Source organism: Sediminibacterium sp. FW305-C-49, from assembly GCF_058231085.1.
Genome location: NZ_JBIQXS010000001.1, coordinates 1,564,709 through 1,622,379, shown reverse-complemented (window position 1 = coordinate 1,622,379; position 57,671 = coordinate 1,564,709). Strand labels below are relative to the sequence as shown.

50 protein-coding genes and 1 tRNA gene (2 of these 51 running past the window's edge) are annotated in these 57,671 nt (G+C 41.0%); 21 read left to right on the top strand and 30 right to left on the bottom strand.

Features of this window, described 5'->3' with window-relative positions; genetic code table 11:
* Both ACH3Z1_RS06870 and ACH3Z1_RS06865 read right to left on the bottom strand, forming a co-directional pair.
* A protein-coding gene (locus ACH3Z1_RS06870; protein ID WP_490821131.1) for a 2-oxoacid:ferredoxin oxidoreductase subunit beta crosses the window boundary here: on the bottom strand, positions 1-455 show its 5' portion. The gene continues 586 nt to the left of window position 1, outside the view; only the first 455 of its 1,041 coding nucleotides appear in the window; its start codon is at positions 453-455; its stop codon lies beyond the left edge, outside the window.
* 58 nt (positions 456-513) lie between these two features.
* Entirely contained in the window at positions 514-867 is a 354-nt protein-coding gene (locus tag ACH3Z1_RS06865; RefSeq protein WP_490821130.1) for a carboxymuconolactone decarboxylase family protein, read from the bottom strand.
* An 85-nt stretch (positions 868-952) separates the two neighbouring features.
* Here ACH3Z1_RS06865 and ACH3Z1_RS06860 point away from each other — a divergent pair, with 85 nt between their 5' ends.
* The gene (locus ACH3Z1_RS06860) at positions 953-3,106 is read left to right on the top strand and encodes a S9 family peptidase (RefSeq protein ID WP_490821129.1); all 2,154 of its coding nucleotides are present in this window, start codon (positions 953-955) and stop codon (positions 3,104-3,106) included.
* 46 nt (positions 3,107-3,152) lie between these two features.
* Here the strand turns inward: ACH3Z1_RS06860 and ACH3Z1_RS06855 are convergent, their stop codons facing one another.
* From ACH3Z1_RS06855 to ACH3Z1_RS06845, 3 genes are all read right to left on the bottom strand, one after another.
* Positions 3,153-4,322: an N-acetylmuramoyl-L-alanine amidase gene (locus ACH3Z1_RS06855; protein WP_490821128.1), complete on the bottom strand. Its 1,170-nt coding sequence runs from the start codon at positions 4,320-4,322 to the stop codon at positions 3,153-3,155.
* A gap of 143 nt (positions 4,323-4,465) precedes the next feature.
* Entirely contained in the window at positions 4,466-6,256 is a 1,791-nt protein-coding gene (locus ACH3Z1_RS06850; protein WP_490821127.1) for an acyl-CoA dehydrogenase FadE, read from the bottom strand.
* Positions 6,257-6,323: 67 nt separating this feature from the next.
* Positions 6,324-6,764, bottom strand: coding sequence for a MarR family winged helix-turn-helix transcriptional regulator (locus tag ACH3Z1_RS06845; protein WP_490821126.1), 441 nt, complete (start codon positions 6,762-6,764; stop codon positions 6,324-6,326).
* A 75-nt stretch (positions 6,765-6,839) separates the two neighbouring features.
* Here ACH3Z1_RS06845 and ACH3Z1_RS06840 point away from each other — a divergent pair, with 75 nt between their 5' ends.
* From ACH3Z1_RS06840 to ACH3Z1_RS06830, 3 genes are all read left to right on the top strand, one after another.
* Positions 6,840-7,646, top strand: coding sequence for an alpha/beta fold hydrolase (locus ACH3Z1_RS06840; protein ID WP_490821125.1), 807 nt, complete (start codon positions 6,840-6,842; stop codon positions 7,644-7,646).
* Between the two features lie 97 nt (positions 7,647-7,743).
* The gene (locus tag ACH3Z1_RS06835; RefSeq protein ID WP_490821124.1) at positions 7,744-8,892 is read left to right on the top strand and encodes a glycosyltransferase; all 1,149 of its coding nucleotides are present in this window, start codon (positions 7,744-7,746) and stop codon (positions 8,890-8,892) included.
* A 225-nt stretch (positions 8,893-9,117) separates the two neighbouring features.
* Positions 9,118-10,200 (top strand): ABC transporter permease, encoded by a 1,083-nt coding sequence (locus ACH3Z1_RS06830; RefSeq protein ID WP_490821123.1) that lies wholly within the window; start codon positions 9,118-9,120, stop codon positions 10,198-10,200.
* Positions 10,201-10,244: 44 nt separating this feature from the next.
* On the opposite strand, the gene ACH3Z1_RS06825 is transcribed toward ACH3Z1_RS06830, so the two are convergent.
* Genes ACH3Z1_RS06825 through ACH3Z1_RS06815 form a run of 3 tightly spaced genes read right to left on the bottom strand, consistent with a single transcriptional unit; the run spans position 10,245 to position 13,099 of the window.
* Positions 10,245-11,726: an O-antigen ligase family protein gene (locus ACH3Z1_RS06825; protein ID WP_490821122.1), complete on the bottom strand. Its 1,482-nt coding sequence runs from the start codon at positions 11,724-11,726 to the stop codon at positions 10,245-10,247.
* Positions 11,727-11,728: 2 nt separating this feature from the next.
* A complete protein-coding gene (locus ACH3Z1_RS06820) occupies positions 11,729-12,589 on the bottom strand; it encodes a hypothetical protein (protein WP_490821121.1) in 861 nt (286 codons plus the stop codon).
* Positions 12,590-12,622: 33 nt separating this feature from the next.
* Positions 12,623-13,099, bottom strand: a complete 477-nt coding sequence (locus ACH3Z1_RS06815; RefSeq protein WP_295205694.1) for an Lrp/AsnC ligand binding domain-containing protein — start codon at positions 13,097-13,099, stop codon at positions 12,623-12,625.
* A gap of 525 nt (positions 13,100-13,624) precedes the next feature.
* On the opposite strand from ACH3Z1_RS06815, the gene ACH3Z1_RS06810 reads away from it, so the two are divergent.
* The gene (locus ACH3Z1_RS06810; RefSeq protein WP_490821120.1) at positions 13,625-14,830 is read left to right on the top strand and encodes a helix-turn-helix domain-containing protein; all 1,206 of its coding nucleotides are present in this window, start codon (positions 13,625-13,627) and stop codon (positions 14,828-14,830) included.
* Between the two features lie 51 nt (positions 14,831-14,881).
* Complete coding sequence (locus ACH3Z1_RS06805) at positions 14,882-16,531, top strand: serine hydrolase domain-containing protein (protein WP_490821119.1); 1,650 nt, start codon at positions 14,882-14,884, stop codon at positions 16,529-16,531.
* Positions 16,532-16,635: 104 nt separating this feature from the next.
* Here the strand turns inward: ACH3Z1_RS06805 and ACH3Z1_RS06800 are convergent, their stop codons facing one another.
* The 3 genes from ACH3Z1_RS06800 to ACH3Z1_RS06790 form a co-directional block, all read right to left on the bottom strand.
* A complete protein-coding gene (locus ACH3Z1_RS06800; protein WP_490821118.1) occupies positions 16,636-17,745 on the bottom strand; it encodes a PepSY-associated TM helix domain-containing protein in 1,110 nt (369 codons plus the stop codon).
* Between the two features lie 15 nt (positions 17,746-17,760).
* Complete coding sequence (locus ACH3Z1_RS06795; RefSeq protein ID WP_490821117.1) at positions 17,761-20,157, bottom strand: TonB-dependent siderophore receptor; 2,397 nt, start codon at positions 20,155-20,157, stop codon at positions 17,761-17,763.
* Positions 20,158-20,357: 200 nt separating this feature from the next.
* The gene (locus ACH3Z1_RS06790; RefSeq protein ID WP_490821116.1) at positions 20,358-20,597 is read right to left on the bottom strand and encodes a helix-turn-helix transcriptional regulator; all 240 of its coding nucleotides are present in this window, start codon (positions 20,595-20,597) and stop codon (positions 20,358-20,360) included.
* 196 nt (positions 20,598-20,793) lie between these two features.
* Between ACH3Z1_RS06790 and ACH3Z1_RS06785 the strand changes: the two genes are divergently transcribed.
* Genes ACH3Z1_RS06785 through ACH3Z1_RS06770 form a run of 4 tightly spaced genes read left to right on the top strand, consistent with a single transcriptional unit; the run spans position 20,794 to position 27,218 of the window.
* Positions 20,794-21,060 carry a hypothetical protein gene (locus tag ACH3Z1_RS06785; protein ID WP_490821115.1) on the top strand — a complete coding sequence of 89 codons (267 nt, stop codon included), beginning with the start codon at positions 20,794-20,796 and terminating at the stop codon, positions 21,058-21,060.
* A gap of 57 nt (positions 21,061-21,117) precedes the next feature.
* Entirely contained in the window at positions 21,118-24,300 is a 3,183-nt protein-coding gene (locus ACH3Z1_RS06780; protein ID WP_490821114.1) for a SusC/RagA family TonB-linked outer membrane protein, read from the top strand.
* A gap of 17 nt (positions 24,301-24,317) precedes the next feature.
* Positions 24,318-25,697 (top strand): RagB/SusD family nutrient uptake outer membrane protein, encoded by a 1,380-nt coding sequence (locus ACH3Z1_RS06775; RefSeq protein WP_490821113.1) that lies wholly within the window; start codon positions 24,318-24,320, stop codon positions 25,695-25,697.
* Positions 25,698-25,706: 9 nt separating this feature from the next.
* Positions 25,707-27,218, top strand: a complete 1,512-nt coding sequence (locus tag ACH3Z1_RS06770) for a TlpA family protein disulfide reductase (RefSeq protein WP_490821112.1) — start codon at positions 25,707-25,709, stop codon at positions 27,216-27,218.
* Positions 27,219-27,248: 30 nt separating this feature from the next.
* On the opposite strand, the gene ACH3Z1_RS06765 is transcribed toward ACH3Z1_RS06770, so the two are convergent.
* From ACH3Z1_RS06765 to ACH3Z1_RS06755, 3 genes are all read right to left on the bottom strand, one after another.
* On the bottom strand, positions 27,249-27,503 hold the full coding sequence (locus ACH3Z1_RS06765; RefSeq protein WP_490821111.1) for a hypothetical protein: 255 nt from the start codon (positions 27,501-27,503) through the stop codon (positions 27,249-27,251).
* 65 nt (positions 27,504-27,568) lie between these two features.
* Positions 27,569-27,982: a MauE/DoxX family redox-associated membrane protein gene (locus ACH3Z1_RS06760; protein WP_490821110.1), complete on the bottom strand. Its 414-nt coding sequence runs from the start codon at positions 27,980-27,982 to the stop codon at positions 27,569-27,571.
* Between the two features lie 55 nt (positions 27,983-28,037).
* A complete protein-coding gene (locus tag ACH3Z1_RS06755) occupies positions 28,038-28,952 on the bottom strand; it encodes a helix-turn-helix transcriptional regulator (protein WP_490821109.1) in 915 nt (304 codons plus the stop codon).
* A gap of 143 nt (positions 28,953-29,095) precedes the next feature.
* On the opposite strand from ACH3Z1_RS06755, the gene ACH3Z1_RS06750 reads away from it, so the two are divergent.
* From ACH3Z1_RS06750 to ACH3Z1_RS06740, 3 genes are all read left to right on the top strand, one after another.
* Positions 29,096-29,428 (top strand): hypothetical protein, encoded by a 333-nt coding sequence (locus tag ACH3Z1_RS06750; RefSeq protein ID WP_490821108.1) that lies wholly within the window; start codon positions 29,096-29,098, stop codon positions 29,426-29,428.
* 616 nt (positions 29,429-30,044) lie between these two features.
* Positions 30,045-30,815, top strand: a complete 771-nt coding sequence (locus ACH3Z1_RS06745; protein WP_490821107.1) for a sensor histidine kinase — start codon at positions 30,045-30,047, stop codon at positions 30,813-30,815.
* Complete coding sequence (locus ACH3Z1_RS06740; protein ID WP_490821105.1) at positions 30,808-31,470, top strand: response regulator; 663 nt, start codon at positions 30,808-30,810, stop codon at positions 31,468-31,470. Before ACH3Z1_RS06745 ends, ACH3Z1_RS06740 begins: the two co-directional genes overlap by 8 nt.
* Positions 31,471-31,481: 11 nt before the next feature.
* Here ACH3Z1_RS06740 and ACH3Z1_RS06735 read toward each other — a convergent pair whose 3' ends face one another.
* The gene (locus ACH3Z1_RS06735) at positions 31,482-32,981 is read right to left on the bottom strand and encodes a M28 family peptidase (protein ID WP_490821104.1); all 1,500 of its coding nucleotides are present in this window, start codon (positions 32,979-32,981) and stop codon (positions 31,482-31,484) included.
* 227 nt (positions 32,982-33,208) lie between these two features.
* On the opposite strand from ACH3Z1_RS06735, the gene ACH3Z1_RS06730 reads away from it, so the two are divergent.
* Positions 33,209-35,677, top strand: a complete 2,469-nt coding sequence (locus ACH3Z1_RS06730; protein WP_490821103.1) for a TonB-dependent receptor domain-containing protein — start codon at positions 33,209-33,211, stop codon at positions 35,675-35,677.
* A gap of 120 nt (positions 35,678-35,797) precedes the next feature.
* Here the strand turns inward: ACH3Z1_RS06730 and ACH3Z1_RS06725 are convergent.
* Positions 35,798-35,868, bottom strand: a tRNA-Cys gene (locus tag ACH3Z1_RS06725).
* Between the two features lie 91 nt (positions 35,869-35,959).
* Here ACH3Z1_RS06725 and ACH3Z1_RS06720 point away from each other — a divergent pair.
* From ACH3Z1_RS06720 to ACH3Z1_RS06700, 5 genes are all read left to right on the top strand, one after another.
* Entirely contained in the window at positions 35,960-37,246 is a 1,287-nt protein-coding gene (locus tag ACH3Z1_RS06720; protein WP_490821102.1) for a peroxiredoxin family protein, read from the top strand.
* A gap of 264 nt (positions 37,247-37,510) precedes the next feature.
* Complete coding sequence (locus tag ACH3Z1_RS06715) at positions 37,511-37,819, top strand: putative quinol monooxygenase (RefSeq protein ID WP_490821101.1); 309 nt, start codon at positions 37,511-37,513, stop codon at positions 37,817-37,819.
* 104 nt (positions 37,820-37,923) lie between these two features.
* A complete protein-coding gene (gene trmB, locus ACH3Z1_RS06710; RefSeq protein ID WP_490821100.1) occupies positions 37,924-38,628 on the top strand; it encodes a tRNA (guanosine(46)-N7)-methyltransferase TrmB in 705 nt (234 codons plus the stop codon).
* On the top strand, positions 38,609-38,812 hold the full coding sequence (locus ACH3Z1_RS06705) for a C1orf53 family protein (protein ID WP_490821099.1): 204 nt from the start codon (positions 38,609-38,611) through the stop codon (positions 38,810-38,812). The genes trmB and ACH3Z1_RS06705 overlap by 20 nt, the downstream gene beginning before the upstream one ends.
* A 24-nt stretch (positions 38,813-38,836) precedes the next feature.
* Positions 38,837-39,223: an MGMT family protein gene (locus ACH3Z1_RS06700; protein WP_490821098.1), complete on the top strand. Its 387-nt coding sequence runs from the start codon at positions 38,837-38,839 to the stop codon at positions 39,221-39,223.
* 67 nt (positions 39,224-39,290) lie between these two features.
* On the opposite strand, the gene ACH3Z1_RS06695 is transcribed toward ACH3Z1_RS06700, so the two are convergent.
* The 14 genes from ACH3Z1_RS06695 to ACH3Z1_RS06630 all read right to left on the bottom strand — a co-directional run bounded on the left by ACH3Z1_RS06695 (position 39,291) and on the right by ACH3Z1_RS06630 (position 55,657).
* Positions 39,291-39,875: a DUF420 domain-containing protein gene (locus tag ACH3Z1_RS06695; RefSeq protein WP_490821097.1), complete on the bottom strand. Its 585-nt coding sequence runs from the start codon at positions 39,873-39,875 to the stop codon at positions 39,291-39,293.
* Between the two features lie 56 nt (positions 39,876-39,931).
* Positions 39,932-40,744 (bottom strand): SCO family protein, encoded by an 813-nt coding sequence (locus ACH3Z1_RS06690; RefSeq protein WP_490821096.1) that lies wholly within the window; start codon positions 40,742-40,744, stop codon positions 39,932-39,934.
* Between the two features lie 73 nt (positions 40,745-40,817).
* Positions 40,818-41,282: a cytochrome C oxidase subunit IV family protein gene (locus tag ACH3Z1_RS06685; RefSeq protein ID WP_490821095.1), complete on the bottom strand. Its 465-nt coding sequence runs from the start codon at positions 41,280-41,282 to the stop codon at positions 40,818-40,820.
* A 32-nt stretch (positions 41,283-41,314) separates the two neighbouring features.
* Positions 41,315-41,995 carry a cytochrome c oxidase subunit 3 gene (locus ACH3Z1_RS06680; RefSeq protein ID WP_490821094.1) on the bottom strand — a complete coding sequence of 227 codons (681 nt, stop codon included), beginning with the start codon at positions 41,993-41,995 and terminating at the stop codon, positions 41,315-41,317.
* Positions 41,996-42,072: 77 nt separating this feature from the next.
* On the bottom strand, positions 42,073-42,651 hold the full coding sequence (locus tag ACH3Z1_RS06675) for a cytochrome c oxidase subunit 3 (protein WP_490821093.1): 579 nt from the start codon (positions 42,649-42,651) through the stop codon (positions 42,073-42,075).
* 94 nt (positions 42,652-42,745) lie between these two features.
* The gene (cyoE, locus tag ACH3Z1_RS06670; protein WP_490821092.1) at positions 42,746-43,645 is read right to left on the bottom strand and encodes a heme o synthase; all 900 of its coding nucleotides are present in this window, start codon (positions 43,643-43,645) and stop codon (positions 42,746-42,748) included.
* Positions 43,646-43,846: 201 nt separating this feature from the next.
* Complete coding sequence (locus tag ACH3Z1_RS06665; RefSeq protein ID WP_490821091.1) at positions 43,847-45,667, bottom strand: cytochrome c oxidase subunit I; 1,821 nt, start codon at positions 45,665-45,667, stop codon at positions 43,847-43,849.
* Positions 45,668-45,730: 63 nt separating this feature from the next.
* Positions 45,731-46,807, bottom strand: coding sequence for a cytochrome c oxidase subunit II (locus ACH3Z1_RS06660; protein WP_490821090.1), 1,077 nt, complete (start codon positions 46,805-46,807; stop codon positions 45,731-45,733).
* Positions 46,808-46,937: 130 nt separating this feature from the next.
* Positions 46,938-48,167 carry a quinol:cytochrome C oxidoreductase gene (locus ACH3Z1_RS06655; protein ID WP_490821089.1) on the bottom strand — a complete coding sequence of 410 codons (1,230 nt, stop codon included), beginning with the start codon at positions 48,165-48,167 and terminating at the stop codon, positions 46,938-46,940.
* 54 nt (positions 48,168-48,221) lie between these two features.
* The gene (locus ACH3Z1_RS06650) at positions 48,222-48,845 is read right to left on the bottom strand and encodes a c-type cytochrome (RefSeq protein ID WP_490821088.1); all 624 of its coding nucleotides are present in this window, start codon (positions 48,843-48,845) and stop codon (positions 48,222-48,224) included.
* An 18-nt stretch (positions 48,846-48,863) separates the two neighbouring features.
* On the bottom strand, positions 48,864-49,454 hold the full coding sequence (locus tag ACH3Z1_RS06645) for a DUF3341 domain-containing protein (RefSeq protein ID WP_490821087.1): 591 nt from the start codon (positions 49,452-49,454) through the stop codon (positions 48,864-48,866).
* Positions 49,455-49,531: 77 nt separating this feature from the next.
* Entirely contained in the window at positions 49,532-50,974 is a 1,443-nt protein-coding gene (gene nrfD, locus ACH3Z1_RS06640; protein WP_490821086.1) for an NrfD/PsrC family molybdoenzyme membrane anchor subunit, read from the bottom strand.
* Between the two features lie 118 nt (positions 50,975-51,092).
* Positions 51,093-54,203 (bottom strand): TAT-variant-translocated molybdopterin oxidoreductase, encoded by a 3,111-nt coding sequence (locus ACH3Z1_RS06635; protein WP_490821085.1) that lies wholly within the window; start codon positions 54,201-54,203, stop codon positions 51,093-51,095.
* Positions 54,204-54,448: 245 nt separating this feature from the next.
* Positions 54,449-55,657 (bottom strand): c-type cytochrome, encoded by a 1,209-nt coding sequence (locus ACH3Z1_RS06630; protein ID WP_490821084.1) that lies wholly within the window; start codon positions 55,655-55,657, stop codon positions 54,449-54,451.
* A 383-nt stretch (positions 55,658-56,040) separates the two neighbouring features.
* On the opposite strand from ACH3Z1_RS06630, the gene purN reads away from it, so the two are divergent.
* Both purN and ACH3Z1_RS06620 read left to right on the top strand, forming a co-directional pair.
* Entirely contained in the window at positions 56,041-57,009 is a 969-nt protein-coding gene (gene purN, locus ACH3Z1_RS06625; RefSeq protein ID WP_490821083.1) for a phosphoribosylglycinamide formyltransferase, read from the top strand.
* A 173-nt stretch (positions 57,010-57,182) separates the two neighbouring features.
* Positions 57,183-57,671 carry the 5' end (the start) of a hypothetical protein gene (locus ACH3Z1_RS06620; RefSeq protein ID WP_490821082.1) on the top strand. The gene runs 567 nt beyond the window's last position, so only the first 489 of its 1,056 coding nucleotides appear in the window; it begins with the start codon at positions 57,183-57,185; the stop codon falls past the right edge of the window.

The following is a 57,671-nucleotide window of genomic DNA, read 5'->3' as shown; positions in this document are numbered from 1 at the left end:
GTACTCTTGGTTACTTTATTTTCTTCTGATGTTGGCGAATACTGCCCTTTTGTTAAACCATATATCTGGTTATTAAAGAGCAGGATGTTTACATCAAAATTTCTTCTCAACAAATGAATGGTATGGTTTCCACCAATACTCAAACTATCACCATCACCTGTAACAATCCACACACTTAATTCGGGACGTGTAGCTTTTAATCCGCTCGCAATAGCTGTTGCCCTGCCGTGAATGGAATGCATCCCATAAGTATTCATATAATAAGGGAAACGACTGCTACAACCAATACCACTGATGATGACAATATTTTCTTTGGGCACACCAATACCAGGCATAATCTTTTGCACCTGTGCAAGTATAGAATAATCACCACAGCCCGGACACCAGCGTACTTCCTGGTCGGTGGCAAAATCTTTGGCTGTTAATACCGGCGCACTTGTAGTTGTTGCTGACATACTTATCAATAATTAAAATGATCGTACAGGATGTTCCTGTAAAGTTCCGAAAAAAGATTTATGAAGCATGGGTTCCTGTTAATTCTTCCCAATATTCAGCGGCCCTGCGTGTATGGGGTATCACAATGGTTCCACCTACAATATTGGCCACTGCAAATATCTCATACATTTCATCGGTATTTACACCCAGTTCGTGGCATTTACCCAGATGGTATTTAATACAATCATCGCAACGTAATACCATACTGGCTACCAGGCCGAGCATTTCCTTGGTTTTTTTATCAAGTGCGCCTTCATCATAGGTATTGGTATCAAGGTTCCAGAGGCGTTTCATGACCAGATTATTCTTGCTCAGGATCACTTCGTTCATTTTCTCACGATACGAATTGAATTCTTCTACCAGTTTGCCCATATTTCAGTTTTTTAGCCTGTAAAAATACAAAAGCCTGTGACTGGGCATGTCATTTATTTGTACTTTAAATCCCTAAACCAACATCATGAAGCAGTTATTTCTATGGATCAGCCTTTGTCTGACCCAGTTTTTGATGGCCCAGAACGGCAAGGAGACCATCAAAGTAACCGATATGCTTAAAATAAGCCAGGTGGGTAATATCAGTATCAGTCCCGATGGCAGCAAAACCTTATTTTCTGTTACCACTATCGAACCCGAAGGCGATACCAAATGGGAATATCGTTATGTAAACAGGTTATACCTCCTTAACAATGATGGTTCCGGGGTGGCGAAAGCCATTACGGGAGGAAGAGAATCGGCCGGTCAACCTGCCTGGAGCCCAGACAGCAGGCAACTGGTTTTTGTTCGCCCGGCAGATGGCAGACCACAATTATTCCTGCTATCGTTAGACGGTGGCGAGCCTATTCAACTAACCCGTTTTAAACATGGTGCAGGCAGCCCGCGCTGGAGTCCCGATGGAAAGAAAATCATTTTTTCCGTTAGCCTTCGCCTTGACCAGTTATTGAATGACGAGGAACTGAATCCCGGAAAAAAACCACCAGCCTGGTCACTGGAAAAACCCGGGTTCCCAGGCAATGAATTTTTACTGAATAATGCCAAACCTGATCCCGATGGCAATACCGAAGAAATAAGGGCTTACCTGAACCTCAATGCTACTGCACAGAAAGCAAAAGTAATCAACAAGCTTAACTTCCAACAGGAAACGACTACTTCCGGAGAACTGAGTTTTACGCATTTTTATTTGATCGATGCTGATGGCAATTCAACACCCAAAGCCATCACCCATGGTTTTAATCGTTTTTCAGGTGTTGATTTTACACCCGATGGACAGCAACTCATTATAACAGGAAATTCAAATCTTACTGAACATCCGGATCGTGTGCTGGAAAACGAAATTTATTTCGCCAATACAGATGGTAGTAATATGCGAAAAGTATTGGGAGAAAAAGGAAAGAGTTATAATAATCCTGTTGTATCTCCCAGTGGTAAATGGATGGCTTTTCAGTTTGGAGGCACTTCATTTGTAAGTGTCCCGTCTCTGGCTATTATGCCTTTAAATGGTAAAGCAATAGATATGGTTACCATTCCTTTCGACAGAAATAAAGGCGGACTTACCTGGAGTAAAGATGAACAGTTTATTTATTTCACTGCGCAAAGCAATGGCGGCGCGCCTTTATACAAGGCCGATGTGAAAACAAAACAGGTAAAACAATTATCTGATTATGAAGGCGGCATTAACAGTTTCGACATTTATAATGACCTGGTAGTATATAGTAAAACACAGGTGAGTAATCCATCAGAATTGTACAGCAACAATACAACCATGCAAAGTGAAAAAAGACTCACCGCTTTTAATCACAACTGGTTACAACAAAAGAAACTGAGCTTTCCAGAAAAAGCATCCTTTGTAAACGAAAAAGGATTAACGGTTGAATATTGGGTGATGAAACCTGCCAATTATGAAGCAGGTAAAAAATATCCGACCATCCTTAATATTCATGGCGGACCTTCTGCCATGTGGGGGCCGGGTGAAAACTCTATGTGGCATGAGTTTCAGTATTATGCTGCTAAGGGCTATGTAGTGGTATATGGTAATCCCAGAGGGTCGGGCGGCTATGGTGTAGATTTTTTAAGAGGCAATGTGAATGACTGGGGAGCCGGACCAACTTCTGATGTATTGACTTACTTAACCAAAGCAGCAGGTGCTGGTTTTATAGATACTTCAAGACTGGCTGTTACCGGCGGGTCTTATGCTGGTTATCTTGTTGCCTGGATTATTGCACATGATCAACGTTTTAAAGCTGCCTGTGCGCAACGTGGTGTATATGAGCTGGGTACTTTCTTTGGCGAAGGAAATGCATGGCGCCTGGTGCCCAACTATTTTGGTGGTTATCCATGGGAAGAAAAAGTAAAACCCATTTTGGCTCGCGAATCGCCGATTAATTATGTTGATAAAATCAAAACGCCTTTTATCATTTTTCACGGAGAGAATGATCTCAGAACAGGTGTAATACAGAGTGAAATGTTATTCAAGAGTCTGAAAGTATTGGGAAGAACAGTGGAATATGTACGTCACCCGGGTGGTACACATGAACTCACCAGAAGTGGTAATAACAGGCAGCGCATTGATCAGATGCTAAGAACCATTGAATTTTTTGATCGTTTCATTAAACACTAATCTGCATTTTTCTCAGCCTGGAACATAAATTCCGGGCTGAGAAAATTTATTTTACTGTTTTTAACCAGTCTACCAATCCAAGATGAATTTTTGCAGCAACATCAGCATGAAATTTTGTGCTGATGATTTTTTTCTCATCTGCTTCATTGCTCAAGAATGCTATCTCTACCAATACATTCGGAAAATCGGTAGGTGAATTAAGTGCAAAATTAAAACTACCAATATTGCCAAATTCATTCAGTTTCAGCTCGAGCATTCGTTTCAACACCGCAGCGGTCAGCGGTCTGAAACCAATGTGTTTATAATAAGTACTCGTACCGCTCGCATTGGTATTGGCACTGGAGTTTAAATGTAAACTGATCAATACATCTGGTTTCTGTTCCTGCAACCATAATATCCGGTCTTTATTATCAAATGTGGTATCCTCTGTTCTTGTCATGATGATATTTTTAACCCCTTTCAGTTTCAACTGCTTTTGAAGTGCTTTCGCAAAGCGGAGTGTATATATTTTTTCAGAAGCTTTTGCTTTGATACCGGAAGCACCCGTATTGGTTCCACCATGTCCGGCATCAATTGCAATACGCAAATTGCGTACATCTGTTTTTTGGGGTTGGCGGCGAACTTTTACCACCAGCGATTTGCCCATATAACCAATACTGTAGCCCCAGTGTTGCTGGTGTTTGAGTTCTATCGTTAATCTGTATACATCATCTTCCACCTGTTGATAGTATACATTCTTTACTTCTTTTAGTGTTTGCAGTTGGGTGATCCAGTTGGTATTGCTCTGCACGCCATAAATATCAACGATGATTCTGGACGGATTGATTTCCATCCAGCTTTTATAGGGTAATTTCTCTTCCATGATAACCCCGATATTATCAGTAGCAGAATCGCCTTTGGCACTAATAGAACCTGTTACATACCAGGGTTTAAGCTTATTGATACTATCCGCCCGGACATATTGTTGTTCTATAAATGCCTGGTGAAATTTGGATAACTGAACAAGGTACATGCCTTTAATAGTATCCATTACACGTAATGCGATATTCGAATCAATATAACCCAGCTTGGCGCCGCCAAGCCTGTCTTCACCCAGACCATAAGCCAGTGCTGGCAGTTTTCCGGTAGAACGACCGATCCAGGGTGTATAAAAACTAGTCTGGGCATTTGTGGCCATAACAAAGGCAAAACAAATAAAAACGAGTACAGATTTCATACGTTCAAATTAGCATAAATACAAACAAAAAGGCCTCACTGTTTTGAAACAATGAGACCTCTGTTTGAGCAAGCAACCGTAAAACAAAGACCAAATATGTGAAATCTTTGTGAAACCCGGTAATTTTTTTGCCTCTTTTTTTCTTATAAATGATAGCCGTTATCCGATACCAGTTTTTCACAGATACGGCGGCGGGCATCTTTGGTATTAAAGGGCTCTACTTTGGTGAAACGTTTCAGGCCAATATGCATCATTCTTAGTTCATCGCCGTCTGCAAAGCTATTGAGTGCATCTTTACCCGATTTGTTGATACGGTCTGCCGCATCGTAGAGATATGTACGCATGATATCGCTCTGCAACTGGGTAGCAGCGGCACCTTTCTGCTCTGTGAGTTTCATCACACGCAGAAGAGCACTTTCTGCATTATAGGTTTCAATGGCCATATCGGCAATATTCATCAGCACTTCCTGTTCTTTCTCCAACTGCATCATCAGTTTCTGTACGGCAGCACCTGCCACCATCAGGATGGCTTTTTTGAAATTGGCGATATATTTCAGTTCCTTACTAAATGCGCCTTCTTCTTCTGATCCAAAATCGGGAATGCTCATTAATTCTTTCTGAACAGCCATCGCAGGACCCATCAGGTCGAGTTTACCTTTCATAGCACGTTTCAGCACCATATCTACTGTCAATAACCTGTTGATCTCATTCGTTCCTTCATAAATACGGTTGATACGGCTGTCGCGGTAAGCTTTTGAAATCATGTATTCATCACTGAATCCATTACCACCATGTATCTGAACACCTTCGTCCACCACATAATCCAACACTTCACTTCCATATACTTTCAGCATGGCACATTCAATAGCATATTCTTCTGCTGCCCCCAGTAAAGCTTCTGCAAAAGTTTTACCGCTGGCCATCAGTTCATGTTCTTTATCATCAATCCATTTCGATGCACGATAAAGGGCACTTTCACAAACCCACATGCGAATAGCCATTTCGGCCATCTTATGTTTAATAGCACCAAACTTGGCAATAGATATTTTAAACTGTTCGCGGGTAATGGCGTACTGAATAGAAATAGTAGCCGCACGTTTAGAACCACCCAATGCTGCTGCACATAATTTCAAACGACCAATATTCAGGATATTAAACGCGATTACATGTCCGCGACCAATTTCACCTAACACATTCTCTACCGGTACTTTACAGTCCTGGAAATATAACTGAACCGTAGAAGATCCTTTGATACCCATTTTATGTTCTTCCGGACCTTGTGTAAATCCTTCAAATCCACGCTCTACAATAAAACCGGTGAACTTGTCACCATCAATCTTTGCGAACACTGTATATACGTCTGCAAAACCACCATTGGTAATCCAGCATTTTTGTCCGTTCAGGATATAATATTTTCCGTCATCACTCAGTTTGGCAGTGGTTTTCGCACCCAAGGCATCACTACCACTGTTAGGCTCCGTTAAACCATAAGCACCTTTCCATTCACCACTGGCCAGCTTAGGAATATATTTTTGTTTCTGTTCCTCAGTACCGAAATACAGAATGGGTAATGAGCCAATACCTGTATGTGCAGCTACTGCTACTGAAAAAGAATGTCCGCCACCTAAACCTTCGTTTACAATGGTAGAAGTAATAAAATCTTTTCCGAGTCCGCCATACTGTTCGGGGAAAGAGGTTGACAATAAGCCCTGTTCACCAGCTTTCTCTAACAGAGATGGCATAAGACCTGTTTCCAGTTTATCGATACGATCAATGATGGGTAACACTTCTGCATCCAGAAACTGGGTACACATGTCCATCACCATACGCTGCTCTTCGTTGAAATCTTCCGGGATAAAAGTTTCAAACGGATTGCTCTCTTTAATGAGCCACTCACCACCCTGAAGGGCTTTCGCCTGTTTTGTTGTTTCCATGGAAGAAAGTTTTATTGGTTATTGTTTTAGTCCATGGTCAATGGACCATAGACTATGGACTAATCTGCTAAGTCAAATTATCGTATACCCGCTGAAATACTGATTTCACTGTTTCAATCTCATCTTTATTAACACCTACCAATGCTTCGCTCATGGTTTGATTGGCCAGGTCGATCGTAAGATCCTGTAATCCCTTTGCTGTTTCCGTTAAACAAACCAGGTTAATTCTTCTGTCTTCTTTTGATGCGGTACGTTTTACCAGTTTCTGTTTTTCTAGGTTATCAATCAAACGGGTAATACTAGGTTTGTCGCGAAAAGTACGGTTACATAATTCCTGCTGACTCAAACAATCTTCTTTCCATAAATGGTACAGTACACTCCATTGCTCAATGGTAATTTCAAGGCCTGCTTGTCTGAAATTTTTCTGTAATCTTCTGGCAACGGCTGTTGAAGCCATCCCATTGATGACACTGTATAATTCTCCTCTTTTAAATTGGTTGTTTGGCATATAGTTAGTTATGCAACTAATTTCAAAGTAAATTCGTTTCTTTGATATTGCCAAGAATAAAACCTTAAAATTCCATTGTCAGCACCGCTTTTTATAGAATACCAGGGGTCAAGGCTGCATTACCACCGGTTTGGCTATGGAGACCAGTGGCTGATTTGTTTTCATGGCTATGGTGAAGAAGGCGAAAAGTTCCTGTTCCTGAAAGAAACGTTGTCCCAAACACATACGATAATTGCCATTGACCTGCCTTTTCATGGTAAAACAGACTGGAAAGGTGAGCTTTTGCTGGAACCGGCTGTTTTAATGTACATCATCAGGCAGATCGTACCGCCAGGAGTCAAGATTCAGTTAATGGGTTATAGCATGGGTGGGAGGGTTTGTTTGCGTTTACTCGAAATGTATCCAGAACAAATCAGCCGCCTGGTATTGGTGGCACCTGACGGATTACATAAAAACCCCTGGCAAAAACTGGCCACACAAACCTGGCTGGGCAACCAGTTATTCAGGTTGACCATGCAATACCCCGGATGGATGTTTGCCATGATGGGATTAACGACAAAACTTGGGCTTTTCAATAAAAGTATCAGCAGGTTTGCACACCATTATCTCGATGATGCAGATGAAAGACAAAAACTGTATCAAAGATGGACCACGATGCGAAGATTTCGCACTGTTGTCAACCGGCTTAGAACAGTCATCCATACCCACCGGGTACAGGTTCATGTATTATTCGGAAAATATGATCGTGTCATTCTATCAAAACATGGTTTTCGATTACAGAGAGGATTGGAGCACCTGATCAGCGTAGCAGAACTCGAAGCACGCCATCAGCTCCTACAGGAAAAATACAAAGTAACCCTGCAAAAGATGATCACCTCCTAACCTGCTTCCAGACTTTCCATCTTTGCGACCTCCGGTCTTTCGGACTTACAACTTCAACACTCACTTCTATTTAAACATAAATAAGTTTCTTTGCTGCATGTATACTGCAGGATTTATTCTTACAACAGTACTGGTATTGGCTTATTGCTGGCTGATACTTCAATACAGGAAATGGTTCCGCCGTTTACAAATTTTCAATCCTGATCCGGGTATTACGGGGCTTACTTCTTTTTCTATCATCATACCTGCGCGTAACGAGGAAAACGGAATAGAACATTGTATCAGAAGTATACTCAACAATAAATATCCGCCAGCACTTACAGAGTTAATTGTGGTGAATGATCATTCAACCGATGCCACAGCCGAAATCGTTGAGCGACTTCAGTTGGAATATCCCAATCTGAAGCTCCTTCATCTTTCAGCGTATCTCGATGGCAACCCTGTGAATGCGTATAAAAAGAAAGCCATTGAAATAGCGATCAGCAAAAGCAAAGGTGATTGGATCATTACCACTGATGCAGATTGTAATGCACCAGCTCAATGGCTACGGTTATACGATGCATATATACAGCAGCATAAACCGGTATTTGTAGCTGCCCCGGTAATGTTTACCCATACAAAAGGTATTTTATCGTTGTTTCAATTACTCGATTTTATGAGTTTGCAGGGTATAACTGCTGCTGCGGTATCTGCAGGGTATCATACCATGTGCAATGGTGCTAACCTGGCATACAGAAAAGATACTTTTTATGAAGTAGGACAATTTAAAGGTATTGATGAACTGGCCAGTGGTGATGATATGCTTTTGATGTACAAAATGAAAAAAAAGTATCCGGGCAAACTGGCTTATCTTTTTAATCCAGGGGCAATTGTTACTACCGAACCCATGCACAACTGGTCATCATTTATCAACCAGCGCATCCGCTGGGCAAGTAAGGCCGATCGTTATGATGACAAAAGTGTGTTTCGCATCCTCGCCCTTGTCTATGCCGTAAATTTTTTATTGTTGATTTTATTACCCGTAAATCTGTTTGTAACGGGCGAAATAGCACACTGGCTTACATTAATACTGATTAAAACCGTGGTAGAGCTTTCTTTCATGCGCCCAGTGGCTCGTTTTTATCAGCAGCAGGATGTTCTTTTATATTTTCCCTTGATGCAACCCCTACACCTGTTTTACACAGTAGTTGCAGGATGGCTAGGTAAATTTGGAACCTACCGGTGGAAAGGGAGAAAAGTACACTAGATGAAGATGTCAGCTAAATTTTTGATTCACCCCTTTCAGGCCACCATGAATACAGGATCATCACTACCAAACCAACCAGAAGAAAACAATATTTAAAGAAATTCCACATAAATAATATTATACATAAATGATACCAATACGGTTAAAACGTTTATATTATATGATCGCTTTTCGGCAAATATTCATTTCTAATCGGCGATTCATATAAATCAGTAATTTCCCGCAGTGACTACCCTCTCTAATACGTCATCTATCTTCAAAAAGTTGCTCCACAACAAAGGAGCTACATTTGGATTGATCCTGATCATACTCAGTTTGCTGCTTGCGGTATTTGGGTATTTTCTGGCACCCGACTCTTCACCCAATGCCAACCGTATGATTCCTGAGATAGGGAGTAAAAAACCGGGGTATGAGGTACAACTGCTTCGTATTCATCGCGAAAAAACGGGCAAACCGGCTTCTTTTCTTTCGAAACTGCTGAATGGAGCTGAAGATCAATGGCAATACATTCCTATTGAATCATACCTGATACAAAAAGACAGCATCATTTATCAACGTATTGTAGATGAACAGATTACGGAAAGAAAATCGGTATGGCGTTCCGCGGCTGCTCCTGAACCCATCGTTCACGCAACATTTTATCTGGGCAGCGATAAATTCGGAAGAGATATTTTAAGTCGTTTGATTATTGGTGTCAGGGTAAGTCTTGCTGTTGGTATTATTGCCGTGTTCATTTCATTAAGCATTGGTATTATTCTCGGCGCTTTGGCAGGTTATTTCAGGGGTAGAACAGATGATATCATTATGTGGTTGCTGAATGTGATCTGGAGTATACCTACACTTTTACTTGTTTTTGCCATTACGTTGGTACTTGGTAAAGGGTTCTGGCAGGTATTTATTGCCGTTGGACTCACCATGTGGGTGAATGTAGCCCGTCTGGTTCGTGGACAGGTAATGGGCATTCGTGAACTGGAATATGTTGAAGCAACAAGGGTACTCGGCTATTCGCATATGCGTACCATCCTTAAGCATATTCTACCCAATATTCTCGGCCCTGTTATGGTAATAGCTGCCAGTAATTTTGCGTCGGCTATTGTTATAGAAGCTGGTCTGAGTTTTTTGGGTGTGGGTGTACAACCTCCCCAGCCCAGTTGGGGTTTGATGATCAAGGAGAACTATAATTTCATCATCACCAATAATCCGATGCTTGCCCTTGCGCCTGGTATTGCCATTATGTTATTGGTATTGGCTTTTAATTTATTAGGGAATGGACTGAGAGATGCTTTGAATGTGAGGGGTGAGAGATAAAAATTCTGGTTGTACCCTCTTCTACTAGTCTGAACATTCGATATTCAACATTCCGCTGCTCGCCTGTTCCCGTTCGCTGCCAGACTTTCTTTTTCTTCCAGAAGTTTACCATCAAGCACCATCACCATTCCCATACATAGCCAGAAGAGGCTGCCAATTTTATCTGTTTCAATCATGTCGCTGATAAAATTGATGGTGCCAATCATTACAAGTACTACAATTACCGTCATGGTTACGGCCCTGTAGAAATAACTATGCAATGCGTGATAAATTTTTTGCAGTCGCAGCAGCATGTAAAAATAAAGTCCACAAAAAATAAGGAGGCCAATAATACCCTGCTCCAATGCTGTTAGCAAAAAATAATTGTGTACAGTAGAATGTTCAGGATTATTACTCACCCATGTTTCAAAACGTTGCACGGTGTATGGACGATAATGAAGGTAGAAAGATGATGGTCCGAAACCGGTTAGTGGTTTATCAGCCAGCATCCTTGCTCCCGCTACCCACCTGTAGAAACGCTCTGCGTTAGAAACATCTTTCAGTTCTACGGTAGCTGACAGGTGTTGTGAAAAATCGGTATGAAAAATGGTTTTGTCATGATCGGGTGCAAAACGGAAATAACGTTTATCGGTTATCAACCAGACTGTAGAAATCAATACTGCCGTAATGGCCAATACGATTAATGCACCCATCTGCTTTTTCCTGATGACAAAAACAGAAAAAGCAGCAGCCATCAGTGCAAGCCACGCACCGCGTGAATAAGCGAGTATTAAAGCAGCTAAGCCTATCAACAACGCAATGAATAACCATTTTCGTTGCACTGTTTGTTTGGGGGTAAGATGATACACACAAAATAAAACAGCCAGCAGGCAAACCAGCATGGATGCATAGTTTACATGATTGCGGAAGAAAGGAAACAGGTGTCTGTTAATACTTTCAAAACTAAACCCATCTGTACCATGACGAAAAAAGGTAATGGCTATTACAAAAGCCATGGGCCATAACAAACAGGCGGCAAGTTTCTGTATCGCTGAAATACTGTTGAGCCATACAGCGGGTAAAATAACAAAAGGTACAATGTACCAGATTTTAGCCAGCAGAAACTTCACTGCGGGTACTGGTTCAACAGCATAAACAGTAGTGATGATGATCCAACATACATGAATGATCAGTAAAAAAAATACAGGATGCTTCCATACCATGAATGGAAACTGTTTGGGTTGATGCCACCAGTAGAGCAGGGCTACACCTGTGAGTAACAACATTAGTATTTCATCTGGAAAGTCGAGCCCGAGTTGAGGTGTAATATTCAACTCAGTTGACAATGGCAACATGCATACTAAGAGCCAGAATAATTTTTCGGTATGCTGTGTCGATACCTGAAAAATAGCCGGGAGCATCATCCATGCAAAAGGAATGATCATCCATTGCCACTGCTGTTGTGTGATAGCAATTACTGAAGCGCTTAAAAACAATAACAAAGAGACTATTTCCTTTCGCTTGTATGCTACAAATAAGGAATGCATTGTTAAGATTGTTTGCGATTACCCAACAATAAAAGCAATAAAGAAAAAATAAATCCTGCGATGGTTGCAGCAAGAATAATAGCAGCTTTATCAGGACGCTCTGCTTTAGCGGCAGGTACTGCAGGTTCCAGTACATACAATGCAGATGGAGCCGTTTCACCCATCAATTTAAGTGTGGCGGCAGTTTTCCTGAACTGGGTCAATTGTTCCAGCAAGGTTTCCATATGTTTTTGCAGCAGTATTCCCTGGGCTTGAGATGTATTTAACAAACTATCATTCAATTGTCTGAACTGTTGTTCTGTTTGAGTAATGGAATGATTCAGTTGATGCTGTGTTGCCTGGTAATTGGATTGCCATATTAGTTCCAGTTGCTTTTTTACAACACTGATTAGTGTATTGATGATGGAAGCAGAAAGCTCTCTGTCTCTGGTCCAGCAAATAATTTTTAGCTGTCCCTGCTCTGTCCTTTGCAGTGAGAGGTTATCACGAAGTTTTAAAACCGCTTTTCGCCTTCGTATCTGTAATGAATCATCCACGAACTGATAATATTCAACCAGCTTATATTGATCTACCAGTTGTTTATAAGTAGTATCAAGATCTGCGATGCCTATTATACGATCGAGATCGTCACCTGATCCAAAATAAGAATACAATCCCTGTATGTTTTCATTAAACAAACGCGACTTGTCTGCCAGTTGTGGATTGGCTGATATAAGTTTTGCAGTAGACCGATACTGTTTGGGCATCAAAAAAACAGTAATGGTTGCTACAAGTGCAGAGAGAATGGTAAATAGTAGAATTCTTTTCCAGCTACTTTGTATCAGACCTGCTGTTTCAGCCATATTGAATGATGAATGATTCATGCCTGATGAAAATACAATTAAATGATGGATCTTTTAGCTGTTTTCGGAGAGTACCACTACATTTCTGTCGAGGCTTTCTTCGAGTGAGATAAAAGTTTCCGTTCTTTCGATACCTTTTATTTTTTGCAGTTCATCGTGTAATACATAACGCAGTTCCTGGATATCCTTACAAACGATTTCAGCGAACATACTGTAGTTACCCGTAGTATAGTTTAGTCTGACGATCTGCGGAATCTTTTTCAGTTCTTTAGCAACGGTATCATATAATGAGCTTTTTTCGAGGTACACGCCAATAAAAGCAATCACATCATAACCCAGGGCTTTGAGATCAACAGATAGTTTTTTACCTTTCACTACATGTAGCTCTTCAAGTTTTTTGATCCGTACATGGATGGTACCGCCGGAAACAAAGAGTTTCTTGCCCAGGTCGGCATAAGATATCTCTGCATTTTCCATCATTTCCTGGATGATCTGGTAATCCAGTTTGTCAAGATTTAATTTGGCAGACATTTTCAGTGGTATTTTTTGATAAAATTCAATTAATAAACAATATTATTGAATAATATTTATATTTTCAAAATAATTATTGAATTATTTGTAATAAATAAGCCATTTGCCTTAATTTTGTGTTATCAAACAAAGAAGTAGTTCTTATATACTGTGGGGTGATGAAATTTTTGGCAGACATGCCCTCTTGTCTCGGGGGTGAGGATAACAGGACAAACGTAGTGTAGAGCCGTTCCAACGGCAACGTTGGTGCGACCAGGGTCGACCACTGAACTTTGCGCTATAGCTAACTGCCTCGTGGAGGTTCGATCCCTCCCCCTACAGCAATAAAAAAAGCCACTCCGATCCGGGTGGCTTTTTTGCTTTTTTATTTGCATGCTGATTCAGCTACCCGTTAATGGGATAAGGAAGGAATTGTTTAATTTTCCTTTACTGGCTGCAGATAATCCTTCCTCAAAAAACCATTTATTCATTTTAGCAATAAGTTGTTCGTATTTTCATCGAAATGTACACTGAACGCATACAATCATGCTTTTCGACTTTTCTTTAAAGAGTTCCTTTCTGCTGATTTTTTTCTTTCATGGATTGGTCTTTACCCTTCTTTTACTGGTTAAGGGATTTCAGCAAAACAACAGTGCAAATAAATGGCTAAGCGCATTTACATTTATTTCCACTTTATACATTACCCCCTTTATGCTTGGCTATGCGGGATGGTATTCCGGAGGTATTTACCGGAATATCCTGTTTTATATACCCTTTCAACAACTATTGCTTTTACCTCCCGTTTTATTCTTTTATATAAGAAGCCTATTGGATCAATCGTTTAGGTTTCAGCAGAAACACCTGATTCATTTTATTCCTGCTTTTATATACAATGTATACAGCATTGTCCTATTTATAGCAGATCAATGGGTAATGGACAGTGCTTATTTTTATGCCGATGGAAAAGACAAGGATTTTGCACCCTGGTACCAGGTAGCAGGCTTTGTTTCACTAACATTATATCTTTTCGCGAGTCTGGGTGTATACAGAAAATACCGGTCATTGAGTTATGCGATACTTAGTTTTGCCGATTCTGTTTTGTTTAAATGGGCTCAACGATTCCTGATCGCCTTTATCTTATTAATTGGTCTGCGGGCACTCTTCTTCCTTCTAAACCCCGAATGGGCGGCATTTGGCAGAAAATTCTGGTACTATTTATGCTTCTCCGCACTGTTCTATTATGTTTCCATCAGTGGTTATGTGAATTCGATTCTTTCTGCTACCCCCTTTCTTGTATTTAATCATCCCGACAGGGAAAAACAAACCTTAACGCTTCATCAAACAGTGGAAACAAAAAATATTCCATCTCAGGCAGATCATGAAGTACTGCCCGATATAGCTGAGTGGAAAGACAAAATAGCTGTATTGATGAATGAGCAACGGCTTTATGAAAATCCCTTACTCACGATTGGCGACCTCGCCAACCAACTCGATACCCATAGCAAAAAAATATCTCAAGTGGTTAACCAGGGTTTTGGGATGAACTTTAATGATTTCGTGAATACCTACCGGATTGAGGAAGTCATCAAAAAGATGGATGCCGGAGAAGCCGATTCACAAACCTTACTCGGAATAGCCTATGATGCGGGTTTTAATTCCAAATCAACGTTTAACCGGGCATTTAAACGGCTAAAATCTCTGACACCTAAAGAATACATGGAAAAAATGGATAAAACTGGTTTCAAATCATGATTTGAAACCCTTCAACAACAGTCGCATCCGATTTTCGTACAAATAAAAATTATGCGCATACTTCATCGGTTATTTTTTTGCTCTCTGTTTGTGTCCTGTTTTTTTATGATTAAAACGCTGGCCCAAACGGGTCTTTCACCCCTACTTACCAAACAACTCGATAGCATTGCCTTACAGGATGTTCCACCCAAAGCCCCAGGTATCGCCACTGCCATTATCCGTAACGGCGAGCTGGTATATGAAAAATATGCAGGTTATGCCGATTTTACCGACAGCTCTATTATCAGTTCACATACACGTTTTAATATCGCCTCAAATGCCAAACAATTTACCGCACTCGTCATACTGGACCTTGCTGATCGCAGAAAGTTTTCATTGAAAGATGATATCAGAAAGTATTTTCCCGATTTATTTACCAGTATCAGTTCCCCGCTTACCATTGAACATCTATTAACCCATACCAGTGGTATCCGTGATGTATATGATTTATGGTCATTAAAGGGATTAACATGGTGGAATCATTCTTTGGGCAACCAGGATGCATTAGCCATGCTTAAAAAACAACTGGCACTGAATTTTACACCCGGGTCACAATATCTATACAGTAATTCCAATTATATCCTGCTCGCGTTACTGATAGAAAAAGTTTCCGGCAGTTCATTCAACACTGTAACATCAGCATTATTTAAAAAACTGGGTATGCTTCATACTTCTTTTGAAGATGACTATACTATGATTAAAGGTCCCATTGCAAGAGCTTATTTTAACTTCAACACCTGGACCACTTATAAATGGATATGGAATATTTGTGGTGATGGAAATTTATTTACAACACTCGGCGATCAGGCAAGATGGGAACAGCTTGTACAGGGTAAAATACCTGCCGGTATAAAAAAAGAGTTGATTGCACAAAGCCAGCAACTTGTAAACTCAACACTTACTTCTCAATATGGTTTTGGGCTGGAATTCGGGAATTACAAAGGGTTTCACTATACATTTCATGAAGGGGCTACAGGTGCCTGGAAAGCCACTGTAATGCGGTTTCCTGAAAAAAAATTATCCATCATTACTTTAACCAATACAGGTAAAGCGATCCCCTCCATGCAGTCGAGGCAAATGGCCGATCGACTATTAGACATTGCAGACAATAAACCAACTTTTGTTACACAACCTGCAAACATCGGAAAATATATAAGCGAAGATCAAATCACCGGAACCTATCTGACTGAAAATAATTTCAGTTTTCAGTTTGTTTTGATCAATCATGTATTGTACCTGAAAAGATCAGGCAGGAATGATATTGCACTTGAGAGGGAGGCTGACAATATTTTTCATCAGAAAAATGATCCCGCCTTTAAACAGGTTTTTGAAGTGAATGATAAAGGTGAAATGAAAGTGACTGCTTATTATACCAGTCATGCACCTTACAGCCTCATCCGGCCTTCTGTTTCATGGGCAGGGTTTAATGAGAAAGTATGGACCGGCTATTTCTTCAACACCGAAACCGATGTTCAATTAGAGATTGAACATGTAAAGCAGTACGAGTACAATATCAAATCAGGCGGCAAAAACTATAAAGGTCTTCTCGTAACACCCACTAAAATGCTTGCAGGGAATTATACATTTCAGATGGATCATCAGGATAACATATCACTGGATGCCGACAGGATAAAAAAAGTAATTTTCAAAAGAACCCGATAGGATGGGGCATAATATCATTAAAGACTACGCTGTATTTGAAAGAGCAGTTGATATGAATTGCGGAATTCCTTATCAACTGCTCTTTATATGAATTGAATGACTGATTATTGTTGCGCTTGTTTTTTTCTTCTTCCCCACCAGATCATAAAGCCGGTAATTGGTAAGCTGGCAGCAATCAGACTGGCAAAAAAAGCCAGCAACTTGGTTGGCAGACCTCCTATTGCGCCAACATGTACATCGTAGTTCATGCGGTAAATTTTATCGGCGGTGGATGTATTTGCAAACCGTCCAAAAGGATGATCTACTTCCATTTCTTCCAAACTGTACTGGTTATAATAGGTGTAATCCACTTTCCAATAGGTTCCGGGAAGTGGATTAATAGCGAGTGCCACTGCTGAACTATCCGTTTCAGGATAATGCACTTCTATCGTTTGTCCGTCTGTGTAAGTTGCTGCTGCTGTTTTGTACAATTCATCAACAGCCGAAAATGACGGGTCGTTTGTCAACTGTTTTTTTGATACCGGCTCATAATAGGCTTTCATCGTTTCACCACCCGAAGTAACAGTATAGAACGATTTGGCAAACCATTGAAAACCCATCACCAATCCTGTAATAGCGATAAAAATGGCTACCCAGCTCATATAAAAGCCGAGTACATTATGCAGGTCATAGTTTTTTCTTCTCCAGCGAACGTTCCATTTAATTTTAAAACGTTGTTTTCGGGCCGCCTTGTTTTTTGGCCACCATAAAATGATTCCTGTAATCATCAATACCAGGAAAATAAGTGTGGCACTTGCAACAATGGGCTGGCCAATTGCAACGGGTAACCATAACTGGTAATGACCGATGATGACGATCCTGAAAAAATCAAGATTCATATCTTTCGTCTTCAGCACTTTTCCATCATAGGGGTCAACATACACCAGATTGTAGTAATCATCTCCATAGAAAATCACTTTAGCTGCTTTACCTTTTTCATACAATACACTATGTGGATGTTTACCCGGCACCTGTTTTTCGGCAATAGGTTTGATAACCGATGGCAGTAATATTTTTTCGTTTCGCTCTTTTACATATTGATAGGGCTGCGTAACAGATTCTATTTCCTGTTGAAAAGCCAGTATACAACCAGTGATACCCAGAAATACAACCACAAGCCCGGACGAGAGTCCGAGCCATAGGTGTATTTTACCGATCCATTTTTTAAATCGCATATAGTATAATCTTGTTTAGAACCGATAAGCAATACTGAAACGTACATTACGTGGTGCTTCTGTTTGCCAGTTGTAGGCGGTGAGCCACTGATAGTATGATCCGTTGTACAAATACTGATTCAATACATTGAATACATTCAGGTTCAAACGCAGCATGTCTTTTTCATAAGAAATGCCGGCATCAAGTTTGGTGTAAGTCGGTAACACTTTGGTGGGGTCTGGTGAAATATCCCAATACGTATTACGCCCATCCAGAAAACTCAATCCACCAGAGAACCCAAGTCCTTTCAATACACCATCCTGCAAACGGTAAGTGAGCCAGATATTTGCTGTATGCTTCGCGTAACCAGGTACTACATCACCTACTTTCATGGAAGTAACACCAGTGGCTACTTTGGTAATTTTCGAATCGGTGAGTGCATAGTTGGCAACAAGGTCAAGTCCCTCTGCAATACGCCCCTTCAGATCGAACTCAATACCTTGTGCTCTTTTTTGTCCCATTACAATACTCAGTCCTGAAGCGGGTGGACTAAACGGATCAGCCGTTAGTTCATTTTCTTTCAATATGCGATAGAATGTTACACCCGTGTTCCATCTTCCACCTGCCCAGTCGCGCTTGAACCCGAACTCCATATTACTACCTGTGATGGGCTTTGCCGAACCTCCACCTGCCAGCTTACCTGCCTGTGGAATAAATGCCTGATCGAATAAACCGTAAACAGTAGTTTGTTTGTCGAGAGAAACACTTACTCCTATTCTGGGTGTAAAGCGATCGGCTGTTTTTGGTGCAGCTCCCCATTCAGATTGTGAAATAGTGGTATAACGACCTGCAATGGTTAAGCGGAGTTTATTGTTAAAAAATCCAAGTTCATCCTGCAGATAAATCCCTGTATTGCGCATATCCATGGTACCACCTGCGGCAACTGCTCTTTGCTCAAGTGGTGTACTGAAATCGAATTGAGGATAACCATTAGAAGGTCTGCCAAGATTAGGGTTTCTTGTATCAAACAAAGCATTGCCTGTATCTAGTAAGTGATACTGACCCCAGTCGGCAAAATATTCTCTGTTCGATACATCAACGCCACCCAGTATTCTGTGTTGTACCTGGCCGGTAGTCATATTCCCATTTAAAAATACCTGTGCTGCAGTAATGCTACTTTTAGCATCCCAACTACTTACAGCACGCTGAATGGTACCATTGCTGTTTACAGCAGCAGGCCACATGGAACTACCCTGCTGTTTGTAAGCATTGTAACTGGTTTGTGCCGTCAGCTTCCAGACGGAATTGAAGTGGTGCTGCAGGTTTAGTAAAATGGTATGGTCGTTGATATTGGTACCTGGCAAACCAGCGGGTAAGAAAGTTGCTCCAACAGGTAAAGTAGCAAAACCATCTCTTGAGAATACATAATAGGAACCCACATCGCTCATTCGGGCGTTTTGCCAGGTATATTCTGCGGTGAGTGTTGTTTTATCGTTGAAACGATAAGCTATCACTGGTGCCAATGAATACCTGTCATTATATTCATTGGCCCTATGCGATTTTTTTTGTTGACCCGCAATATTCAAACGGTATAAGAATTTTCCATCCTTATTTAACTTCCCGTCAAGATCCAGCGTAGCACGATAGAGGTCAAAACTTCCCATGGTGAAGGATGCTTCGCCTTTGGTATGTCCGCTTGGCTTTTTGGTCACCACATTATACAAGCCACTCGGGTCTCCATTCCCTAACATAAAACCTGCCGGACCTTTTACAAATTCAATATGATCTACAAAGCTCATGTCTTCAGTTAAAGGACCCCAGAAGGAGTTTACCATATTGATGCCGTTGCGAAATGCCTGTATCTGTGAGCCGCGTGCGGTGATATTGGTGTACATATCGGCCCAATGTTCCATTCTTACAGCACCACTTACATTGCGAATGGCCCCATCACTCATGCTGATGACTTGCTGATCTGACAGTGCTTTAGCCGTTACCACTTGTATATTCTGTGGCATTTCGAGTAAAGGTGTTTGAACACGAAGTGAAGATGAAACAGTTCCTGCTTTGTAAGAACGAATGCCGCTTCTGATAATGACTTCCGTAAGTTGCTGTTCCGTAAGTTCCAACTGAATGGAAACGGTATTGGTTTGATTGGCTGTAAGTGTAAGTTTTCTGTTTACTTCTTTGTAACCGATCAGTGAAATCTGCAATTCATAATTGCCAGCGTTCAATCCTCTGATTATAAATTCACCATTTTCGTTGGTGATGGCTCCCTTGGTTAAGCCTTTTAACTGAATGCTTACATCTACTGCTGCTTTTCCATCAGTAGTAGTAACCTTTCCTTTAATCACACTGTTTCCTTCGGGCAGTTCGCTTGCAAACACAAAAGTGAACGCAAACAGACCGATTAATATTGATAAAATTTTCTGCATACAAATTGTTTTGAGGCCGCAAAACTATTTGTGCAGTATGCAGTTGTGTATCTAAATGAGGAATTCGATTTACGCAATCAGAAATAACTACCTGTATTTGTCACTTAACTGTCAGGAAAATGATTTTACTTCTTTTGTATGTGTGATGAAATATCTTATTATTTCACTACGTCTCTGGTGGAGTCTTTTATATGCAATATCTAAAGTGGTTTCTCTGGCCAGAAGTCTTTGGGAGAACAATTAAACAACTTTGCAATTTCATTCAGGTGCGATGTTTTGTATTTGGTGCGGAAATTAGGGCTCTCTACCTGTCCAATAAAGCCTGAAGACACGTCGAGATGCACAGCAATATCAACCTGGGAAATACCCAGTTCATTTCTGATCTCCTTGATTTTGTTGATCACAAACCAGTCTACTTTATTTTTTAAATTCTTACTCACCATTATATCTGCAAAGACGGGAAAGAAAAAAACCTGTCCACTTAGTCATGACTAAGAAAATTTGTTATATTTGAATAGGCTTTTTACTATACTGGTGAATAGCGCATCATTAAATATTTGTTCTGAGTTATGCAGTGAAAAGCTTTGAAACGCAATACCTGTACAACTCTCAGCATTCAATCATCAATAACAAAACATGCAGATCCTGCAAACAAGAACAGATTTAGGAATAAGGATACCCGTTGTTTCGAAAGAAACGCTGGCTACCGTTCTGCGTTATCTGCTTCTGAACAGGGTTTGTCATTACAAAAACACCCCCCGGTTTTTTCACCTGCGATTCGGACATCCTGACCCATGGCATTCCTTTAATATGAAAAACCAGCTCACACACATTCATCCTCTTGGCTCCGCCTGGTGTTTATTGCAGACCCAGTATGCCAAAAAGCCGAAAAACCCCGTATAGTTTCTATCCCCTCTCTTATTGTAACCTCTATTATCTCACTATTCTCAACTGCAAAAAATGCGAACATTTTGCTTACTGGCATTGCTTTGCCCATGGCTCAGCTTTGCACAAAATACCACCCTGCTAAAAGGGCAGATCAGGTCTGCGGGCAATAACGAAAAAATTGCCGATGCAGTAGTGTCCCTGGTTTCAAAAGGTACCCGTATTCTCTCTGATAAAGAAGGACATTTCCAATTGTCGATCCCATCATTTCCTGATACACTTGTAATCAGCCACACAGGATTTATTACCCGTCGCATCAGTATCATCAATGCATCTTTTCTTGATATCCGTTTAGAATCTTCCACAGATCTGCTGGCGGAAGTTGAAGTGCAAACGGGTTATCAATCCATCCCTGCCGAAAGAGCAACAGGATCATTCACCAAAATCAATACTGAACTCTTCAATAGGAAAGTAGGTTCTTCTGTTCTCGATCGACTGGATGGCATTGCTTCCGGTTTAATTTTTAACCGTAACCGAACAGCCAATGCCAATGAGTCGGCCATACAAATACGAGGCCGCAGTACCATTCTCGCCAATACCGAACCTTTAATTGTGGTTGATAATTTTCCTTTTGAAGGTGATATCAACCAACTCAACCCCAACGACATAGAATCAATCACTTTATTGAAAGATGCAGCGGCAGCTTCTATTTGGGGTGTAAGGGCAGGTAATGGCGTAATTGTGATTACTACCAAAAAAGCAAAACAATCTCCTGCTCCTAAGATACGCTTCAATAGTAATATTACCATTGGAGAAAAACCTGATCTTTATTACCAGCAAACAGCAGATGCTGCTTCACTTGTTGAAATGGAATCTTTTCTGTTTGAACGTGGATATTACAATAACCGCATCAATCAGCGTTTTCCCGGTCTTTCGCCGGCTGTTACCATTTTTGATGACAGAAGAGCGGGAAGAATAACCGCTACAGATTCTGCCGCACAAATTCAACAACTTTTACAAACAGATAACCGTGCAGAGCTTACCCGTTATTTCTATCGACCATCAGTTGCACAGCAATATGCCCTGAATATATCAGGAGGCAGTGAAAGAGCTCAATATTACTTCTCGGCAGGTTGGGATAACCAGCAACTCTCGCAACTGCAAAATGATATCAACAGGGTTACACTGAGAAGTAAAACACAATTACAACTGGTTCCAAACAAGCTAGATTTTACAGCAGACATGAATATAGTAATGTCTCATAACAACGCAGCTTCCACCGCTTACCTGAATAGTTACCCGGTTTACCAACGACTTGTAGATGATAATGGAGATGCTTTGCCTATTTATAAAGACTATCGCAAATCATGGCTTGATACAATTGGCCAGGGTCAATTGCTGCCATGGCATAATAAACCTTATGATGATATCAGAAATACAAATAACAAAACAACAAGATTTGATACAAGATTTCTCAGTTCTTTATTATGGCGCATCAGAAACGGATTGAATCTACAAATCAGTTATCAGGTTGAAACAGGTTCAGCAGAAACACGCAACCTGCAGGGAATGGAGAGTTTTTTTACAAGAGATTTAATTAACCGGTATACTCAACCGAATTATGTTACAGGAGTGCCGTCGTATGCCATTCCGTTTGGAGATATTCTCGACAGAACTGAGCAACGCCTAACAAGTCATAACGGCCGTACTCAAGTCATGTATCAAACAAGATGGAAGAATCATCACAGACTCGATGTATTTGCCGGTACTGAAATCAGGCAGATTTCGACCCGCAGGGAAACTTACAGAAAATATGGTGTGAATGAAGAAAATGCAACTGATATTGACATCAACCCATTGGGCAATTTTCCTTCTCTTCCATTCAATTTTTCTACCAGAATACCACTAAACAATGCTCAGAACCAGACAATCGACAGGTATCTTTCTCTGTTCAGTAACCTCGGTTACAGTTATAAAGAAAGATACCAGTTTACAATTAGTGCCAGAAAAGATGCTTCCAATTTATTTGGTGTAAATGCCAATCAGCAAACTGTACCATTATGGTCCGCAGGAACCAACTGGCAGCTTCACAAAGAGCCCTGGTTTAAATTAGCATGGATCAATGCATTAAAAGTCAGGGCCACCTATGGTGTGAGTGGTAATATTGATAAATCTGCTACAGCATTTACTACCGCAGGTATTGGCATTTCGAGTGTATTCTCTCAGCCTACCGCTTTTTTAATTAACCCACCCAATCCTGAACTGGCCTGGGAGAAAATTTATATGCTGAACCTGGGCGTCGATTTCGCTGTATTAAAAAATCGTTTTTCCGGTAGCATTGAGTACTATCATAAAAATGGACGTAACCTGATTGGCGCCAGTCCTGTTGCACCACAGAGTGGTATCAGCCAGTTCAGACAAAATATTGCCGACCTGAGTACCACAGGTCTGGATGTAACACTGAATGCAACCATACTCCATAGTTTACTGAAATGGAATACACAGTTGTTGTTCAACTATAATAAAGATGAGATAAAACGTTACCTGGTTCGTCCGGGTCAGACCAAAGCCTATATCACCAATATCACATCAAACCCGCTGGAAGGAAAGCCATGGTCGGCGGTATTTGCTTATCCATTTGGCGGACTTGATCCCAGCAATGGTAACCCATTGGGTTGGTTATCTGGCTCTTCAAGCAGTAACTATACACGTCTCGTTACGCCTGCAGATATTAGTGAATTAAAATATTTCGGATCGGGTCGTCCTACTTTTTTTGGTGGATGGAGAAATGATTTCAACTATAAAAGCTGGTCATTATCTGTAAACATGGCATTCGCTGCAGGATATTATTTCAGAAGAAATTCAATCCATTATAACAATGCATTTAATGCATCCATGTCTGGCATTCCTGTTATGCATTCAGATTATCAACTCAGGTGGCGTAACCCGGGCGATGAATTATTGAGCAATATTCCATCCATTGTATATCCCGCTGTTCCGGCGCGCGATGAGTTCTATCAATATTCAACTATGCTGATTGAAAAAGGCGATCATATCCGTTTCAATGATGTAAGAATAAGTTGGGATGCTCCATTGAAAAAAAGAAACCGCTTATCCATACAGGCCTGCAGATTTTACGCGTATGTAAACAATATCGGTATTATCTGGAGGGCCAATAATGCTGGTATTGATCCTGATCAGGTTACAGGGTTCCCAACAGCACGCAGTTATGCGGTAGGTATGCAAATAGATTTTTAAACACTCATTCAATAAACATGAAAACATCTATTCTAAAACTCTTTTTTTATTACAGCCTGTTCTTATTGATGGGCTGCTCAAAAAATGAGTTTCTTGATAAAAAACACAATTCATCCATTATCATTCCTACAACGCTGGCAGAATTGAGAGCTATGTTAGATTATACACAGGTCTTTACCTTCTCTCCGGGTTTGGGAGAAATGGCTGCCGATGATTATTACCTGCTACCTGTTAACTGGCAGGCCATCGCATCGGTGGTTGAAAGAAACAGTTATACATGGGAGCCTGACCTATACAGCAATCAATTGTCTGTTGCCGACTGGTCACTTCCTTATCAACAGATATTGTATGCCAATATTGTGCTGGAGCAATTACAAAAAATAAAACCAGCCGGGTCTGAAGTACGTGAATGGGATGATATTAAGGGATCGGCTCTGTTTAAAAGAGCATTGGCTATGAGCAGTTTGGTTCAACATTTTTCCGCCGCTTTCGACAGCAGCACGATGAACACAGCAATGGGTATTCCTATCCGTCTCACTACAGATGTAAAATCTTATCAGCCAAGAAACAGCATCAAAGCATGTTATGATCAGATTTTTACTGATTTAGTGGAAGCTAGTCAACTCTTATCCCCTATCGTACCCGCTGTAATGAAAAACCGACCCAGTAAACCTGCTGCTTACGCATTACTTGCCAGAAATGCATTGTTTACCGGGCAGTACGAAAAAGCAAAAAATTATGCAGACAGTTCGTTACAACTGTATACTCACCTGACAGATTATAACAATATCAGTACAACTGCTGTAACACCTTTCGACCGTTCGCAGCCGGAGATACTGTATTACTGTCAGGCGATAACTCAGTACAGTATTTTACAAACCACTTCTACAACGGTATTTGCCGATACCAATTTGTATCGTTCATATGTCAACAATGATTTAAGAAGAGCTATTTTCTTTCGCACGATCAGTGGATCAAATATGGGTTTTAAAAGAGGTTATAGTGGAACCACTTTAGCTTTTACCGGTTTGGCAACAGATGAAATTTATTTAATTCGAGCTGAGTCGTTGGCCAGACTGGGACAAACCAATGCTGCATTAACTGATCTGAATACACTTTTGCAAAAAAGATGGCGAACCGGAACTTTCACACCCGTCATTGCGCTGAATGCAGCAGATGCGCTGAATAAAATCATCGCCGAAAGGAGAAAAGAACTGGTATGGAGAGGCTTACGCTGGCAGGATTTGAAGCGATTCAATAAGCAGGGTGCCAATCTTCGGTTACAAAGAATACTTGGTACAGACAACTACGTACTTGAACCTGGCAGTAATAAATACATTTTCCCCATTCCACAAGACGAGATTTCGCTGAGTGGCATTATTCAAAACCCCAGATAAACAATACAAATGAAAACAATACAATTAATCATCATAGCGCTTTCAGTAAGCAGTTTTTGTGGTGCTCAAAAAACATATTCGAGCAAAAAAGCCGTTATTACCGGTAAGATTTTGGTTTCACCCAATGATACCCTGATCATTACTTATTACCCTTACAAATTTGGAAATACACAAGTAGGCGGTATCGTAACAAAGCATGCAAACAATGATGGTAGTTTCCGGCTTGAAATAGCAAACATGGAGCATCCATACTACTTTTCTATTGGATCGGTTAAAGAACGTGGTATATTACTCGATGATCATTTACTTGAACCCGGTGATAGTCTGATGATTACCAGCAATATACAAACCATTGAAAATGACAAAACCCCAAATGAGCCATTGTTTAGCATAACCGGACATAATGCTGATAAAAACCAGCTGCTTGATATTTTTAATTTTGCCTATCGAAGATTTAAAATATCAGGTCTGGCCGTAAGTATTATAAATAAATATACAAATCTAAGAGAAGCACTGCCTGTTCTACAAAAAAATGGTGAGCGATACAAACAGTATTGGGATAGCCTGCAAACTGCAAACCATTTTTCAATACCTAATACAACCAAAGCACATTTATTGCGTGACCTGGAAATTCGTAATATCACCGGGTTACTAAACGTGTATAGCCACTTGTATGAAAAATATACTGGCAAGGAAGCATCAACTACCGCTTTGCAGCAACTTCAAACGGATTATAAAGAAACAGTAATACCCTTGGTAAACAAACTGATGCAAAACTATGATTATGCTACCATTTCACCTGATTTTGCAGATATGGCTGTTCGTAAAATATTGATAGATACGAGAATTGAACATAGCGGAGAAAAAATGATCAGTAGTGTAAAATACTTAGATGCACTGCTGTTATGGACTACCCCATTGAGAGAATTCGTTATAACAGGATTAATGGCGGTCACATATACTTACACTGTTAGTATAAAAGATACCTGGGAAATATTTCCTGCTTTAGATACCCTGGTGAGAAAGCCAGCTTTAAAAGCTTTGATACAGGATTTTAAACAGCTTTATACCAGAGGACAGTCAGTAGCACCATTCTTCTTAACAGGTAAGAATAACGAAGTCATCAGTATCAGCGATTATAAGGATAAAGTTGTAGTACTTGATTTTTGGTTCACTGGTTGCAGAGGTTGTATGATATTGGCTCATTCTTTAAAAATGGCCAAGAAACGTTTGGCAGATGATACTGATATTGTTTTCATAAGTGTTTCCATAGATAAGGATAAAAATACCTGGCTAAAAAGTGTATCGGAAGAAAAATATACCCATGCCGATTTTATCAATACTTATACCGGTGGTGATGGAATGGATCACCCTTTAATTAAACGCTATAGTATAACTGCTTATCCTCGACTTATTATCATCGGTAAAAACAATAAACTGGCAACTGCCAATCCACATATACCAAATAGCCTTGAAGAAGTTGATATACTGGTGCAAAATATTTTAGAAGCTAAGAAATAAAAGAGAGGGGCATCGGCCCCTCTCTTTTATTTACTCCATAATTTTACTGAATTCTTCATCGGGAGATAAGCCAGGTAAAGGGTTACCATTTGGCGCATCATACAAACAGTAAGTACCTCCGGGATCACATCTAAAGGTGCGGCCAATATCTTCCACATTCACCTCGTGCCATTGTACCCCGTCAAAACCATAAGCCACCTGTTGTTTTACAGGTTTAACAGTGGTAAAAGCGCTGGCCACTCCTACCAGGAGTGCTGCCATCAGAAAAACTGAGATCTTTTTCATAAATCTTGTATTAAAATGATTAAATGATTGCCTACTCGTTTATACAGGTTTTCGGCTTTCCCTGTTCATGCATGAATATGTTTGTGCAGACGTATGGCTGCAATACTGACCAACAGAAAAAAAACATTAAATACCAGATGCTCCTTCCAACCCAATAATTCAATGACGCCTCCGCAGGAACAGGGAATACGGCCAAACAGGCCGAGTAACACGGCCAGTACATAACCAGTGAATAAAACCATTAATAACAATGAGAAGTATAAACCCGGTAAACGGGTGGTATTGATTACCAATAAGATAACGGTAATCATTTCTGCCGCAGGCAATGTATAGGCCAGGAAATCATTCACAGTTCTTGAGAAGGGTTGGTTGCGCATAGCATAGAGATGCGATTCCATATTAAGCCATTTACTAAAGGCTGTATATGTAAATAATAGAATCAGCAAAAAACAAAACAGGGAATAGACCTTGGCTTTCATGGAACCAAACTACTTCTGCTAGAGTATGAGTGTTGCAGTAAGTTGTATGCAACTATCAGTCGGGTTTCCCCCGGCGCATCTGAGCGGGTGTCTGGTTGTAAAACTTTTTGAAGGCGATGGAGAAATTAGTGGTGCTTCTATAACCGGTCTTTTTAGCAATCAGTTTCAATGGTAAATCACTGGTTATCAATAGTGTTTTGGCTAGTTCCATTCGCCTGCTCAAATAATAGCTATAAATAGTTTGACCGAATAAAGATTTAAAACCTGTGGTCAACTTTTGTCTATTCATTCCACTATAAACAGCCAAGGCTTCAATGCTATGATGTTGCTTTAAATCGCTTTCGATCAATACACTCACTTTATACAAGATCTCCAGTTCATTATTTCTAAATCGTTCCGATAAAAAGTTATTTTTAGTAATCTCCTCTTCCGTTATTTTAAATATACTTCGAATCAATTTTTCATGAAATGGCCTTGGTTGTGGGAAATAAGATGTTTGTGTTAACTGTAAAACAAGGTCCATCATTAAAGCAGAAGCTATTAATGGCTGCTGTAATTGCTCTGTTGGCAAGGAAAGAGTATGATTATCTTTTGTAATCATCAACAACTGGTTCATTTTTCCTGGTACCTGTAAAGGAATGAATTGTAAACTATCTGAAAACAAGAGATGGTATTGGTTGGCCTTTAAAACTACGGGATGTAATCGATCAATTATCTGCCATTGTCCTTCTATGCAATAAGAAAAACAATACTGAGTTTTATGAACACGCAATTCTATTCTTTCAGCCGATTGAAGAAATATTCGGACTAGTATTATGAAAAAAGTATTTATCGAAATATGTTCTATCAGAATAATGCCAGCTTTTCCCTCCCATGTGGCAATAGTACTACCCTTGATGCGAACAAGTTCCCATCCGGCAGGCACTTCTGAGGTTAGCTCAATTCGACGATAGTTTAATGTAACCAGCATAAACCAATAAACTAAAACTACCCTGAAGTGAAACGCTACCCACTTAGTGTGCTTGAAATAGAGTATTTACCACCGGAAATCAAGTATTTCCCACCTTTCCAGTAGCCACCATCAACCATAGTTTGCATTCAAAACCAAAAACTATGATTCAGCATCAAATTACGCTGGCCCAGGCCATTAATTACACCACCCGTTTCCGTGAAAATCCTGGTGAGGATATGCCTTACTCGGAGACCTATTTAGCGAGCTCAGTAAAAGTATTACTAGAGCAAGACGGATGTCATTCTTTTCGTATATATTTGGGAAGAAAAGCGGATAACCGTATCTGTAGCATACTAGTTGCTGTAGATGAAAACGGGCAGGATATTCTCCCCATAAATAACCCTGCATTATTGACGGATGAAGAAGGAATAATTCTTGAAGATGCGTTCCAATGTCCCCCAATCTGTCCACCGCCCTCTCCTTTAAATGGATAGGAATGAACTATTTTTTATTTACAATGATATCAGCTCTGTCTATTGCATTGCCATGCATAACAGGGCTGTATCGCTATAAACAGCTCTCAAACGGTCGTTATTTACCTCTCCTTGTATTACTCTTTACAGGTTTCTTAAATGAGTGTTTAAGTTTTGCAATGATCAGATGGCATCAGTCGAATCTGATTAATGCAAATATGTATACACTAATTGAATACCTTTTATACTTCTGGTTGTTCTATAAAATCAGTTACCAGTCAAGAATCTTTGTTATCACAGGATTATCTGGGGGTACATTTATATGGATTACCGATAATTTAGTATTACATAGCTTAACAACCAGTAATTCATTATTCAGGATAATGGCTTCGGTTGTAATCATTTGGTTTAGTATTGATAAATTATCACAATTAACTTTTAACGGCGCCACAGATAAGTTTAAGAGATCTGATCTACTACTTTGCTTTTCGCTATTAGCCTATTTTACATTCAGGGGCTTTATACATATTTTCAAACAATTTTCGATTGGTCATACGCCTGCCTTTCAAATCCATCTCTGGATTATTTTATGTGTATTAAACATCCTTGTTAATATTTCACTTTGTATCACTATTTTATGGATACCCAAACAACAACCAACTATACCGTACTCTTAGCTAGTCTGATCTTTCTTACGATTCTTTTGGCGATGTTTATGTTCGCATTATTTCGTCAATACCGCTTTCGTCTTAAAGAATATGACTGGCAGTTGACCCGTGAAGTTGAGCTTATTGATAGTGAAAGAAAAAGAATACACATTGATCTGCATGATGAAATTGGTGCTGGCCTTGCCTCCATCAGTATACTGGTTCAGCAGCAAACAGTTCATGATAGCAGTACCCACAAAAAAGTGTTGAAGCAGGTACAGAACATGCGATCAAAAATAAGAGAGATTGCATACAACTGTATTCCCCCTTCCCTCGATACACTTGGCTTAAAAACAACACTTATTGAATTACTGGTTGAAATAAATGCCATTCACAAAATAAAGGTAAAATCAACCCTGGAATTCGATGACCGAAACTTTATTCCTCAAAAAACAATTCATATATACAGAATTATAAAGGAAATTTTAACCAACACACTTAAGCATGCTTCATGTACTTCTATTAGCTGTAGTATGCAAATACAGCAAAAAACTCTTGTTCTTTCAATTAGCGATAACGGTACAGGTTTTAATACTGAAAACAAAAACCGGATGAGTAAAGGAGCTGGTTTATCACACATTTATTCAAGAGCCCGACTTTTACGGGCAACCATAGCTGTTTCCAGTAGCTATAGCAAAGGTACCAGTTATGAAATTTATATACCGCTCGAATCACTTTTAAATCAACAGGATGATGAATAGCCAGATACGTATATTGATTGCTGACGATCATGAACTTTACCTGGAAGGCATTAAAGGGTTTTTCATGAAGAACGAAGTGTATCATATTGTAGGAGAAGCATCAAACGGAGAAGAGTTGGTAAGGAAAGCAAAAACACTTGACCCCCATGTTATACTAACCGATCTCCGAATGCCACTACTCGAGGGTTCTCTCGCTATCGAAAAAATAATACAATGGAAGCCTTCTGTCAAATGCGTGGTGCTAACCAATTACGAAAACGATGTTTCCATTATTGAGGCCTTAGAGGCGGGAGCCATAGGCTACATCACGAAAAACATGCCTAAATCGGAATTGTTTACCGCTCTTGAGCAGGTTTGTAAAGGCTATCCTTACTACTGCAGAACCACCAATACCAAAATGATCAGGCTGTTGGGGCGCAGTCATTTTAACCCATACAAACACGAGCAATCCATTATTTTTTCTGACCAGGAATTAAAAATCATTCACATGATTTGCCTCGAGAAAACAAATGAAGAAATTGCAAAAACTTTATGTCTCAGCAGAAGAACCATTGAAAACAACCGTGCACAGATTTATAAAAAAATGCAGGTTAAAACATCAGCAGGTGTGGCCATTTATTCATTAAAAAACGGGCTGTTTAGTTTTGAGGAATAACACTATAAAAATTATTCCGAAGCCGGTAATGGTATATCGCGTTTCAGCATACTGTTTCGGTTGGCAATATGCCATGTGGTACGAAAAATAAAACGGCTCCGTTTTGCCAGCAGATTAAAATTTATTTTATCAACCGTATCGGTGGTTTTGTGGTAATCGGCTTTCATCATACCATCGAAAAAAAACAATACCGGCACCCCGTTTTTGGCAAAATTATAATGATCGCTCCGGTAAAAAATCTGCTCGGGGTCGTTAGGGTTGTCATATGCACTGTCAAGCACTAATTTTTCAGACTGCTCATTGGCTTCTGCACAAATCAGCGGAAGCTCAGAACTCATTTTATTGCGCCCGATTACGTATACATAATTGAGGGTATCGGGTGTGGTTCTTTCTGTATCAACCCTTCCTATCATATCAATATTCAGGTTGGCCGATACCTTATCGAGTGGCACAGTGGGGTTCAGGGCAAATACTTCGGAGCCCAGTAAACCTTCCTCTTCGCCGCTAAATGCTATAAATACCAAAGTTCTTCTGGGTCTTATGCCTTTTTTAGCTGCAGCTGCAAATGCCTCTGCCAGCTGTATAACAGATACGGTACCCGAACCATCGTCATCGGCTCCATAGTAAATATCATTACCCGCCATTCCCATATGATCGTAATGTGCCGAAAGAATGATGTACTCATTTTTTTTATCGGTTCCGGGAAGCATGCCTATTACATTGCTGCTTACCAGGTTTACCGTTTCTTTTTTAAACTTTACATGCATTCCGGCTCGGTATATACCTTTCTGCAACCTGCTTAAAGCTGCAAAATCGAGCACCGTATTACTACCCAGTAATGCCGATGCCAGTGCCTCCGAAATAAAGCCTACCATATAGGAAGTACTATCTCTTGGACGGGGATTAAAAGTTAACTCCCCTGTTTCCGAAATTTCGGTTCTTTTAAGTCCGGGTTGTTTTACGGTTAGCAGACCTGTAACACCCTGAAGAAAAGCGATGTCCTGCTGTTCAGTTATTCCGCTTTTTTTGCTGTTGTCGCTTTCTGCTTTTTCGAGTATGATGACCGTTTTACCCTTTACATCAAAACCCTTGTAATCATCCAGCGTTCCATAACCCAAAAAAATAAACTCGCCATAATAAAAGCTTCCATTACCCAATGAGGATGCATAGAATTTATAATCGGTATCCCATTGAAAATTTTTACCGTTTACCGTGAGCGTCTTATCGGTTACTTTGTGCTGAAAAATATTAAATTTTTGCTGGAAGCTTTTTCCCATACCGGGCTGCAAACCCGCTGCTTTAAATTTGGATTCTATATAAGCGGCTGCCTTTTTCTGACCGGCCAAACCTGTTCTCCTGCCTTCCATTTCGGCACCTGCAATCACTGATAATTTTTCTTTTAAAGCTTTGCTGGTAACCAAATTCATAAATGGAGCAGGATCCTGTTGCTGATTTGCTTTAGCAGTCAATTGACCATACATTAATAAACCCAAACAGATTATTTTTTTCATACAACGCATTGGATAAATGTATAATAAACGTACAAAAAAAGATAGCAAAATACTGTTGCTGTCAAAAAATGTCAGACGAGTGCAGATACTCATGTAACAAACTGACAATCGAAATTCAACAAACAAGCCCTATTCACCCTTTGCACACGCTGATTTTCGCCCCTGTCCTTATTCACATTTTTCTATCGGAGCTATGTCAAATCTTTAGGTTACTAAAACTGAACCCAATGAAAGAAAGATCTATACTCTTTATCTTATTTTTCTGCCTGTGCATGCACAGTTATTCTCAATCCGGTACTGCTGTTGCTGGTACCATACAGGATGAGCAGGGAAAAAATATAGCTTCTGCCACCATTTCCTTATTACAGCAAAAAGATTCCTCACTGGTAAAACTGGCCGTGAGCAATGAAAATGGCCAGTACGAATTTGTAAACATCAAACCCGGCAGGTACCTTTTATCGGTGGTACTCGTAGGGTATGGTAAAAAATGGTCTTCCTCATTTGTTGTGAATACAGAAGCCGTTACCGTTCCGGCTATCTCCCTCCAACCCTCGGCTCGTAATATGAATGAGGTTACTGTTACAGCGCGTAAACCATTTGTAGAAACAAAAATCGACAGAACCGTTATCAATGTAGAAGCTTCGCCTACCAGTGCTGGTTCGAGTGCATTGGAAATACTGGAAAAATCACCAGGTGTGAGTGTAAGTAATGAAGGCAATATAAGTCTGCGTGGTAAAGCTGGTGTTATTGTGATGCTCGATGGTAAACCCACTTATATGTCGGCTAGCGACCTTGCTAACCTGTTACGTAATATGCCTGCGACAGAGCTGGATGTGGTTGAAATTATGACCAACCCTTCAGCCCGCTATGATGCAGCCGGCAATTCGGGCATCATCAATATTAAAACCAAAAAAGGGCGCAGTAATGGTTTCAACGGCACCCTTACACTTGGTGCAACAGCTTCTTTGTTCAAACCTGAAAATGCATTGTATGTAATTCCCAAATCACAGAACAGTTTTAACTTCAATTACAAACACAATAAGATCAATTTCTTTGGCAGTTACCTGCCCAATTTTTTCCGTGGCCGGCAAACCCTTAGCATTGAACGCAATTTTTATGATGCCATGGGTAATAAAGATGGCTCTTCTGATCTGGTTACCCGTTTTCGTTTGGGGAATTTTAATCAGACCCTGCGTTTGGGATTAGATTATCAACCGAATAAGAAAAATATTTTTGGTGTTGTTATGAGTGGCTTTGCTTTTGAAGGACGACCTACCCCTACCAGTTCATCTGTTATCAAAGACAATAACGGCAACATACTATCTACACTTTTATCGAACACTAAAAATATTTCCAGTTTCAAAAATTTTACCGGCAACCTTAACTGGAAACACAATTTCGATTCTACCGGCAAAGAATTAACAACAGATATAGACTATGTAGTGTACAACAATACATCCGATCTGTTGCTGACTACTGATGTGTACAACAGCAATGGTAGTCCCGTTGGATCAAGCATTCTGTTAAACGGACATCTTCCTTCCGCTATCAATATCTGGTCATTCAAATCAGATTATGTACAGCCTTACAAAAACGGTCGTTTTGAAGCGGGCGTAAAGAGTAGTATTGTTGAGAATGATAATGAAGTGAATTACACGCGCCAGTTACCCGACAAAAGCTGGATAGCAGATAATCGTTCCAATCATTTTATTTACCGGGAAAACATCAATGCCATATATGTAAATGCCAATAAGCAATGGGGTAAATGGAGTATTCAAACGGGGTTGCGACTGGAAAATACCATTGCGAAGGGACGCCAGGTTTCAAATGATTCAAGCTTTAAAAGAAATTTCACCAACCTGTTTCCAAGTGTATTTATCAGTTATGCATTTAATAAACAAAACCAGGTTACCGCTTCTTACAGCAGACGTATAACAAGACCTAATTACCAGGACCTGAATCCGTTTACATTCTTTCTCGATTCATTAACCTACAGGGTGGGTAATCCTTACCTGTTACCACAGTTTACACATAATGCAGAGCTGAGTTATGCATTCAAATCGAAATTCATTTTTACACTGGCTGTTAATACCACAAATAATGTGATTTCGCAGATATTGCGACAGAGTTCAACGGATAAGATTACCTATAATACTTCTGAAAACATTGCCAAATTCGACAACGTAAGTCTTTCCATTACTGCACCCGCCAGGTTTAGTGCATGGTGGAATGCCAATTTCTTTGCCACTGTTTTCAATAATCATTATAAAGGGGTTTACAATAACGATCCGATCGATATTTCGTTTACCTCTTTCAACATGAATATTACCAACAGTTTTGTGCTGAGCAAAGCCAAAGGATGGAATGCAGAACTCAGTGGTTTCTACCGCCATAAAACCGTTGACCAACTGGCTGTTTTTAATCCGGTATATTTAATGAGTATCGGATTGCAAAAACAGGTGATGCAGGGAAAGGGCACGCTCCGAATGAATATTCGTGACCCTTTTGCATGGCAAAAATTCAGGGCCACCACAAAATATAGTGATGTTGATGTAAAAACTCTTGCCATACCCGATGCCAGACAGGTTACGGTAACTTTTGCTTATCGCTTTGGAAAAAATACCCCCGGTTCACAACCCCGTCGCAGAACCAGCGGCTCTCAGGAAGAGCAGAGCCGCGTGGGTGGCGGGAACTAAGCTTTTGCTGGTCTCGGATCAATAAAAGCGTACGCATATCTCTTCCAACCCTATAAAAAATCCTCCTGTCAACAGACGGAGGATTTTTTGTTTTACCACACTCGTTCTTGTTATCAACCGACGTCACGGATGGATTCGAACCATCGTAAGAGGTTTTGCAGACCCTGACCTATCCACTCGGCCACGTGACTATTTAGTAGTTCGTTTTTCTTTTAACAAGATTTTTTTCAGGATCAAAGATAGTTATTTATATTTGTCTACCAAATTAGTAGACTTTATTGTATGAAAAAGATTATAGCTGGCATTGTAGGTTTCTTTGTATTGATGGTAGTGGTTCCCGGAATAAGCTTTGCAACAGTTACACCGCTTTATTATCCTGTTGGCAATAAAGACACTGCTGCTGTGAATAAATTATATCCTGAAATTATTACAGGTAAATGGCGGGGTGTTTTTAGTATTCGACCGGGAGTCGATATTCCTTTTCATTTTGAGGTAGAGCCTGGTGGAGCTGTTTATTTATTAAACGGAGAAGAAAAATTTCCTGCAGGTAGTTTCAAAATAACTGATGATTCACTGTTTATCCCTTTCCCGCTATTTGAAAATGAACTGGCATTGAGTTATGAGGGCAATCTCTTAAAAGGTGTTTTACGAAAACAGAACTTAAAAGGTAACACAACACCGGTTAAAGCAGAAAAAGGTATCACAGATCGTTTCTATGAAACAGGATCCTCTCCAGTAAAAGATATCAGCGGTAAGTATGATGTAGTGTTTGGCAGTGAAGAAACTAAAAAAGAAAAAGCTGTAGGCATTTTTCAGCAGAAAGGAAATAGGGTTACAGCTACTTTTCTGCGGATCACAGGTGATTCCCGTTTCCTGGAGGGAACTATTGAAGACAACCAGGTACAACTGTCTTCCTTTATTGGCTCTTCTCCTTCCTATTATAAAGCAACCATTCAGGCTGATGGCAGTTTAAAAGGAGAGAATGTAAATGCAAGAGCTGCGGTTCCATTTCTGGCTTCGCTGAATCCTGACGCAGCTTTACCAGATGCATATTCGCTTACCAAACTCAAAGAAACAGGCTCCAGTTTCAGTTTTAGTTTCCCCGATGCCGATGGTAAAATGATCAACACCACAGATAGCAGGTTTATTGGTAAACCATTAATTGTAACCATTGGTGGAACATGGTGCCCCAATTGTATGGATGAAGCCAACTTCCTGGGACCCTGGTACGAAAAGAACAAAGACCGTGGCATAGAAGTCATTGCATTGCAATATGAAAGACAAACCGATGCCCCATATATCAAAAAAACATTTGATCGATTTAAAAAACAATATGGATTGAAATATACACTTCTGGTAGGTGGTACCGCCGACAAAGAGGTTGTAACAGCATCATTACCTGCTTTGCAGAATTTTATCTCATTCCCTACAACCATTTTTATTGATAGGAATGGCAAAGTGTCAAAAATTCATACCGGATTTTCAGGTCCTGCAACCGGTGAACATTATGATGCATTCATTAAAAATTTCAATGCAGAAGTTGACCGCTTACTGGCGGCTTCCAAATAAATACATAGGAATTTGAGTGATATAAATAATCCTAATACATCTAAAGGCCCTGCACCTGAAGCGGGGTCTTTTCTGTACTAACCAAGCCTGTTCAGCTTTTTTATTGAGAAGCCTGCAATTTGACCTGATTCACTAAAAGGGTGATAATCATCAATTTACGCGTTCGTCATGACTAGTATTTTCCCCTTTTTATAGAATTTTTCACAATCCAGGGTCTACATGGCCTTATTCTTGCGTGTCTGTATATAAGCTAAACATTTTACCATGCATCACTACACTCTACAGACACGCTTTGTTAGCCAGGAATCGGAAGGCAATAAATTATTAAATGTGCTCACCAACATTTACAATAAGATTGCCTACGCGCATGGCTGTCATCTTTACCTGATTAACCAGGATACGGAGAATACCAATCATATTTTAGTTACCGAATTATGGGATTCGCCCGAAAGTCATGCCATATCCCAAACACTCGATGGCTGTAAAGAACTAATGTCGCAAGCCACCCCGCTATTGGCCACTGAACCGGAAACAAAAGTGTTGAAAGCGGTTGCGGGAAAAGGGTTGTTGTAATAACCAACAGAGAAATGTCGAATATCCAATGTTGAAATAAGTTTCCTCTCGACATTGGATATTCGACATTTCTCTGTTTCTCTGTTTCTTATCTTTGCCCTCAGATGGGACAGAAAAAATTAATACGGTTTGAGGCCATTAGAGGATTCGACAATGTGCTGGAATATCCTGAAAACATGCAGGGCAAATGGAAGGATTTTTTTAAAAATGAAAATCCGTTAACGCTTGAGCTGGCCTGTGGTAAAGGAGAATATGCGGTAGGTCTCGGACGCATGTACAGTAACCGTAATTTTATTGGAATTGATATCAAAGGCAACAGGATATGGCGTGGGGCCAAAACAGCTTTGGATGAAGGTTTAACCCATGTGGCTTTTATACGGTCGCATATGGATAAAATCACCAACTATTTTGCCCCTGGAGAGGTATCAGAAATATGGATCACTTTCCCCGATCCGCAACTACGAATTTCCCGCGCTAAGAAAAGACTTACACATCCAAAATTTCTTCGTCTCTACCAACAGATTCTCTCAAAAGACGGACTGGTACATTTAAAAACCGACAGTCCCGATCTGTATCATTTTACATTACAGGTAATCGAACTTTACGGATTGGAGCTTGTTGAACAATCAGATAATATACATTTACAGGCATCTATTAAACCTGAATTGCTCATTAAAACACATTATGAGGGATTGGATATTGCACAAAGTAACCGCATCCATTATCTCTGTTTCAGACTAAACAAAAATTTGCCGGTTGAAACCGATGAAATTCTTAAACAAAGCCTCCGTGAACCATCCATTGATTGAGGGCAAAGATTTTTATTATGACGAGCATGGCTATGTGGTGTTTACAGAAGCTTACCATATTGCCAAAGGGTATTGCTGTGGACATGGCTGCCGGCATTGTCCATTCGATTATGAATCTGTTCCTGAGCCCCGCAGGTCGGAGTTGGTTGAAAAGAAACAAAAAGCTGCCGCAGCAAAATCGTAAATTGCCTGTATAAAATTTTTACAGGTGCCTCCCAAAAAAATCACAGAAAAACCACGCACTGTTTTACCCGGTGGTGGCAAAGATATTTCTTTTTTTGAACAGGTATATGATGTGGTACGACTGATACCAAAAGGACGTGTTAGTTCTTATGGTGCCATTGCTGCATATCTCGGTACAAAAATGAGTGCACGCATGGTAGGCTGGGCCATGAATGGGTCTTTTCATGTAAAACCAAAAGTACCTGCACATCGCGTGGTGAACAGAAACGGCATGCTCAGCGGCAAAGCACATTTTGCCACACCTACCATGATGGAGGAATTACTCGCTAAAGAAAAAATAAAAGTAAAGGATGACCAGGTGGTAGACTTCGATAAAAAATTCTGGGACCCCGGAGAGAATTTGGAAATTTGAAAATGTGCTAATTTGGAAATAAAAGGGGAATTAAATTTTTAAATTTGCACATTTTCAAATTTTCAAATTAACTATAATAAGGGCTGATCATGAGATACACAATCGGGCCTGTTACAGCCACATAAAACCATAATGGCCAGGTTATTTTGGCAATTTTCCGGTGTTGTGCATATTCGCCGGTAAGTCCACGATAAGCAGTAAATAAAATAAAAGGCAAGATGATGGCTGCCAGAAAGATATGGGTAATGAGGATAATGAAATACACTATTCTTATTCCACCTGCAGCAAGCTTTTCTGCTTCGGTTACTATTCCATCATAGTCTGTGTCACCAAACTTTGCTTCTCCGGCCAGTAAATGATGAAGAATATAGGACACAAGAAACGCAACTGATAACAATAGCGCTGCCATCATAATGCGTTTATGCTGTCTGTATTTTTTTTGTTTTACCGCTACCAATGCCGCAACGAGCAACACGGCTATCACTGCATTAATAACTGCATTGATCTTTGCGAAAATATGTACATCAAAATTCAGGTCTATATCGAGTTTTATTTTCCCGAGTGCTACCACTGCGGTGAATACCACTACTGAAAAAATACCGATGAGCCAACGGGCCTGTTTGTCGTTTTTGGGGAGTGAGGGTTCGAGCATGTTTATTATCATTTATTGCCACTGAAAACACAGAAGTTCACAGAAAAGTTGATATACTATCCATTTATTTTTCTTCGCTTACGCATGTATAATACAAAGAAGATAACAAGCATAACGATGATAAGCCATAACCAGCTCAGATCAATGATCTGCATGAATACCGTGCTTTTCTTCTTTTCATCTTTCTCCAGCATCAGTAAGCCAATATCGCGGGCGAGTTTTGACAATGAGGAAGAATCGAGACCATTGTAATATCCTCTTACATAACGATCCTTGTCAAGTAATACAAAGCGGGTTGTATGCACAAAATCGGGACTCATGGGTTCTTCGCTGAACTTGTCTACTTTCAACTCTTCAAACGCAAAGCGGTAGATAGAATCTTTGTTACCCGTAAGCATCCACCAGTTGTCATGGTTTACACCGAAGCGATCTGCATAATCTTTAATGATATTCACAGAGTCATGTTCCGGATCAACAGTAAAAGAAACAAACTGTACAATGGATGTGTCGACCTTCTTTCTGATATCACCTCCTTTCAGAAATGACTGCTGAAGTTTCGCCATATTGCGTGTTAGTCCGGGACATATACTTCTGCAACTGGTAAAGAAGAAATCGACAACCATGATTTTCCCCTGTTTATCATAGAGGCTCACGGTGTCTCCCAACTGGTTCTGTAAGGTAATATTGGCTGTTTTGTGCCATATACTGTCTGTTACCATTTTACCTTTCTCTACCCGTGTAACTACGGTATCGAGCAGGTATTTGCGTGGCATATCTACTGCATGTTCGCTGGAAAATTTGAGTACGAGGTAGCAAAACACCGGAATGAATACGGCCACCATTAAACCCAGTATCGCTTTCTTATTCATATTCGGAGAGTATAAAAAAACCATCGCCACATAAGCGATGGTTTCCGGTTAATATGTTAAACAGTACTTATAATTAGTGTTTGTTCTCCACCGCTTCTTTGGTCTCATGTGTTGTATCGGTATGCGTACCGGTAGCAGCACCATGCGCACCATGTTCTTTCTTCTCTACCTTAATAGTGCTCTGCTCCTTGAAATAAGGATCGTAGGTATTACGCAGGTTTCTGAATGAGTTACCATCTGCAAGGAAAGCAATGATGAACCAGATGAATAATGCCAATGGCACTACGATGGTCATGATAAGGTTTTTGATTTCATGTTTCAGGTGCATGAAATAACCTACAATGTAAAATGCTTTTGCCAGCATCAGAATAATGATGGCTCCTTTGATGGCAAGACGTAAACCTTCGCTTTCCATACCAATCATCCAGAAACCGAGTACCAGTTCTATGATGGTTAATACAGAGAGGATGATGGTTACTTTTTTGATTTCGCTGGTACCACCGCCGTGTGTTTCTTCGTGACCTACTGTATGTGACATATCAATATCTTAATTAAATGAATGAATGTTGATTAAACCAGGTAAAAACAGGTGAATACAAATACCCATACCAGATCTACAAAGTGCCAGTATAACCCAGCTTTTTCGATCATCAGGTAATGTCCGCGCTGTTCAAACTTATCCATCAGTGTCATGATCAGCATCACTATATTGATGATTACACCAGAGAATACGTGGAAACCATGGAAACCTGTGATGGTAAAGAAGTAATTGGTAAAGTTGGTTGATGAAGCGGTTCCGTCAGCATTCAGGAAAGGGTTACTACCCCACCATGCACCTTCATGGTGTAAGTGGTTCCACTCCCATGCCTGGCAACCCAGGAAGGCAATACCGCCGATAATGGTCCAGACCAGGTTTTTAACCACTCCTTTCTTATCCATGTTATGTCCGGCATGTACGGCCAGTACCATGGTTACAGAACTGATGATGAGGATGAACGTCATGATACTAACGAAAACCAGTGGTGCATTCATTCCTTCGGGTGCAAAAGGGAAGCTTTTAAAAACTTCGTTAGGGTCAGGCCATCCATTGGTTGAAAAACGGATGGTACCGTATGAGATCAGGAATGCACCAAATGTGAAGGCATCACTCATGAGGAAGTACCACATCATTAATTTGCCGTACTCTACATTGAAGGGACTCTTTCCGCCACCCCACAATTTGGTTGTTGTTGCAGTTGTTGTCGTTGCCATGATCGTTCTAAAAATTTCGTTACAAAAATATTGGCTGTTGTTCAAAAAAGCAGCATAAAACCTAACTTTTTCTTCAACTATCCGATCCAGTTATAAAAGATGAAAAGATAAATCCAGAGCACATCTACAAAGTGCCAGTATGTGCCCACTACTTCTACCGGAACACTGCTGTATGTCTTTGTTTTGCTGCTGTATGCACGTATAAACATCACCAGCAATGCGATTACACCTCCAAGAACGTGCAACATATGTAAGCCCGTAATAACGAGCAGGAATGATGCTGCTGAATTGCTTTTGGGGCCCACCAGTGCAATATTGTTGGCTTCCAGGTTTACAAAACCAAGGTATTGCAGTACAATGAACAGTACGCCCAATGCCGCTGTAAGCGTAATAAGACTACGGTAACGCCCCATCTCTCTGGCTTTGAAAGCTTTTGCAGACAGATGCATGGTTACACTACTGATCAGTATTACTACAGTAGAATACCAGAATACCATTGGCAGGTCAAATTCCAGCCAGCTACTCTGGTTCTTTTTCACAATATAAGCACTCGTTAATCCAGCGAATGCCATCACAATACTTCCCATCGCCACCCACATGGTAAACTTGTGGGGGTGAATGCGTTTGGGTTCATTGGTCTGCACACTTGTCATCATCGCATTTTATTTAGTGAGTAGTGAATAGTTAGTAGTGAGTAAAACTGCACACTGCCATCACCAATCATCATTTTCAAATTCACAAATTTCCAAATTACCTGATCTTATCTGCCAGTAATGCAAGCAACACGATCGGTAAATAGATATAGCTGCTGAACATTACCCTTCTTGCTGCTTTTACATCCATATCGCGGTATAAACGCAGGCTTTGTATCACCATGGCAATATTGGCCGCGATCAGTATCCACATACTTGTTTCTCCAGTCAGTCCAAAATAATACGGCAATATGCCTACCGGTATCATCAGCACAGAGTACATCACTGCCTGCAATGCGGTGAATTTTGTTGGTCCAAGATCCGATGGCAGCAGTTTAAATCCTGCTTTGCTGTAATCGCTGTGTGCCACCCAGGCAATGGCCCAGAAATGTGGGAACTGCCAGAGAAACTGTATACCAAACAATATCCAGCCGCCTGCACTGAAATCATCATTACCTGCCACCCAGCCAATTAAACAAGGCAATGCCCCCGGAAATGCACCTACCAATACAGCGATTGAATTGATTTTTTTCAACGGTGTATAGATATATGCATAGAGAAACAAACTGAAGGCCGATAACAATGCCGATGAGAGGTTAAAGAAATACCACATCATGATTACACCCAGTAAGCCTGCAATCAAAGCAAACAGATAGGCTTCCTGTTGTTTCATCCTGCCATTGGCCACCGGTCTTTTACCGGTGCGTTTCATCATGGCATCGGTATCTTTTTCAACCGCCTGGTTAATGGCATTGGCACTTCCTGTTACCAACATACCCGCAATAAAAAGAACTACAATCATCCCCAGGTCATACTCCACCACTTTGGGTGCCAGCAGATAACAAACCACACATGAAAAAACCACTGTAAAACTCAACGTGAATTTGATGAGTTGAAAATAGTCTTTCACTTTGGCTGCTACCGAATACGATGCGGAATCCTTTGTATCTGCTGTCATGTAATCTTATTAGTCTTCACAATATCCAACCCCCAACGCAGGAATAAATACCCTTCTTTTTCCGTGTTTCTTATTCCCTATTCCTTATTTCTTATTCTTCCCAGCTTTCCAAGTCTAAAAACAATGCTCCCGATCTGTTCGGGAGCATTGACATTATTCAAATCCTGTAACTGTTACCAGTTGTACAGGATAGTTAATCAATTAATGATGATCACTTTCATCTGCTCCCACCGGTGTTGTTTGCGGAATAAATTCCTTACCATCTTTACCGTAGTCATATGCCCAACGGTATACTTCCGGAATTTCACCTACCCAGTTACCATGACCAGGATGAATAGGTGTAGTCCACTCCAGTGTGGTAGAACCCCATGGATTCAGAGTAGTTACTTTTCTTCCTTTGAAAATAGAATAGAAGAAGTTAAACAGGAACAGGAACTGTACCGCAAATACAATCATGGCTACTGTACTGATAAACCTGTTCAGTTCAACAAACTGTTTGAAGCTTTCCCAGATGCTGTAATCATAATAACGACGTGGCATACCGGCTAACCCTTCATAGTGCATAGGCCAGAAAATGAGGTAAGCTCCTGCCAGGGTTACCCAGAAGTGGATATAACCCAGTGTATTATTCAGGTAACGACCATACATTTTAGGATACCAGTGGTACACACCTGCGAACATACCGAACATAGATGCCACACCCATTACAATATGGAAGTGTGCAATAACGAAATAAGTATCGTGCAGGTGAATATCCAGTGCTGAGTTACCCAGCCAGATACCTGTTAAACCACCTGATATAAATAAACTCACAAATCCAATGGCGAACATCATACCCGGTGTAAACCTGATATTACCTCTCCATAAAGTGGTTAACCAGTTAAATACTTTGATGGCTGATGGAACGGCGATCAACAAGGTAAGCAACACGAAAATGGAACCAAGGAATGGATTCAATCCGGTTACGAACATATGGTGCGCCCATACCAGGAAGGCAAGAATAGCGATCGCGAACAATGAACCAATCATGGCCATGTAACCGAAAATTGGTTTACGTGAGTTCACGGATAATATCTCCGATGCCATACCCATGGCAGGCAGCAGAATGATGTATACTTCAGGGTGTCCTAAGAACCAGAACAAGTGCTGGTAAAGGATGGCACTACCGCCTTCATTAGGCAATGCACCTACTCCATTGATAAAAATATCTGACAGGTAGAAACTTGTTCCGAAGTTTCTGTCGAAGATTAAAAGAATAAAACCGGAAAACAATACAGGGAATGATAATACACCCAATACCGCTGTAAAGAACAATGCCCAGATGGTTAATGGCAAACGGGTCATGCTCATTCCCTTGGTACGCATGTTCAGGATGGTAGCAATATAGTTCAGACCACCTAACAATGACGACACCACAAAGAGGGCCATTGAAATAAGCCATAAATCCATACCTGTTTTCGACCCGGGTGAAGCATCACCCAATGCACTTAAAGGAGGATAAGCTGTCCAGCCACCACTGAAGGGGCCAGTTTCCACAAACATAGATGACAGCATTACAATACTGGCTGCAAAGAAGAACCAGTAACTCAGCATATTCATAAAAGGAGATGCCATATCACGTGCACCTACCTGTAATGGAATGAGGAAGTTGGCGAAAGTACCGCTCAAACCTGCTGTTAATACAAAGAATACGAGTACGGTACCGTGTGTGGTAACCAATGCATAATAAGCGTCGGGTGTTATACGACCACCTTTGGCCCATTTACCCAGTATGTCTTCCAGCCATGGGAAGGTTGCATCCGGATAACCGAGTTGTAAACGGAACAGTACGCTCATCAAACCACCCAATATGGCCCAAACCATACCTGTGATCAGGAACTGTTTCGCGATCATTTTATGATCCTGGCTAAACACATACTTGCTGATGAAGGTCTCATGATGGTGATGCTCATGATGATGATCGCCATGTCCTTCGTGAGAGGCCACTGCTTCATGTGCATGCACTACTGCTTCGTTACTCATAATCTTCTTTTATAAATTTCTATCAATGATAACAACCGTTTCGTATTCCGGTTGCACAATGTTTTACAATTTGGCTACTGTTTTCTTTGCTGCTTCAACAGGTTTAACAGCAGCTGTTTTAGCGGTATCGGCTACAGTTTTCGGCGCTGATGGATCCTTCTCAGGAAACTGCTGAACATAATAAGGTTTCTGTTTCACCATCCATGCATCGTATTCTTCCTGCTCTACTACTTCAATCACACCTTTCATAGAATAGTGACCATTACCACACATCTGGTCGCAACTGATCTCATACTGGAAATCAGGATTGTTGGTCATTTCCTTCATCTCTTTGGTGGTATACTTAGGCGTAAACCACATGGTTGTTGGAATGCCGGGTACCGCATCCATTTTCATACGGAAATGAGACAGACCTACATCATGAATAACGTCTCTTGAGCCAATAATCAATTTAACGGGTTTCCCTTTTACGAGGTACATGGTTTGTTCCATCACCAGGTCATCATGAGACAGTTTATCTTCCCAGATCAGACCCAGACTATTGGTAGCATTATCAATGTTCTTGTAATATTTCTTACCGAAAGAGCCATCTTTTCCCGGGTAACGGTAAATCCATCCGAATTGTTTACCTGTTACTTCCACTACCATTGCATTTTTGGGAGCTTCACCTGTAAACAGGAACCAGTTACGTAAACCGATCACTACCAATACGGTTAATGTAAGTGCCGGAATAACGGTCCATACAATTTCCAGTGTGTTGTTATGTGGGAAGTAAAATACTTTACGTTTATCGCTTTCCTGGTATTTGTAAGCAAACCAGAAAAGGATGATCTGTGTAATCACAAATACAATACCGGTTACTGCCAGTGTAACCCATAACATGGAGTCAACACGCGCACCTTCCACACTGGCTGCATCCTGCACCAGCAGTGTTTTTCCATAATACAGTTCATTACAATACCATACGCCGATAAGACCCAGTACCAGGAATCCAATCATCAGGAAACCATTGATCTTATTGTTTTGCTTACGGCTTACTTCTTCTCCTTTCAGTACCGATACATATTCACTCGCCTTGGCGATTTGAAATATCACTACAAAAATCAGTACAATTACGGCTATGGTTAAAAACATTGTCATAATGCTATCAGTATTTAATCAATTTGAAAATGTGCTAATTTGAAAATTTGAAAATGATAATCAGCTATCATTCTCTTATTTTTCAAAGGCACAACATTTCCAAATTTCCAAATTTTCAAATTTTCAAATTCTATACCTGGTGAATCACGCTCTCTTTCAGGAAAGGATGATATTTCGGCACCAGTGGTTTTTTTGTCAAAGCTTTACCTACACCCAGGATCATCATACCCACAAATAAACTCAGGATACCAAAGTCGAACCAACCCAGGGTTACATGTTCTTTCGACAGGCTACCCATCACCATCTGGTAGAAATCAATCCAGTGACCAAAGATGATTAATACTGCCATAAAAGTGATCAATGTGTAATTTCTTTTAGCTGAACGCTTCATCAGGATCAACAAAGGACATAAGAAATTGATGATCAGGTTCAGGAAGAAAATGCCTTTATATGGCCCCTGTACCCTGTGTTTGAAGTATACGGTTTCTTCCGGAATATTGGCGTACCAGATCAGCATGTACTGTGAGAACCATAGATAGGTCCAGAAGATAGAGAACGCAAACATGAACTTACCAATATCGTGCAGGTGTTCCTGTGAAGTAAGTTCCAGGTAACCTTTATTTTTCAGGTAAATTACCCATAACGCGACGAGCGACATACCAGAAACAAATGAACTTGCAAATGTGTACCAGCTATACATGGTAGAATACCAGTGTGCATCGATACTCATCATCCATAACCATGGAATGGTAGAACCTACGGTTAAGGCAAACCATACTACGAAGAGAGCAGCGCGGATGGTATTTCTCCAGATAAAACTTGCACCTTTCTCCGCATCCATGGGAGCTTCATCTGCTTCGCTGCTCAGTTGACGCATTCTCCAGCCCAACAAACTCCACAAACCAATGGTGAGGGTTGTCCAGATGATAAAGAATACAGGATTAAGGAAACCAGCTTTCCCTTTCAGGATAGGATCATTGGCCACTGCTTCACTGTCTAACCAATGGTAGATATGGTGTTTATGACCAAGTACAACATAAATCAATACTGCAAATGTAATGGCACCGAAGATGGGTACCATGGTTGATATAGCTTCAGGAATACGACGGAACGACTGCTGCCATCCGCCCATCGCCATGGTGGTAACGCAGATAAAGAACATGCTGGCATTACAAATCAGGGTCCAGAAAATGGTATTATACATCAGTGTACCCCAGAACTGAGTCTGCTCATGTTCATCGGCGCTGAAACCTTTGATGACCAGACCTGCGATCAGTGCCACCAATCCTACTCCAATCAAGGCATAGGACCATGTTTTCATTTTGCCGGGTATCTCAAATTGCGTTTTGATAGATGCCATTTTTATTCTTTTAATCTCTCCGGATTAACATCCGGAGCTAGGATTTAATACTATTTATTTTGTTGCTGCAGGAGCAGATGTAGCCGCTGCTTTTGCTTCTTTTTGTTTGTTCTTGATGTATTTAATTACCATCCAGCGTTGCTGACGGCTTAACTGAGAGGCATAAGAACCCATCATGTTTTTACCATACGCCACTGAATAAAACATTTGTCCATCAGGCATTGATTCATATTTGGCATCGCCAACCAATGTAGCAGGTTTTGCTGCATAAGGACCGTCGCCACCTTTATACAATGGGCCATTACCATCCAGTTTATTACCATGACAGATACCGCAATTGATCTGATACAAACGTTCAGCTTCTTTGGTTTCTGTTTCACTCATAGAATCAACCGGGTTAGGCACCTGACGTGATGCATAATAATTGGTGGTATCACCCGGTGCATCTTTGGCAATATGAAAAGGCATTTCAGCACCTCTTGGCATGGTTCCTTCAACAGGCATTGCTGTATAATGGATTCCTTTCTCTGCCAGATTGCTATGATCTGCATAAGTTTCATACGCGCGGCTGTATGCCATATCGGGCATATAAATAGTACCCGGTGTACGCTTTACATCGCTACAGGCTACAATCGTTGTAGCAGTGGCAGCAACAGCTATGATCAGTAATTTCTTCATCTTCTTAGTATTCAAAAATTAAGCAGCAACGATTTCTTTGTTTTCAAACATCATTTCTTCTTTGTCGTAACGACCTAACCACCAGCCTTCTTCCGCCACCTGAACATCTGTTTCAACAGCACCATTGCTACTCAGGAATGCTTTCAGGTCATCTACATTGGTCTTATCAGTACATTCAATTACCATCACAAACAGGTCATCTGTTGCGCGGGCATGGAAATGGTGTTTTTTTACAAAAGGAGCGAGCTGGCAGAGATAACAGAATGTAAGCACCATACCTACGGCGGCAAACAATACCGTTAACTCGAATATGATGGGTACCCAGGCTGGTAAAGCAAAATGTGGTTTACCACCAATATTCAGCGGCCAGTCGAGTGTAAAAATCCAACTGATGCAACTCAGGGCTGTAGTGGTACCGGTGATACCATAGATAAAACCTGCAGTATGCAAACTGGTTTCTCTCATTCCCAGTGCATGATCAAGTCCGTGTACCGCAAATGGTGTGTACACATCATGAATCTTGTAACCCGACGTGCGAACTTTCTTCACCGCAGGAAACAATACTGCTTCATCATCAAAACAGCCTACTACGAATTTCTTTTTTGCCATACCCCTTGATCCCCTAAAGGGGAAATTTTGGTTTACAATTATTTTACTACCCTACACCCCCTTGAGGGGGTTGGGGGCTAGTGGTGCGCCTGATCGTGAACAAAATCTTCGAGCTTCTGCTCTTCAATATTGCCCATTTTGTTTTTATATCCTTCACCAGTTGTTTTCAGTACATACTTAATCTCTGCTATCGCAATTACAGGGAAGTATTTTGCGAAGAGGAAGAAGCAGGTAAAGAATAAACCGAATGTTCCTGCATAGAAACCAATTTCCCAGATGGTAGGACTGTAATACACAGACCAGCTTGATGGGAGGTAATCGCGATACAATGAAGTAACGATGATTACAAAACGCTCGAACCACATACCAATGTTCACGATGATACTCATGAAGAAAGTAACAAACAGGTTTCTTCTCATTTTACGGAACCAGAAAATCTGTGGACTCAACACGTTACAGGCCATCATACCCCAGTAGCTCCAGCCATAAGGACTGAACAGGTAAGCACGGCTGTACCAGAAGGTATATCCTTCATATTTGTTCTGGCTGTACCATCCCATGAATAACTCCGTGAGATAGGCCACACCTACTATAGAACCTGTTAATACAATTACTTTATTCATCGCCTCAATGTGACCAATCGTAACATAGTCTTCCATCTGGAATACCTTACGTACGATTACCATCAGTGTTTGTACCATCGCAAAACCGGAGAAGATGGCACCCGCAACGAAGTATGGCGGGAAGATGGTCGTATGCCATCCGGGAATAACTGATGTGGCGAAGTCGAATGATACAATCGTGTGTACCGAAAGTACCAGTGGTGTACTCAAACCGGCCAGTACCAGCGAAAGACTCTCATGACGCTGCCAGTGTTTGGTAGAACCAGTCCAGCCGAAAGATGCAATACCATATAAACGCTTACGTAACTTGGTAAAAGCACGGTCACGAACGGTTGCAAAGTCAGGAATCAGACCAGAGTACCAGAATAAAAGAGATACGGTAAAATAAGTTGAGATCGCAAATACGTCCCACAACAGTGGTGAGTTAAAGTTTACCCATAAAGGACCACGTGTGTTAGGATAAGGAAGTACGAAGAAAGCCATCCAAACACGACCCATGTGGAAGATGGGGAACTGACCCGCACACATTACCGCAAAGATGGTCATGGCTTCAGCAGCACGGTTCACCCCTGTTCTCCATCCCTGACGGAACAGCAACAGGATCGCAGAAATCAGGGTACCTGCGTGACCAATACCTACCCACCATACGAAGTTGGTGATATCCCAACCCCAGCCGATGGTTTTGTTCAGGTTCCACTGTCCAATACCATAAGTAACCTCACGGTACACACTATACACACCAAACAACAATAGGGCAACAGAAATATAGAAGCCGATATACCACAATTTGGTCGGCTTGGCTTCAATTGGCCTTACGATGTCTTCGGTTACCTGGTGGTAATTTTTGTCACCGTACACCAACGGTTCCCTGAGCTGTGATTCGTACTTTAAATGCATCTGGTCTTTTTTTGGTCCATGGGCCAGGGTTAGTGGCTCATGCGTTTATTGTAACTTTTGTCAATGGTGAGTGGTGAATGGTGAATATACATTGACCATTCACCATTGACCATTCACGCTATGCGTGTTCCGCTTCTTTCTTAGCTTCATGCTTTCCTTCACCACCATGAGCCGATTCTGTATTACGCACTTTGGCTAAGTAAGTAACACCTGGTAATACGTGCAGTTGCTCCAGCACATAAAACTGACGGTTCGGATTCTCGGTTCTCACCATGGTAATGGCGCTGTGTTTATCATTCGCATTACCAAATGTGATAGCGTTGGTTGGACATGCCTGCTGACATGCTACTTTGATATCGCTGTCTACCAATGGTCTGCTGTCTTTCTTCGCTTTCAGTTTGCTTTCCTGTAAACGCTGTACACAGAATGAACATTTTTCAATCACACCACGTGAACGAACGGTTACATCCGGATTCAATACCATGCGGGTGAGGTCATCATTCATATTCAGCACCACATCATTTACTTCACCAACCTGGTTATTACCGAAACTATCTGATCCGGTATAATCAGCCCAGTTAAAACGACGTACTTTATATGGACAGTTGTTCGCACAATATCTTGTACCGATACAACGGTTATAAGTCATCTGGTTAATACCTTCTGAACTGTGGTTGGTTGCAGCTACCGGACAAACGTTCTCACAGGGAGCATTGTCGCAATGCTGACACATCAATGGCTGGAACACCACATTCGGGTTATCCATATCGCCACTGAAATATTTATCAATACGTAACCAATGCATTTCATGGCCACGTAATACTTCCGGTTTACCTACCACTGAAACGTTGTTCTCTGCATTACATGCTACAACGCAGGCACCACAACCATTACAGGTATTCAGGTCAACACTCATCCCCCATTTGATCCCTGGTCTGTCGTACACAGGATAAATGGTGCCCTGGCTTTCAAATTTCTCCAGTCCGCCCCATGGTTTTAATTCATGGTCACGCTCTTCGCGGATTTCGGTTGGATGTTTTTTATAATCGGCCAGTGTGAGTTCTTTCATTACCTCGGTACGGTTACCCTGAGTGGTATCGTAACGATTATGTGTTTGTGTTAAGGCTACAGGATATTTCTCTCCTGTTACAGTTACTTCAACACTAGTGTTGCTATAGCTTACCACACCATTGCTGAGTGATGCCAGCGGGAAAGCATTCTTACCAACACCTGCTGCAGCTTTACCAATATTATTGCTACGGCCATATCCTACGGCGATACCAATGGTATCAGGATGTGTACCGGGTATAATCAATACAGGCAATGAAATTTCTTTACCACCTGCCGTAACTTTTACTACTTTTTTAGGAGGATTTACTTCATAAGCATCCGCCTGACCGCCATTGTTCAGGTCAATATCCAGAATCGCTCTTGCCAGTGCAGGCGAAACAATTACATAGTTATCCCAGGTAGCACGTGTAACCGGATCAGGTAATTCCTGTAACCATGGATTCGATGCACCCTGACCAGCACCGATACCTACTTTTTCGTAGAGTACCAGTTCATATTTACCACCTTTCTTACCGGAAGTGGCAGCAGTTACAGCAGCAGTTACCGAAGCACCATTAAAGGTTCCAGGCTTGGTAGCTGATTCACCGATGCTGATGACACCATCCTGCAGGGCTTTATCCCAACCAGACTGTCCGCCCAGTTTAGCGCTCCAGAAATTTTTCAGGTAAGCGAGATAATCAGATGTATTACCACTCCATTTCAGCAGGCTGTCTTGCCACTGACGGGTTTTGAATAAAGGATAGATAGTAGGCTGAATAAAAGAGAAATGACCTGTTTTTGCTTCTGCATCACCCCAGCTTTCGAGGAAATGATGATCAGGCGCTACAATCTTACACAGTTCAGCCGTTTCATCCACTTTAGCAGCAAATGAAACCGTTGTTTTTACTTTTTTAAGTCCGGCTTTGAATTTCTCCGCATCATACCAGGTATAAGCAGGGTTGGCACCATAAACCAGTAGGGTATTTACCGCACCTGCATTCATGTCTTCAACCAGCTTTACAAAATCAGCATCCACACCAGCACGCTGGTGATCGAGTACACCCCAGTTAATGGTAGAACCACCTGCACCGATGGCATTATTGATGGCGTTTACAATGATCTGAACATTTACATCATTGCTGCCGGCTACTACCAATGCAGCACCTTTGTTTTCATTCAATGCTTTGGCAGCTTTTTCAATACCAGCTTTCAGTTTGGCATCGCTGATACCAGCTACACCCTGACCATTTACCGCACTCAATAAAGCAGCAGCAATAGCACCTGTTTCAGATGGACGGTGTAAATATTTTTCATCGGCGTTGGAACCAGTGAGAGAAGCAACAGATTCAAAATGAATATGCTTACTCATAGTTGGATTCTTCTCGTCGATTTTTTTACCGGTAGCGTATTGTTTGGCAAATTCAACCGGGCTCAGCCAGGTTCCGAGGAAATCGGCACCCAGACTCACGATTGCTTTTGCATTTTCGAAATGATAGGAAGGAATACCACGAACACCATAAGTAGCTTCATTGGCCTGAATCATAGCGCTGTAAGAAACAGCATCATACGTTACATGGCGGCTACCAGGATATTTGGCAAGAAATTCAGCTATTACTGCTTTGGTAGATGGAGAAGTAATGGTACTGGTAAGAATTACCACCGTACCACCGATACCAGCAGCAACTGCTTTGTCAACTGCTTCAAAGGTTACTTCCTTTCCATCGATGGTAGGGAAACGTAAACGGGCAGTATCATATAAATCCAACACAGCAGCCTGAACGCGGGCAGATGTACCACCTTTTGTTACAGGACTCATGTCGTTACCTTCAATTTTAATGGGACGACCATCACGAACTTTAGCCAGTATGCTTACTACATCACCATCCTGAACATAAGTGGTAGCATAGTAATTGGAGATACCGGGAACAATATCTTCCGGTTTATTGGCAAAAGGAATGGCTTTCTTTACCGGCATTTCACAACTAGCCGCTACCGCAGCAGCAGCCGTGCTGAAACCCAGGTATTTCAGGAAGTCTCTGCGGGGCGCAGCAGTTTCCATGAAACTCTTGCTTTCATCGGCTACAAAAGGCAATTCTTCCTTAAACTCGTCTTTTACCTCTTTATTGTAAGCCTCAGACTGATTCAGCTCTCCAAAACTTTGCCAGTACTTTTTTTCCATCTTGTTAATTTGAAAATTTGAAAATTTGAAAATTTGGAAATGGATTATTTCCGCTTAAACAAATTTTCTTTCGTTACAATTTCAATATGTCAATTTGAAAATTTGAGGATTTGAAAATTTTCAAATTTTCAACCCACAATCTTCATTTTTCACTGCTTACTTAATGATTATTATTTTAAAAACCGAAGGTTTTGAAAATCTGAACCTGTTTCATTTTCAAATTTTCAAATTCTCAAATTTTCAAATTAATAATGGCATTTCTGACACTCAGTTCCGCCAATCGCTTCTACGGTAACACCTTTGGTACTATCCATTTTTCCGCTCTTCAGGTCCTGGTGATATTTCTCGTAAATGCTATAGAAACCATTGTCTTTAAACTGTACCTGTGTTTCGCGGTGACAGTTGATACACCAGCCCATGCTCAGGTCACTGAACTGTTTCACTTCACCCATTTTCTGGATCTCACCATGACAGGTCTGACATTCTACTTTACCTGCTTTTACGTGTTGTGCGTGGTTAAAGTATACGTGGTCGGGCAGGTTATGAATACGAACCCACTCAATTGGTTTTGCTTTGGAAGGATCCCAGGGTTTACCGGGTTCAAAGCCTGCATATTTGTATAATTTCTGGATTTCAGCAGTACCATTCACTTCTTCGCCGGCTTCATTGTAGATTTTTTCACCAGCATACTCATTGATCGACATGTGACAGTTCATACACACATTCACAGAAGGAATGGTAGCCTGTTTGCCCTGGTAAACACCGGTATGGCAATACTGACAGTTGATCTGGTTGATACCCGCATGCACTTTATGCGAATAATAAATAGGCTGTTCAGGCTGGTAGTCTTTACTACGACCCAATGCCATAGCGCCTTTTGAAGTAAGGTAACCACCTACCACAAACAGGATAACCGTGATCATGGCGATATAACTCTTGTTTCTCCAGAAAGGAACCGGCTCAACAGGAGAGTGACCTTCACGCTCATCGGCCAGTTTCTTCAGATTGGCATTCACCTGCAACAGAATCAGGGCTACCACAGCCAGGATCAGGGTGAGGATACCAAATAATAAGGTATTGTCGCTTTCAGAAGCGGCTGCAGCATTTGGATCACCAGCAGCACCAGCAGCTCCGGCAGCACCTGGAGCAGGTACTGAATTGATATAAGTAAGGATGGCACCGATTTCCTCATCAGTCAGACTGGGAAACTGGTTCATCGCAACCTTATTGTATTTAACGTACAGATCGTTTGCGTATTTGTCGCCTGTTTTCAGGAAACCGGCACTGTTCCTGATCCAGGAATAGAGATTGGCTTTATTGGGCCAACGGTCTTCCACACCGGCAAGGGCTGGACCTGTTGATTCCTTATGTACATTATGACAGGATGCACAATTCGTTGTAAAGAGGGCTTTACCATCTTGTGCCGATACTGTATTCACTGTTGAAAAACCCAAGAAAAGGAGTGCACTAAGCAGGCAGGTCTTGGTTATGCGTCTAAAAGATATCATATTCACAAACGTGGTTCTTGGTGTGGAAAAATATCCGTGAACGGCTGCAAAAATATGACACGATGCTGACAAAAACCAAACCTTGTGGAATTTTTTTTATCCTTACCAGGCTTGAGTTTCAGCGGATTGGCACATATATGACATGACTAATGTCATACTTTTAAACAAATTCATTGAATGAACTTCAAAATCATAAAATTGATCTTCATGCAAGCAGACAATGTTATAAACAAGCCACAGATTCACAGATTAAAAAAGAAATCTGTGAATCTGTGGCTAAAAAATCAGCTATCGCTATTTTCCTGCCCTTTTTATCGCATTTTTGAGCCATGTTTCGTCGCCTGAAAGAGAAATGGGGCTTAAACTGGCCCCGGTTTACCCTGGTTTTTACCACTTTTGCCCTTGGCGGCAGTCTCTGTGGCTACACAGGCAAACGCCTGATGGGACTCAGTTCCCTTGAAAAAGGAGTTCTTTATTATCTTATATATATACTACTGGTAACCATTATCTGGCCCGCTTGTGTTTTGCTGGTGAGCATTCCCATGGGGCAGTTCCCTTTTTTCCGGAATTATCTGGCGAAAATGTGGCGGAGGGTGAATGGTCAATCGTCAATGGTCAATGATGAAAGGGAAGATGGAAAAAACGAGAAAACAGTCCATGGACCATCGACCATGGACCATGGACTGCCCCCCAATCCAACATCCGACATCCGACATCCCCAAATCAAAATAGCCCTTTTCGCTTCTGGTGCCGGCTCCAATGCAGAAAAGATCATACTCCATCTAAAAAATCATTCCTCCATCCAGGTTGCCTTGGTGGTTTGCAATAAACCGGGGGCCGGTGTCATTCAGGTTGCGGCTTCTCATAATGTTCCGGTATTAATGACTGAAAAAGAGCGGTTCTTCCGCGGCAATGCCTATGTAGATGAAATTAAATACCGCAGCGGTATCGATTTTATTGTATTGGCTGGTTTTCTCTGGAAAGTTCCTGTGGCACTGATAGATGCCTATCCCAACCGCATCATCAATATTCACCCGGCCCTCTTACCCAAATACGGCGGTAAAGGCATGTACGGTATGCATGTTCATGAAGCTGTTATTGCTGCCGGAGAAAAAGAAAGTGGTATTACCATTCATTATGTAAATGAAAAATTTGATGAGGGTGAACCAATTTTCCAGGTCCGCTGTACTGTTACAGCAGAAGATACTCCCGATACCCTTGCACAAAAGATTCACAAACTGGAACATCATCACTTCCCCGGCATCGTCGAAAAAACTGTTCTAAACAGCAAAGCTTAACCCATCAGCTTCTTTATTATAATCTATTCTGCCATTTGCAAGTATCAGATATTCAGGTTATTTTGTTGTGCTGAACAGAGGCGTGCATAATAAACTGGATCATTTTTGATTACAACATCCGGAAGAATCATCTGATTCAACTAGATGTTCAACTATAACCCACTAACTGCAACATGAAACACACGCCCATGCGTAATGCCTTGCTATTGGCATGCGCCATTGTTCTTCTTTTTCTTATTTCCTGGGAAGTTTATTTACGATCAACCGGTATCGGCATTTCTTATGATGATGGCCCAGAGCTTTGGTCAGACAAACGTTCCATGACCAATTTACCACAGGACCGTGCCACTGTATTCATCGGCTCTTCCCGGAATAAGTATGATCTGGATATTGCCACCTGGGAATCGCTCACAGGTGAAAAAGCCATCCAGCTTGCATTTGAAGGCACTTCGCCCATGCCTACACTTGATCATCTTGCCCAGGACAGTCTCTTCAAAGGCAAACTGATCATTGATGTAACAGAAATGCTGATGTTCTCTCCCAATGGCGATGAAATGGGATTGGCAAAAAAGGCACTCAGCTATTACAAAGACATTACCCCCGCCCAAAAATTCAGCTTCCAGGTAAACAGAGTGCTCGAATCGCAACTGGTTTTTCTGGAA

Excerpts from the sequence above, each read along its gene's own strand:
- ACH3Z1_RS06815 (WP_295205694.1), bottom strand. The coding sequence starts at position 13,099 with ATGTCTGCCAAATTAAATCTTGACAAACTGGATTACCAGATCATCCAG.
- ACH3Z1_RS06865 (WP_490821130.1), bottom strand. The coding sequence starts at position 867 with ATGGGCAAACTGGTAGAAGAATTCAATTCGTATCGTGAGAAAATGAAC.
- ACH3Z1_RS06645 (WP_490821087.1), bottom strand. The coding sequence starts at position 49,454 with ATGGCAAAAAAGAAATTCGTAGTAGGCTGTTTTGATGATGAAGCAGTA.
- ACH3Z1_RS06810 (WP_490821120.1), top strand. The coding sequence starts at position 13,625 with ATGCTTTTCGACTTTTCTTTAAAGAGTTCCTTTCTGCTGATTTTTTTC.
- ACH3Z1_RS06770 (WP_490821112.1), top strand. The coding sequence starts at position 25,707 with ATGAAAACAATACAATTAATCATCATAGCGCTTTCAGTAAGCAGTTTT.
- purN (WP_490821083.1), top strand. The coding sequence starts at position 56,041 with ATGTTTCGTCGCCTGAAAGAGAAATGGGGCTTAAACTGGCCCCGGTTT.
- ACH3Z1_RS06795 (WP_490821117.1), bottom strand. The coding sequence starts at position 20,157 with ATGCAGAAAATTTTATCAATATTAATCGGTCTGTTTGCGTTCACTTTT.
- ACH3Z1_RS06695 (WP_490821097.1), bottom strand. The coding sequence starts at position 39,875 with ATGCTCGAACCCTCACTCCCCAAAAACGACAAACAGGCCCGTTGGCTC.
- ACH3Z1_RS06720 (WP_490821102.1), top strand. The coding sequence starts at position 35,960 with ATGAAAAAGATTATAGCTGGCATTGTAGGTTTCTTTGTATTGATGGTA.
- ACH3Z1_RS06735 (WP_490821104.1), bottom strand. The coding sequence starts at position 32,981 with ATGAAAAAAATAATCTGTTTGGGTTTATTAATGTATGGTCAATTGACT.
- ACH3Z1_RS06685 (WP_490821095.1), bottom strand. The coding sequence starts at position 41,282 with ATGTCACATACAGTAGGTCACGAAGAAACACACGGCGGTGGTACCAGC.
- ACH3Z1_RS06690 (WP_490821096.1), bottom strand. The coding sequence starts at position 40,744 with ATGAATAAGAAAGCGATACTGGGTTTAATGGTGGCCGTATTCATTCCG.
- trmB (WP_490821100.1), top strand. The coding sequence starts at position 37,924 with ATGGGACAGAAAAAATTAATACGGTTTGAGGCCATTAGAGGATTCGAC.
- ACH3Z1_RS06855 (WP_490821128.1), bottom strand. The coding sequence starts at position 4,322 with ATGAAATCTGTACTCGTTTTTATTTGTTTTGCCTTTGTTATGGCCACA.
- ACH3Z1_RS06800 (WP_490821118.1), bottom strand. The coding sequence starts at position 17,745 with ATGCGATTTAAAAAATGGATCGGTAAAATACACCTATGGCTCGGACTC.
- ACH3Z1_RS06715 (WP_490821101.1), top strand. The coding sequence starts at position 37,511 with ATGCATCACTACACTCTACAGACACGCTTTGTTAGCCAGGAATCGGAA.
- ACH3Z1_RS06805 (WP_490821119.1), top strand. The coding sequence starts at position 14,882 with ATGCGCATACTTCATCGGTTATTTTTTTGCTCTCTGTTTGTGTCCTGT.
- nrfD (WP_490821086.1), bottom strand. The coding sequence starts at position 50,974 with ATGCATTTAAAGTACGAATCACAGCTCAGGGAACCGTTGGTGTACGGT.
- ACH3Z1_RS06845 (WP_490821126.1), bottom strand. The coding sequence starts at position 6,764 with ATGCCAAACAACCAATTTAAAAGAGGAGAATTATACAGTGTCATCAAT.
- ACH3Z1_RS06825 (WP_490821122.1), bottom strand. The coding sequence starts at position 11,726 with ATGCATTCCTTATTTGTAGCATACAAGCGAAAGGAAATAGTCTCTTTG.
- ACH3Z1_RS06680 (WP_490821094.1), bottom strand. The coding sequence starts at position 41,995 with ATGGCAACGACAACAACTGCAACAACAACCAAATTGTGGGGTGGCGGA.
- ACH3Z1_RS06745 (WP_490821107.1), top strand. The coding sequence starts at position 30,045 with ATGGATACCCAAACAACAACCAACTATACCGTACTCTTAGCTAGTCTG.
- ACH3Z1_RS06650 (WP_490821088.1), bottom strand. The coding sequence starts at position 48,845 with ATGAAGAAATTACTGATCATAGCTGTTGCTGCCACTGCTACAACGATT.
- ACH3Z1_RS06860 (WP_490821129.1), top strand. The coding sequence starts at position 953 with ATGAAGCAGTTATTTCTATGGATCAGCCTTTGTCTGACCCAGTTTTTG.
- ACH3Z1_RS06740 (WP_490821105.1), top strand. The coding sequence starts at position 30,808 with ATGAATAGCCAGATACGTATATTGATTGCTGACGATCATGAACTTTAC.
- ACH3Z1_RS06675 (WP_490821093.1), bottom strand. The coding sequence starts at position 42,651 with ATGATGACAAGTGTGCAGACCAATGAACCCAAACGCATTCACCCCCAC.
- ACH3Z1_RS06850 (WP_490821127.1), bottom strand. The coding sequence starts at position 6,256 with ATGGAAACAACAAAACAGGCGAAAGCCCTTCAGGGTGGTGAGTGGCTC.
- ACH3Z1_RS06760 (WP_490821110.1), bottom strand. The coding sequence starts at position 27,982 with ATGAAAGCCAAGGTCTATTCCCTGTTTTGTTTTTTGCTGATTCTATTA.
- ACH3Z1_RS06750 (WP_490821108.1), top strand. The coding sequence starts at position 29,096 with ATGATTCAGCATCAAATTACGCTGGCCCAGGCCATTAATTACACCACC.
- ACH3Z1_RS06755 (WP_490821109.1), bottom strand. The coding sequence starts at position 28,952 with ATGCTGGTTACATTAAACTATCGTCGAATTGAGCTAACCTCAGAAGTG.
- ACH3Z1_RS06835 (WP_490821124.1), top strand. The coding sequence starts at position 7,744 with ATGTATACTGCAGGATTTATTCTTACAACAGTACTGGTATTGGCTTAT.
- ACH3Z1_RS06730 (WP_490821103.1), top strand. The coding sequence starts at position 33,209 with ATGAAAGAAAGATCTATACTCTTTATCTTATTTTTCTGCCTGTGCATG.
- ACH3Z1_RS06665 (WP_490821091.1), bottom strand. The coding sequence starts at position 45,667 with ATGAGTAACGAAGCAGTAGTGCATGCACATGAAGCAGTGGCCTCTCAC.
- ACH3Z1_RS06765 (WP_490821111.1), bottom strand. The coding sequence starts at position 27,503 with ATGAAAAAGATCTCAGTTTTTCTGATGGCAGCACTCCTGGTAGGAGTG.
- ACH3Z1_RS06635 (WP_490821085.1), bottom strand. The coding sequence starts at position 54,203 with ATGGAAAAAAAGTACTGGCAAAGTTTTGGAGAGCTGAATCAGTCTGAG.
- ACH3Z1_RS06775 (WP_490821113.1), top strand. The coding sequence starts at position 24,318 with ATGAAAACATCTATTCTAAAACTCTTTTTTTATTACAGCCTGTTCTTA.
- ACH3Z1_RS06660 (WP_490821090.1), bottom strand. The coding sequence starts at position 46,807 with ATGACAATGTTTTTAACCATAGCCGTAATTGTACTGATTTTTGTAGTG.
- cyoE (WP_490821092.1), bottom strand. The coding sequence starts at position 43,645 with ATGACAGCAGATACAAAGGATTCCGCATCGTATTCGGTAGCAGCCAAA.
- ACH3Z1_RS06655 (WP_490821089.1), bottom strand. The coding sequence starts at position 48,167 with ATGGCATCTATCAAAACGCAATTTGAGATACCCGGCAAAATGAAAACA.
- ACH3Z1_RS06820 (WP_490821121.1), bottom strand. The coding sequence starts at position 12,589 with ATGAATCATTCATCATTCAATATGGCTGAAACAGCAGGTCTGATACAA.
- ACH3Z1_RS06785 (WP_490821115.1), top strand. The coding sequence starts at position 20,794 with ATGCAGATCCTGCAAACAAGAACAGATTTAGGAATAAGGATACCCGTT.
- ACH3Z1_RS06780 (WP_490821114.1), top strand. The coding sequence starts at position 21,118 with ATGCGAACATTTTGCTTACTGGCATTGCTTTGCCCATGGCTCAGCTTT.